Source organism: Bacillus hominis (assembly GCF_030348325.1).
GTDB classification, from domain to species: domain Bacteria; phylum Bacillota; class Bacilli; order Bacillales; family Bacillaceae_G; genus Bacillus_A; species Bacillus_A hominis.
The window spans coordinates 1-54,985 of sequence record NZ_JAUCFS010000001.1 but is presented as its reverse complement, the minus strand read 5'-3'; the positions used below and the strand labels follow the sequence as shown (position 1 = coordinate 54,985).

68 protein-coding genes and 1 pseudogene are annotated in these 54,985 nt (G+C 35.9%); 22 read left to right on the top strand and 47 right to left on the bottom strand.

Annotated features, from left to right (window positions below; translation table 11 throughout):
• From QUF93_RS00345 to QUF93_RS00285, 13 genes are all read right to left on the bottom strand, one after another.
• Positions 1–638: M23 family metallopeptidase (locus QUF93_RS00345; RefSeq protein ID WP_289375083.1), on the bottom strand; the 638-nt coding region annotated here is incomplete at its 3' end.
• 155 nt (positions 639–793) lie between these two features.
• Positions 794–1,774, bottom strand: coding sequence for a lysozyme family protein (locus tag QUF93_RS00340; RefSeq protein WP_289375082.1), 981 nt, complete (start codon positions 1,772–1,774; stop codon positions 794–796).
• A 239-nt stretch (positions 1,775–2,013) separates the two neighbouring features.
• Entirely contained in the window at positions 2,014–2,400 is a 387-nt protein-coding gene (locus QUF93_RS00335) for a DUF1492 domain-containing protein (RefSeq protein WP_289375081.1), read from the bottom strand.
• 158 nt (positions 2,401–2,558) lie between these two features.
• The gene (locus tag QUF93_RS00330) at positions 2,559–2,864 is read right to left on the bottom strand and encodes a hypothetical protein (RefSeq protein WP_289375079.1); all 306 of its coding nucleotides are present in this window, start codon (positions 2,862–2,864) and stop codon (positions 2,559–2,561) included.
• A gap of 15 nt (positions 2,865–2,879) precedes the next feature.
• A complete protein-coding gene (locus tag QUF93_RS00325) occupies positions 2,880–3,146 on the bottom strand; it encodes a hypothetical protein (RefSeq protein WP_289375078.1) in 267 nt (88 codons plus the stop codon).
• Positions 3,143–3,334: a hypothetical protein gene (locus QUF93_RS00320; RefSeq protein ID WP_139872733.1), complete on the bottom strand. Its 192-nt coding sequence runs from the start codon at positions 3,332–3,334 to the stop codon at positions 3,143–3,145. Before QUF93_RS00320 ends, QUF93_RS00325 begins: the two co-directional genes overlap by 4 nt.
• A gap of 12 nt (positions 3,335–3,346) precedes the next feature.
• Positions 3,347–4,105 (bottom strand): ATP-binding protein, encoded by a 759-nt coding sequence (locus tag QUF93_RS00315; RefSeq protein ID WP_289375084.1) that lies wholly within the window; start codon positions 4,103–4,105, stop codon positions 3,347–3,349.
• Positions 4,089–4,928, bottom strand: a complete 840-nt coding sequence (locus tag QUF93_RS00310) for a putative phage replisome organizer (RefSeq protein WP_289375077.1) — start codon at positions 4,926–4,928, stop codon at positions 4,089–4,091. The genes QUF93_RS00315 and QUF93_RS00310 overlap by 17 nt, the downstream gene beginning before the upstream one ends.
• Positions 4,915–5,553 carry a Sak single strand annealing protein gene (locus QUF93_RS00305; RefSeq protein ID WP_289375076.1) on the bottom strand — a complete coding sequence of 213 codons (639 nt, stop codon included), beginning with the start codon at positions 5,551–5,553 and terminating at the stop codon, positions 4,915–4,917. Before QUF93_RS00305 ends, QUF93_RS00310 begins: the two co-directional genes overlap by 14 nt.
• Positions 5,554–5,571: 18 nt before the next feature.
• On the bottom strand, positions 5,572–5,748 hold the full coding sequence (locus QUF93_RS00300) for a hypothetical protein (RefSeq protein WP_289375074.1): 177 nt from the start codon (positions 5,746–5,748) through the stop codon (positions 5,572–5,574).
• Position 5,749: 1 nt separating this feature from the next.
• The gene (locus QUF93_RS00295; RefSeq protein WP_000571959.1) at positions 5,750–5,950 is read right to left on the bottom strand and encodes a hypothetical protein; all 201 of its coding nucleotides are present in this window, start codon (positions 5,948–5,950) and stop codon (positions 5,750–5,752) included.
• A gap of 594 nt (positions 5,951–6,544) precedes the next feature.
• On the bottom strand, positions 6,545–7,318 hold the full coding sequence (locus tag QUF93_RS00290) for a phage antirepressor (RefSeq protein WP_289375072.1): 774 nt from the start codon (positions 7,316–7,318) through the stop codon (positions 6,545–6,547).
• 84 nt (positions 7,319–7,402) lie between these two features.
• Positions 7,403–7,597 carry a type II toxin-antitoxin system RelB family anti-toxin gene (locus tag QUF93_RS00285; RefSeq protein WP_016100193.1) on the bottom strand — a complete coding sequence of 65 codons (195 nt, stop codon included), beginning with the start codon at positions 7,595–7,597 and terminating at the stop codon, positions 7,403–7,405.
• Between the two features lie 192 nt (positions 7,598–7,789).
• On the opposite strand from QUF93_RS00285, the gene QUF93_RS00280 reads away from it, so the two are divergent.
• Entirely contained in the window at positions 7,790–8,149 is a 360-nt protein-coding gene (locus QUF93_RS00280; protein ID WP_289375071.1) for a helix-turn-helix domain-containing protein, read from the top strand.
• A gap of 10 nt (positions 8,150–8,159) precedes the next feature.
• On the opposite strand, the gene QUF93_RS00275 is transcribed toward QUF93_RS00280, so the two are convergent.
• Entirely contained in the window at positions 8,160–8,309 is a 150-nt protein-coding gene (locus QUF93_RS00275) for a hypothetical protein (RefSeq protein WP_289375069.1), read from the bottom strand.
• Positions 8,310–8,903: 594 nt separating this feature from the next.
• Between QUF93_RS00275 and QUF93_RS00270 the strand changes: the two genes are divergently transcribed.
• The 12 genes from QUF93_RS00270 (at position 8,904) to QUF93_RS00215 (ending at position 17,653) form a co-directional block, all read left to right on the top strand.
• Positions 8,904–9,251: a helix-turn-helix transcriptional regulator gene (locus tag QUF93_RS00270; protein WP_289375067.1), complete on the top strand. Its 348-nt coding sequence runs from the start codon at positions 8,904–8,906 to the stop codon at positions 9,249–9,251.
• A gap of 244 nt (positions 9,252–9,495) precedes the next feature.
• Positions 9,496–10,011, top strand: a complete 516-nt coding sequence (locus tag QUF93_RS00265; RefSeq protein WP_289375065.1) for an excalibur calcium-binding domain-containing protein — start codon at positions 9,496–9,498, stop codon at positions 10,009–10,011.
• Positions 10,012–10,067: 56 nt separating this feature from the next.
• A complete protein-coding gene (locus QUF93_RS00260; protein ID WP_289375063.1) occupies positions 10,068–10,727 on the top strand; it encodes a class D sortase, LPxTATN-specific in 660 nt (219 codons plus the stop codon).
• Positions 10,728–10,848: 121 nt separating this feature from the next.
• The gene (locus QUF93_RS00255) at positions 10,849–11,313 is read left to right on the top strand and encodes a stress protein (RefSeq protein WP_243515628.1); all 465 of its coding nucleotides are present in this window, start codon (positions 10,849–10,851) and stop codon (positions 11,311–11,313) included.
• A 184-nt stretch (positions 11,314–11,497) separates the two neighbouring features.
• Positions 11,498–12,070: a hypothetical protein gene (locus tag QUF93_RS00250; RefSeq protein WP_289375060.1), complete on the top strand. Its 573-nt coding sequence runs from the start codon at positions 11,498–11,500 to the stop codon at positions 12,068–12,070.
• Between the two features lie 141 nt (positions 12,071–12,211).
• On the top strand, positions 12,212–12,862 hold the full coding sequence (locus tag QUF93_RS00245) for a hypothetical protein (RefSeq protein ID WP_289375058.1): 651 nt from the start codon (positions 12,212–12,214) through the stop codon (positions 12,860–12,862).
• Between the two features lie 198 nt (positions 12,863–13,060).
• Entirely contained in the window at positions 13,061–13,591 is a 531-nt protein-coding gene (locus tag QUF93_RS00240; RefSeq protein WP_289375057.1) for a DUF4352 domain-containing protein, read from the top strand.
• Between the two features lie 12 nt (positions 13,592–13,603).
• A complete protein-coding gene (locus tag QUF93_RS00235; RefSeq protein ID WP_289375055.1) occupies positions 13,604–13,948 on the top strand; it encodes a DUF4064 domain-containing protein in 345 nt (114 codons plus the stop codon).
• 1,102 nt (positions 13,949–15,050) lie between these two features.
• Positions 15,051–15,605, top strand: a complete 555-nt coding sequence (locus tag QUF93_RS00230; RefSeq protein WP_289375053.1) for a GNAT family N-acetyltransferase — start codon at positions 15,051–15,053, stop codon at positions 15,603–15,605.
• Positions 15,606–16,446: 841 nt separating this feature from the next.
• On the top strand, positions 16,447–16,581 hold the full coding sequence (locus tag QUF93_RS00225; protein ID WP_255266617.1) for a hypothetical protein: 135 nt from the start codon (positions 16,447–16,449) through the stop codon (positions 16,579–16,581).
• A 317-nt stretch (positions 16,582–16,898) separates the two neighbouring features.
• Positions 16,899–17,255: a hypothetical protein gene (locus QUF93_RS00220; RefSeq protein ID WP_016100266.1), complete on the top strand. Its 357-nt coding sequence runs from the start codon at positions 16,899–16,901 to the stop codon at positions 17,253–17,255.
• A gap of 137 nt (positions 17,256–17,392) precedes the next feature.
• Entirely contained in the window at positions 17,393–17,653 is a 261-nt protein-coding gene (locus QUF93_RS00215; RefSeq protein WP_289375048.1) for a hypothetical protein, read from the top strand.
• Positions 17,654–17,764: 111 nt separating this feature from the next.
• Here QUF93_RS00215 and QUF93_RS00210 read toward each other — a convergent pair whose 3' ends face one another.
• On the bottom strand, positions 17,765–19,114 hold the full coding sequence (locus tag QUF93_RS00210; protein WP_289375047.1) for a hypothetical protein: 1,350 nt from the start codon (positions 19,112–19,114) through the stop codon (positions 17,765–17,767).
• A gap of 1,000 nt (positions 19,115–20,114) precedes the next feature.
• Here QUF93_RS00210 and QUF93_RS00205 point away from each other — a divergent pair.
• The 4 genes from QUF93_RS00205 (at position 20,115) to QUF93_RS00190 (ending at position 22,331) form a co-directional block, all read left to right on the top strand.
• Positions 20,115–20,291, top strand: a complete 177-nt coding sequence (locus QUF93_RS00205) for a hypothetical protein (RefSeq protein ID WP_289375045.1) — start codon at positions 20,115–20,117, stop codon at positions 20,289–20,291.
• Positions 20,292–20,660: 369 nt separating this feature from the next.
• A complete protein-coding gene (locus QUF93_RS00200) occupies positions 20,661–21,482 on the top strand; it encodes a ParA family protein (protein ID WP_088059830.1) in 822 nt (273 codons plus the stop codon).
• 1 nt (position 21,483) lies between these two features.
• Complete coding sequence (locus QUF93_RS00195) at positions 21,484–21,858, top strand: DUF5388 domain-containing protein (protein ID WP_289357755.1); 375 nt, start codon at positions 21,484–21,486, stop codon at positions 21,856–21,858.
• 122 nt (positions 21,859–21,980) lie between these two features.
• The gene (locus QUF93_RS00190; protein WP_289357754.1) at positions 21,981–22,331 is read left to right on the top strand and encodes a hypothetical protein; all 351 of its coding nucleotides are present in this window, start codon (positions 21,981–21,983) and stop codon (positions 22,329–22,331) included.
• Between the two features lie 120 nt (positions 22,332–22,451).
• Here the strand turns inward: QUF93_RS00190 and QUF93_RS00185 are convergent, their stop codons facing one another.
• From QUF93_RS00185 to QUF93_RS00175, 3 genes are all read right to left on the bottom strand, one after another.
• Entirely contained in the window at positions 22,452–22,763 is a 312-nt protein-coding gene (locus QUF93_RS00185) for a hypothetical protein (RefSeq protein ID WP_289375043.1), read from the bottom strand.
• 163 nt (positions 22,764–22,926) lie between these two features.
• Positions 22,927–23,223 (bottom strand): hypothetical protein, encoded by a 297-nt coding sequence (locus QUF93_RS00180; RefSeq protein WP_289375041.1) that lies wholly within the window; start codon positions 23,221–23,223, stop codon positions 22,927–22,929.
• Between the two features lie 182 nt (positions 23,224–23,405).
• The gene (locus tag QUF93_RS00175) at positions 23,406–23,996 is read right to left on the bottom strand and encodes a DUF3967 domain-containing protein (RefSeq protein ID WP_289375040.1); all 591 of its coding nucleotides are present in this window, start codon (positions 23,994–23,996) and stop codon (positions 23,406–23,408) included.
• Positions 23,997–24,180: 184 nt separating this feature from the next.
• On the opposite strand from QUF93_RS00175, the gene QUF93_RS00170 reads away from it, so the two are divergent.
• The 3 genes from QUF93_RS00170 to QUF93_RS00160 all read left to right on the top strand — a co-directional run bounded on the left by QUF93_RS00170 (position 24,181) and on the right by QUF93_RS00160 (position 26,919).
• The gene (locus QUF93_RS00170) at positions 24,181–25,047 is read left to right on the top strand and encodes a hypothetical protein (protein ID WP_289375038.1); all 867 of its coding nucleotides are present in this window, start codon (positions 24,181–24,183) and stop codon (positions 25,045–25,047) included.
• A gap of 271 nt (positions 25,048–25,318) precedes the next feature.
• On the top strand, positions 25,319–26,704 hold the full coding sequence (locus QUF93_RS00165) for an S-layer homology domain-containing protein (protein WP_289375035.1): 1,386 nt from the start codon (positions 25,319–25,321) through the stop codon (positions 26,702–26,704).
• Positions 26,705–26,706: 2 nt separating this feature from the next.
• A complete protein-coding gene (locus tag QUF93_RS00160; RefSeq protein WP_289375034.1) occupies positions 26,707–26,919 on the top strand; it encodes a DUF3006 domain-containing protein in 213 nt (70 codons plus the stop codon).
• 50 nt (positions 26,920–26,969) lie between these two features.
• Here the strand turns inward: QUF93_RS00160 and QUF93_RS00155 are convergent, their stop codons facing one another.
• The 21 genes from QUF93_RS00155 to QUF93_RS00055 all read right to left on the bottom strand — a co-directional run bounded on the left by QUF93_RS00155 (position 26,970) and on the right by QUF93_RS00055 (position 46,574).
• Positions 26,970–28,034, bottom strand: coding sequence for an N-acetylmuramoyl-L-alanine amidase (locus QUF93_RS00155; protein WP_289375032.1), 1,065 nt, complete (start codon positions 28,032–28,034; stop codon positions 26,970–26,972).
• Complete coding sequence (locus tag QUF93_RS00150; protein ID WP_289375030.1) at positions 28,031–28,270, bottom strand: holin; 240 nt, start codon at positions 28,268–28,270, stop codon at positions 28,031–28,033. Before QUF93_RS00150 ends, QUF93_RS00155 begins: the two co-directional genes overlap by 4 nt.
• Positions 28,270–28,506, bottom strand: coding sequence for a hemolysin XhlA family protein (locus QUF93_RS00145; RefSeq protein WP_243515575.1), 237 nt, complete (start codon positions 28,504–28,506; stop codon positions 28,270–28,272). The genes QUF93_RS00150 and QUF93_RS00145 overlap by 1 nt, the downstream gene beginning before the upstream one ends.
• Positions 28,507–28,544: 38 nt before the next feature.
• Positions 28,545–32,159 (bottom strand): phage tail spike protein, encoded by a 3,615-nt coding sequence (locus QUF93_RS00140; protein WP_289375027.1) that lies wholly within the window; start codon positions 32,157–32,159, stop codon positions 28,545–28,547.
• A complete protein-coding gene (locus QUF93_RS00135; protein ID WP_289375026.1) occupies positions 32,159–33,637 on the bottom strand; it encodes a distal tail protein Dit in 1,479 nt (492 codons plus the stop codon). The genes QUF93_RS00140 and QUF93_RS00135 overlap by 1 nt, the downstream gene beginning before the upstream one ends.
• A gap of 43 nt (positions 33,638–33,680) precedes the next feature.
• Positions 33,681–36,716, bottom strand: coding sequence for a phage tail protein (locus QUF93_RS00130; protein WP_289375025.1), 3,036 nt, complete (start codon positions 36,714–36,716; stop codon positions 33,681–33,683).
• Between the two features lie 4 nt (positions 36,717–36,720).
• The gene (locus QUF93_RS00125) at positions 36,721–37,368 is read right to left on the bottom strand and encodes a Gp15 family bacteriophage protein (protein WP_289357741.1); all 648 of its coding nucleotides are present in this window, start codon (positions 37,366–37,368) and stop codon (positions 36,721–36,723) included.
• A complete protein-coding gene (locus tag QUF93_RS00120; protein WP_289375023.1) occupies positions 37,368–37,772 on the bottom strand; it encodes a hypothetical protein in 405 nt (134 codons plus the stop codon). Before QUF93_RS00120 ends, QUF93_RS00125 begins: the two co-directional genes overlap by 1 nt.
• Before the next feature lie 65 nt (positions 37,773–37,837).
• Positions 37,838–38,278 (bottom strand): phage tail tube protein, encoded by a 441-nt coding sequence (locus QUF93_RS00115; protein ID WP_243515551.1) that lies wholly within the window; start codon positions 38,276–38,278, stop codon positions 37,838–37,840.
• 4 nt (positions 38,279–38,282) lie between these two features.
• Positions 38,283–38,702 carry a phage tail terminator protein gene (locus QUF93_RS00110; RefSeq protein WP_289375022.1) on the bottom strand — a complete coding sequence of 140 codons (420 nt, stop codon included), beginning with the start codon at positions 38,700–38,702 and terminating at the stop codon, positions 38,283–38,285.
• A 10-nt stretch (positions 38,703–38,712) separates the two neighbouring features.
• On the bottom strand, positions 38,713–39,063 hold the full coding sequence (locus QUF93_RS00105; protein ID WP_289357738.1) for a minor capsid protein: 351 nt from the start codon (positions 39,061–39,063) through the stop codon (positions 38,713–38,715).
• On the bottom strand, positions 39,060–39,395 hold the full coding sequence (locus QUF93_RS00100; protein ID WP_289357737.1) for a putative minor capsid protein: 336 nt from the start codon (positions 39,393–39,395) through the stop codon (positions 39,060–39,062). Before QUF93_RS00100 ends, QUF93_RS00105 begins: the two co-directional genes overlap by 4 nt.
• Positions 39,388–39,789 carry a head-tail connector protein gene (locus tag QUF93_RS00095; RefSeq protein ID WP_289357736.1) on the bottom strand — a complete coding sequence of 134 codons (402 nt, stop codon included), beginning with the start codon at positions 39,787–39,789 and terminating at the stop codon, positions 39,388–39,390. The genes QUF93_RS00100 and QUF93_RS00095 overlap by 8 nt, the downstream gene beginning before the upstream one ends.
• An 8-nt stretch (positions 39,790–39,797) precedes the next feature.
• Entirely contained in the window at positions 39,798–40,052 is a 255-nt protein-coding gene (locus QUF93_RS00090) for a hypothetical protein (RefSeq protein ID WP_289357735.1), read from the bottom strand.
• A 45-nt stretch (positions 40,053–40,097) separates the two neighbouring features.
• Complete coding sequence (locus QUF93_RS00085) at positions 40,098–40,994, bottom strand: capsid protein (protein ID WP_289357734.1); 897 nt, start codon at positions 40,992–40,994, stop codon at positions 40,098–40,100.
• Between the two features lie 28 nt (positions 40,995–41,022).
• On the bottom strand, positions 41,023–41,652 hold the full coding sequence (locus QUF93_RS00080; RefSeq protein WP_289357733.1) for a hypothetical protein: 630 nt from the start codon (positions 41,650–41,652) through the stop codon (positions 41,023–41,025).
• An 11-nt stretch (positions 41,653–41,663) separates the two neighbouring features.
• Positions 41,664–42,785 carry a phage minor capsid protein gene (locus tag QUF93_RS00075; protein WP_289375019.1) on the bottom strand — a complete coding sequence of 374 codons (1,122 nt, stop codon included), beginning with the start codon at positions 42,783–42,785 and terminating at the stop codon, positions 41,664–41,666.
• The gene (locus QUF93_RS00070; protein WP_289375018.1) at positions 42,785–44,287 is read right to left on the bottom strand and encodes a phage portal protein; all 1,503 of its coding nucleotides are present in this window, start codon (positions 44,285–44,287) and stop codon (positions 42,785–42,787) included. The genes QUF93_RS00075 and QUF93_RS00070 overlap by 1 nt, the downstream gene beginning before the upstream one ends.
• A gap of 12 nt (positions 44,288–44,299) precedes the next feature.
• Positions 44,300–45,577 (bottom strand): PBSX family phage terminase large subunit, encoded by a 1,278-nt coding sequence (locus QUF93_RS00065; RefSeq protein WP_289375017.1) that lies wholly within the window; start codon positions 45,575–45,577, stop codon positions 44,300–44,302.
• Complete coding sequence (locus QUF93_RS00060) at positions 45,558–46,292, bottom strand: terminase gpP N-terminus-related DNA-binding protein (RefSeq protein WP_289375015.1); 735 nt, start codon at positions 46,290–46,292, stop codon at positions 45,558–45,560. The genes QUF93_RS00065 and QUF93_RS00060 overlap by 20 nt, the downstream gene beginning before the upstream one ends.
• 51 nt (positions 46,293–46,343) lie before the next feature.
• Positions 46,344–46,574 (bottom strand): hypothetical protein, encoded by a 231-nt coding sequence (locus QUF93_RS00055; RefSeq protein WP_289357728.1) that lies wholly within the window; start codon positions 46,572–46,574, stop codon positions 46,344–46,346.
• Between the two features lie 97 nt (positions 46,575–46,671).
• Between QUF93_RS00055 and QUF93_RS00050 the strand changes: the two genes are divergently transcribed.
• Positions 46,672–46,878: a hypothetical protein gene (locus tag QUF93_RS00050; protein ID WP_289375014.1), complete on the top strand. Its 207-nt coding sequence runs from the start codon at positions 46,672–46,674 to the stop codon at positions 46,876–46,878.
• Positions 46,879–46,942: 64 nt separating this feature from the next.
• Here QUF93_RS00050 and QUF93_RS00045 read toward each other — a convergent pair whose 3' ends face one another.
• The 5 genes from QUF93_RS00045 to QUF93_RS00025 all read right to left on the bottom strand — a co-directional run bounded on the left by QUF93_RS00045 (position 46,943) and on the right by QUF93_RS00025 (position 50,567).
• Complete coding sequence (locus QUF93_RS00045) at positions 46,943–47,527, bottom strand: recombinase family protein (protein ID WP_025921809.1); 585 nt, start codon at positions 47,525–47,527, stop codon at positions 46,943–46,945.
• 276 nt (positions 47,528–47,803) lie between these two features.
• Complete coding sequence (locus tag QUF93_RS00040) at positions 47,804–47,995, bottom strand: hypothetical protein (RefSeq protein WP_001250602.1); 192 nt, start codon at positions 47,993–47,995, stop codon at positions 47,804–47,806.
• Positions 47,996–48,397: 402 nt separating this feature from the next.
• Positions 48,398–48,622 carry a hypothetical protein gene (locus tag QUF93_RS00035; protein ID WP_289375012.1) on the bottom strand — a complete coding sequence of 75 codons (225 nt, stop codon included), beginning with the start codon at positions 48,620–48,622 and terminating at the stop codon, positions 48,398–48,400.
• Positions 48,623–49,428: 806 nt separating this feature from the next.
• Entirely contained in the window at positions 49,429–49,800 is a 372-nt protein-coding gene (locus tag QUF93_RS00030) for an ArpU family phage packaging/lysis transcriptional regulator (RefSeq protein WP_090814516.1), read from the bottom strand.
• A gap of 137 nt (positions 49,801–49,937) precedes the next feature.
• A complete protein-coding gene (locus QUF93_RS00025; RefSeq protein WP_289375010.1) occupies positions 49,938–50,567 on the bottom strand; it encodes a Holliday junction resolvase RecU in 630 nt (209 codons plus the stop codon).
• A 2,038-nt stretch (positions 50,568–52,605) separates the two neighbouring features.
• Here QUF93_RS00025 and QUF93_RS00020 point away from each other — a divergent pair.
• On the top strand, positions 52,606–52,965 hold the full coding sequence (locus QUF93_RS00020; RefSeq protein WP_289357721.1) for an FtsB family cell division protein: 360 nt from the start codon (positions 52,606–52,608) through the stop codon (positions 52,963–52,965).
• A 223-nt stretch (positions 52,966–53,188) separates the two neighbouring features.
• Here QUF93_RS00020 and fbpA read toward each other — a convergent pair whose 3' ends face one another.
• The 3 genes and pseudogenes from fbpA to QUF93_RS00005 form a co-directional block, all read right to left on the bottom strand.
• Complete coding sequence (fbpA, locus tag QUF93_RS00015; RefSeq protein ID WP_289357720.1) at positions 53,189–53,329, bottom strand: Fur-regulated basic protein FbpA; 141 nt, start codon at positions 53,327–53,329, stop codon at positions 53,189–53,191.
• A gap of 255 nt (positions 53,330–53,584) precedes the next feature.
• Positions 53,585–54,487 carry a peptidoglycan recognition protein family protein gene (locus QUF93_RS00010; protein WP_289375009.1) on the bottom strand — a complete coding sequence of 301 codons (903 nt, stop codon included), beginning with the start codon at positions 54,485–54,487 and terminating at the stop codon, positions 53,585–53,587.
• Between the two features lie 293 nt (positions 54,488–54,780).
• Positions 54,781–54,985, bottom strand: a pseudogene (locus QUF93_RS00005) (hypothetical protein); the annotation flags it as partial.

The following is a 54,985-nucleotide window of genomic DNA, read 5'->3' as shown; positions in this document are numbered from 1 at the left end:
TTCGCCCATGCCTGCCAACCTAAGCACAGCATATTTTCATTACCACCATACCAAGCACCATCTATAATTAAATATGGAGTCTTGGTATTGATTACGTGGCCAGTGAACCAAGCATCTTTATTACCACTACTATATAAATTAATGCCCCAACCTTCTGGATACTTAGACGTAGCGATTCCAACACCTTTTGGCTGTACCGGTTTATCGGAAGGATCAGTTGTGCTACCACCGTCTCCTTTCCCCAAGTAGTCTAACGGATTAACAGCATTACTCTTACTAGCGTTCCAGCGTCCTTTATGCACTTCAAAATGTAAGTGTTGGCCTTCAGACTGCCCCGTGTTCCCCATAACTCCAATTGTTTGTCCTTGTGTAACATAATCGCCTTCTTTAACCGTCCGAGAGCCGCTACGCATATGAGCGTATACAGTCTCCCATGTAACTCCATCAATTGTATGCACAATCATAATACATTCACCATAACTTGATGAGAAATAAGAACGACTAACTTGCCCGCTAGCCGCTGCATAAATTGGATGATAACCCGACTCAGCCAAGTCTATTCCATGATGATCTGGTCTGCTACCTCTAAAACCACTTGTTACTCGCGTTGTATCTGTTGGATAAATAAATTTTGCCATATTAATCTTCCTTTCTATTTTTGCGCAATATAAAAAGGCACTTAGATGAGTACCTTAATTCATTGTTATTTCGATGTATTATAGATTTCCAATATCTAATTCTCATATCTCCAGATTACATGAGTATGATCAAAAGAATGAGAAACTCTCCGTCATTACCTTACATTAAAATGTTCTTCTTTTACCCATGTATTTTGTCCAATATCAATATAACCATCTTTTCTTGCATAAATTCCATAAGGGGCAGATCCATCCACATTACCTTTCCATTCACCATTTGGTGCCTTATATGTGTTAATACCATAACCTGCCGGATATTTTGAGTAAGCATAGAACCATTGCACATCAAAGTGTTCTTGCTTCGCCCATGCCTGCCAACCTAAGCACAGCATATTTTCATTACCACCATACCAAGCACCATCTATAATTAAATATGGAGTCTTGGTATTGATTACGTGGCCAGTGAACCAAGCATCTTTATTACCACTACTATATAAATTAATGCCCCAACCTTCTGGATACTTAGACGTAGCGATTCCAACACCTTTAGGTTGTACCGGTTTATTGCCACCAGTTCCTCCATCAAAATTCACATATTGCTTAACAATTTCAGAGTAGAAAAAATTCCCTCCATTTTTATATCGATAACCACCATTGTATGCCACTGCGATAGGCTGACTATATCGAACCATAGCACCAGTTGTATTTCCAAGAGATGGTGCAACAACCGTTTTAGAATACAAATCTGCCACTGGTAATGAATGTTGTTTATTGTTAGAAGCTAACCAGCGAAGATAAGCTCGTCCAAAATTATATGATTGAACAATGGCACTTAAATCCGTAATACCATTCTTTTTTGCATCATCAAAAGCTCCTTTTAAATGCTTTACTCCGTAATAAACTGAATCCTTAGGATTTTTAATTGTATTCATTGGCCATCCTTGTGATTCACTTGACTGCATAATATCAGGTGTTGTTTCAGAATTCCCTCCACTTTCCACCATAATAATTCCAAGCACATAAGGCACTAACTCAGATACACCTTGTGCAGCACATTCACTTTCTACCATTGTCTGCCATCGTAATACTTGTTGCGGCAGATTCTTTGTCGTAACTGAAGCAGCTAATATACTCATTACTAAACATCTCCTTATTTTCCTATTATTTTTGTCTAAAAAACTACTAAATTACTAAGTACACCCAACAACTAAATGCCCATCTTTCCATAAAATTACTTAATGACACTCACCTTCTTTCACAACAAAAAGAGCAACCATAAAAATAGTTGCCCTTTTTGTCAAAATCTTATATTACTACTATAAATCATTTTTTCAATGCTTTCTGTACACCACATGTAACCTACATAAAGGTAACATTAAAATTCATCTAGAAACTTGACAATCTTTTTTATTTCAGCATGCTTACGTCGGATATAGCCTGTACTATAATGCAAATCAAAAGCTATTTGTTCTAAAGTCATTCCGTCCACATATTTCATTTTTAGTATTCGATTTTCTAATCCGGTAAACTTACTAATCAAATACTTTAAATCGTACTTAGCATTCATTTTATGAGCTAATTCATATTCAATTGCTTCAATATGTCCTTCTACTTTCGCACCGTTCGATTCAGCAGTTAAACGAACATCCCGTAAATCACCACTAATCCAACGTTTTAATTCAGCTTTTGTTTTATCTAAATTGTAGTCCAAATAAGCAATATCCTCTTCTAATTTCTGATAATCTTTCATCCAGTCAAACAAATGATGATTCACCTACTTTCTATATAAAAAACAACAAATCTCATAAAACATGTTTATTTTTTTCGTTCTAAGACGTTTTACCATCCTCAAGACCAATGACATTCAGAAAGAAAAACAACTTCAAACTACAACTCTTCAACGAAGTTTGTGAATATTTGTTAACTCTTTCTGCTCTCGTCATAGCGATTCCCTTGCTTCCCTGGTAGCTTCGTTGCTGCTAGATGATAAGACCAACCGCACTTTAATCGACTATAAAATGTGTAACGTGATATACCGTTACGTTCCGCCATATGCATCCATTCACCATGTTTTCTATCGAAATCCATTTTCTTTTTCCCGATCCGTTGTGTTATCGCTCTTTCGATATTCCAGTCATAGCGGTATACTCTCTCCTGAAGTCTTTGTCTGCTAATACCATTCACTTTAGCTTGCTCATAATGTTCATCTAAGATAAAGAAGTTCATTGCCATGCCCCTTTCTTAATCCAATGCCATAATTTCAGCTAACGTTCTATCTGAAATGTAAGTGTTGATAATCTGAATCCGACCATATTTATCTTTAGCCATTCCTACGGCTTCGCTTTCTGATTTTGCTTCAAACCAACGAAGTTTCCATTTGTCATCTTTGTCGTAAAACTCTACTGAGTACGTTATGACGCTTGTAACACATTGCAAAAACTTATCAGACGTGCTCTTTGCTGCATACTCAAAACTTCCAACCACATCCTCAAGTGTTAATTGCTTCATGCTACTGTCTCGGCTTTCTCACGCATTTGTAATTGATGGATTGCTTTTAACCTCGTCATAACGGCATGACGTCTTCTATCCACTTCTTCAGGTGTCCGATTCCCCGCTTCGCAAATACATGGTGCGAATTGGTACATACCCATTCCCATATCATTTCTAATTACTCCAGTTCCTTCACATACACACATCTTAATTCCCCCTTAGAATGGTAATGCTTTTCTTCTATAATCCTTTGTATCTTTAAAAACAATTGCTCTAAAGTTATTGAATATACGTGATACAATCCGTTCGTCATATGCGCCCTCTAAACGCTCTCCAGTAAGGTTTGTCGTGAAGATAGTAGATTTACCTTGCCTTCCATCGAAAACATCGAATAACACTCTATTAATGAAGTTTGTAGCTTTTGTATTAGCATCTAATGCGCCTAACTCTGCCCCTAAATCATCAACTATCAATACATCTGCTCTTACTAATGTCCGAATGATTGAATCCTCAGTTAAGGAGGAATCTTTATTGAACGTACTTTTAATCTTCCTTAGCAATTCGCCAACTGTGACGAAGACAACTGATATCCCTGCTCCTGCAAGCTGATCTGCAATGGCATAAGCAAGATGTGTTTTCCCCGCTCCGCAATTACCGGCCATAATTGTATTGAACACTTTCCTATTGAGATAATCCGTTGCGATGATCTTTGCTAGTTCAAGGTTCTTCGCTCCTTCCTCGCTAGTAGGTTGGTAGTTATCAAAATTAGCTTTCTTAATATTGCTATCAGCAATCATGCTTTGTTGATGGAATAAGAATTTCTTCTCATTCGCCTTATCCGCATCGTATTTCGCTTGTTCTTGTTCCTGGAGCTTCTTACTTTCGTTTTCAAGGAAGCATCGAGGGCATACAACTTGTCCGCTGAATTTCATCTTATTCATGCCATGCGTATCACAAACATCAGAATCCATAGTCATATTCACCTTTTTGGCTATATCGGTTGGTATTGCTGCCGCCGCTCTCTGCATTGTTCTTCGCTCCTTTTTTTGGTTGTTGATTCAAGTATTCTTCAAATTTATTACCGAATAACGTTGATGGTCTTAAATACTGGTTATACTCTTCATCTGTTAACCAGTGAGAAGCCTTAATTTCTATTACTTTTTTAAAGTCATCTACATTAAAACCTTGATTGAATCTCGCCTTAATTAGATCTTTAGTTTTTTTAGTTGATGAACGATAGGAAGTGGAACATGTGTCGTTGAGATAGGTAACTATCTCGACTATATGTTTATTAATATCTTTATCTCTTTCTTCTAGTTCTAATTCTTTTTCTTCTTCTTTGTCCGTTTCATTTGCGTTACCATCTTCGTTACCTGTAACGTTACATCCGTTACCTTCGTTTAAAAGACTAAGTTTTTTTCGTTCGCGGTATGCTGCTACCCGTTTTTTTGTGTCTTCACGAATCTTATCTAATCCATTTAAACTCTGATGTTTGCCCCAATTCGAGACACTGATAAAATGATTATCATCAACCTCTATCATTCCGAACTGTTTAAACGTTTGTAGGGCAAGCCGGACAACTGCTATCGGTCTATTAAATATTGTTGCAAGCATATCTTCGGTATACGGAATGTTTTCATTTAAGAAAATGTAACCATTGGTATTTGTTTTTCCTGCTTGAGCCAGTAATTTAATCCAGATAATCAGTAATGTGTCTGCTTCCGGCATACTTTCAATCAATCGAATTTTTTCATCTTCAAACATATTAGTAGTTAACTTGATCCATTTAACATCTGCCATACTCAATCGCCTTCGCTTTCACTTCTTGTTCTCCGTTTTCAGCAGTTTCTTTTTCGGCCTGTTTAACCCATTTTGTCGATTTCTTAAGTACTTCCTCAGCTTGTTTTAATGTCAATTCGCCAACTTCCTTGATACTTAAGTGGCCTTTGATCGTATCTTCATCTACTTTTCGAAGAGCAGCTAACTTTTTAATATTTAATTTAATTGCACCGACTTGTTGAGAAGTAATCATTACCTCTTGAATCTCCGGTAAATCTTCACCTGCATAGATGTATAATCCCAAACCGTGAAGCGCAATCGCTTTTACTAAGCAGCGTTGGATACTCGTATTAATATCGAAACTGTTTGGCTCCGCAATCGGTTTATTTTGATTGTTAAGTATTGGATGAATCTGACTTAGTGGTAATCCCTGTACAGTTACCTCAACTTCTACAAAGTAACCGCAATCCGTTTTAAGGTAAGGAACGCCATCGAATCGCTTAACTTCCCATGTAGCTGCTGGATCTACTTCACGAAGCTTTTTTACCGCCCATGCCCATGATAAGTAGCTAAAGCGTCCTTTCTTTTCAACGTGTTCCGAACAATCTATTTGAGCTAATTTAGAAAAGTAATTTTCAGCTGTCATATCAATCTCCCTCTCTTTTTAAAATGGTGCTACTTCTGCTTGTTTACTAGCTTCATACACTTCCATAAGTGCCTGTAATCCGTATTCATAAGCCACAAGCATTGATGCAGCATTAGGTTCTTTACTTTGCTTATATTTTTCAACTAAACTCTTCATAATTTGAATTTCAGCTTCAATTTTATTTTGTAGGCCCATCTTATTCACCCGCTACTTTCTTTGTAGAATGAGACTCTACATATTGTTTGATGCATTCGGTTTCAGTGTGTAAGTAATCCCCATCAAAATCTAAGCAACTTTCTCCAAAATAGATTTCTCCATTACAACCGCAACAAGTTTCAATGAAGTCTCTAGCTGATGAATCATGATGATTTCCCATTAACATGCCGTTTTCAATCATTTCCACATTCCTCCTTATTTACTGTAGGAGAAAACATCTGGTATAATGTAAGTAAGTAAGTTAATAAGTGTGTTTTCTCCAAACCGTCTTAGGGGTAAGGCGGTTTTTTATTTTGTTTTAATGATTTTGAGCATCGGAATATCCAGGAACCCATTTGCTAGGTGGGGGCTATCGTTAGATCCCTGAATATTCCGACAAAAAAGAGCTTGTCTGTGTTCATAAATTTGTAACATCTATATATAAAGTTCATATAAATTACGTGTTACACTTTGTACATTCCAAAAAGTTCTTATAGAATCGACAACTCGATGATCTTAGTACTGCCCTGCATCCCCTGCAGGGCTTCCCTCATTTAGCTAGAGTTATATACTTGTATGTTTCCTCAACCTTATCTGCGCTGTCGTGTACCTCTCTAGCTCTCAAATCCTTTATGATCCACAAGATTTTCTTTCGTTCGTATTCATCTCGCTGCTGTTTATTTGTCATCTTCAAGCCATCCTGCTCTCTTTGCTGCAACATCTATTCGGTGCACTAAGTATGTCGATAAACATATAGCTATCGCGACAATTATCAAGGATAGTGAGCTTTCCATCTCTAAACCGCCTCCTGATTAAGAAACTTATTAATGAAGTAAAGCTGACCTTTCCCTGTAACTTTTGGTGTGAATGATGTTACGAATTCACCTTCGCTATTTGTTCTTACGAATTCTTGTGACTCGAATAGTCCTAAATCCATTGAATACTGAGTAGGCGTGTTGTACATGCTTCCTCTTTTCTTGCAAAGATAGCCGTTTTCTCTCAACCATTCGAAGAGTCTGTTTTGACCTATGTCTATTCCTTTTTGCTTCATTAGAATCGCTAACTGCTTTATGCTGATTAGATTCGTTGAGACTTGGATTGCTTGAGCGAATGTTACTAAAGATTGTTGCTGCAATACTTTGCGTTCAGCTTCAATGCGCTTCGCTTGTTCTTCTTTTAAGTTAGTGAGAAGGCCGATCATGAAGTCTGGATTAGTTACCGCTTGTTCTAGTACTTGATCTGTCATGTATGCACCATGTTTTCTAATAGAAGGAAGCACTTCACTGGTTACCCACCTTTTGAATGCTTTTGCTTGTGGTTTACGACTTGTCATGATTAATGAGTAAAGACCGCTTTCGTTGATGATGTTTGTTTCCTGTTGTCTTCCTAGGGAATCAGTGACCTTCATACTATGAAGCTCATCTTCATCTAATCGACTAAGTGATCTAGTTGCATTTACGATTTCTAGCACATCACACACATCTTTCGCCACAAACCAAACATCTTCACCTTGTACTACTGTCCGGACTTGTCCGAACTCTTCATTGTTGAAAACTTGTAATTGTTTCATTTCCTTTCCCCCTTTATCGTATTAGGTCAAGTTCGAACGCTTAACGTGACCTCAGGTCAAGTTTGATTCATTTAAAAAATGACCTCATCCTACTAAGTCATCCATTGTTGTTGATAAAGCATTAGCTATTTTTTTTAATGTTTCAACCTTAGTTGATTTAACACCCAATTCTACCTTAGAAACCATACTTTCACTGATTTCTGAGAGTTCAGCTAGTTGCTTTTGTGTCAGTTTTTTGTTTATCCGAAGCTCTTTTATATAACTTCCTTTTACCTTCATCGGTTTCACCTCTCGATTACATTTTCATTGTACACTCAATGTGACCTCAGGTCAAGTTTTTGTTCCTTTTTTTATTTTTAAAACCAAGAAATGGACTGTTGGTCAAGTTTTATGTAGAATATATATTATAGTCAATGTAAAATAAAAGTATTGTAAATTCACATAAAATAGTTTTTAAAGGGGATTGAGATTATGTTACCTACGCTATCCATTAGAATAAAAAAAATCAGGAAAGAGCGAAAATGGTCTCAAAAAGAATTAGGTGAAAAAGTAGATGTTAGTGAATCTTTCATTTCAAAAGTAGAATCTGGTAAGAAACAACCCTCACGGGAAGTAACAGCAAAAATTGCAGAAGTATTAAATGTAACTACAGACTACTTACTAGGAAGATCCGAAGATCCTGATCTTAATGAGCAAGAAAATAATATTGTTACTGAAGAAGGAAAGAACATAATGGCTTTAATTGAAAGTCTTCCAGAAGATGAGAGAAAGAAAGCTTGGGAACAGTTAGAGATGTATGTTACTTATATGCAAAATAAAAAGAATGGTTAATCCAAGAAGACTACTCAATGTAACAGTCTTCTTTTTTATGTATTTGGTTTTTCTTATAAGATTCGTCTAGACATATTTTTAAAATATCTTCTGCTTTAATTGGTGCCCCATGTTTCAAACCCAATTTTACCGCTTCCCTCACTAATTGCTCTTTTTTCATATCTACTTCCCCCTATATTCTCTTTAATATATGTAGACTTTCTTAAAATGAAGAGCTTTTGTCGCTTTGGATTAAAAACTCTCCATTTCCTTTAGAGCAGAAATGACACTATCGATTTGATAGTGTCAATTGGAAAGCGGTGATAGAAAAACAAACTACAGTAGCAATTGTCAAAATGGCTTTACTAAACTTACCTTTCAAATACTTCACCAACTTTTATGTATAATTTATCTATATCGTTTTAAGACTGTTTTCGGTAGAATACTGCGGAAAATTCTTGATTGTTCTCTGTATTCTCTTCCCTCTTCTTCACCTTTTGCTATCTCCATGTAGTATAGTTGAAAACTATTTAATCTACCATTTTTGAGAGATTTTAAAAATCCTTATATAACAGTTTTCCTTGAATTTCATAGAAAGAAGTATGCATTTTTACAGTCTTTCTTTTAAAACCCTCTATATGAATATTTTACCACAAAAACCGAACTTTTGTTCCTTTTATTTTTCATAAACAGAAATACGACCTAAATATAATAAAAAAAGTCAGAATAACTACCAATTATGGTATAGTAATAGAGTGATTATTATACTCAAAATATGAAAACTACAGTTGGCCAAAACATTAAAAATTTCAGAAAGTCTTTCGGTTTAACGCAAGAACAATTATCTGATAGAACAGGGTTGTCACGTGGACAAATCAAAAATTGGGAAGTAAATCGCCATGAACCTGATCTTGAAAGTTTGAAAGTACTTGCATCGTTTTTTAATACCTCCATAGACCGTCTCCTTAGCTTCGAAGACAAGAAGGAAGATGCATTACTAGAGTTACTATTCAATGATGTCCAACGGGCTTATGAGGAGCTTGATGGACGTCAGCAAGGGCGCTTTGCTAAGCAGGTATCTTTGTATGTCAAAATGTTACGCGATAACAAAGACATACTATGATTTAATTTTAGAAGAAATCATTTCCATTTGCTAGAGGAAAAATTTTACCATTCCTTCCAGTGAGAGCTTTGGCTCTCTTTTTTTATTTTCATTCGACATGATATGACAATATAATAATTAATAATTTGTTATTATCATTTGGAAATCTTACATTTAACAACAAATTATTGCTTTATTTTTAATTTTTTTTGAATGTAAAATATTTCAATGTAACTACATATCATTTGGGAAGAGGGAGAAATTCATGAAAAAACTATTAGCTTCAGCAACAGCGTTCACACTATTAACAGTTGGGTACAGTTCTGCTGCATTTGCAGAAAAAAATCCAAACGACAAGAATTGCGATCACTTTAAAAACAAACAAGAGGTTATGGAATTCTGGCACAGCAATGGCTACAGCGCAACTAACGATCCCCATGATTTAGATCGTGACAATGATGGCTTACCTTGTGAAGTGAAAAAAGGAGATTACGATCAATTTTTAGCTAGTAAACAAACTACTAAAAAAGAACCTGTAAAACAAGAGAATTCAAATCAAAACAACCAAGCAACAAACAATAAACAAGAACAAACTAAGACACAAACAACTGCAAAAGAAACAAAGAAAAATACTAATACAGTTGTGAAAAAAGAAACAAAAAAACAAGGTGAAAAATTACCTAATACAGCATCAAACGGTGTTACAATGATGTTAGCAAGCTTAGGTTTAGCATTAGCTGGATCTGTATTAATGTTCCGTCGTAAAAAGACAAACGCATAAAATAGTTCCTTAAAACGGCAGGAGAAATCCTGTCGTTTTCAAATGGAGTGATAAAAATGAATAAAAAACAATGGATAGGCTTATTTTTAATTGTTATTGGACTTACTATCTTTTCCTATTATTTTCTAGAATGGTATGGTGCTAGACAATCAGCAGAGTCGCTAACGACTAACGAAGCGAAGCACTATGAGACCTCCACACCTTCTAAAGAAAATGAAACAACAAACATCAATCAAATAGAGACAAAGACTGAGACTTCATTACAACCTGAAGAACCTGTACAAATTCCCGCTTCAAAGGTAAACCATCAATTAGGAGATAAAGTAGCATATTTAATTATCCCTAAAATACAAAAGAAATACTCTGTATATTGGGGAGCTGACGATAAAGTACTGAAAAAGGGTGTAGGTATGTTTGTTAGTGATCTAACTACTACACCATCTGGAAATGGACATACGGTACTAAGTGGACATAGAGATACCGTTTTTACCGAGCTTGGTCAACTAAAGGAAAACGACCAACTTATCGTGGAATATGAAAATAAAACATATACATATAGAATTAACAAGCATTGGATAACGGATTCAGAAGATCGAACAGTTATTGTAGACAAAAGTGAGCCAACATTAACATTAACAACTTGTTATCCTTTTGACTATATAGGAGACGCTCCAGATCGATACATAATTGAATCATCTCTACTCTCCACTCGTTGAAGATGGGAGCTTCGGCTCTCTTTTTTTATTTGCATTCGACAAAATATGACAAGACAGTTGTAACTGGATTTGTTATGATTTCTATAAATCTTACAACTTGAATGTACGGAGGAAAGAAAAAATGAAACGAAAATTACTTACAGCATTAACTTGTAGCGCATTACTTATGGGGATGGCTGCTTGTAGTTCAAATGAAAAAACTGCGACTGAATCAAAACCAAAGCAAGAAGCGAAAAAGCCTGAACCAATTACTACAACTTCACTTATTAACGAGTTTAAAAAAGCTGGATTAGAAGCTGAAAATGCTACGGATCTACCACAAAAAGAATTTGGAAACATGCGTAAAGATGGGAAACGTATCCTAGTTCCTGCACTTGGTCAGGATAACGGTGGCCGTTTATTTGAATTTAGTAAGAAAGAAGATTTAGAAAAAGCTAAGAAGTACTATGATGATTTGAGTAACTCAAATCCAATACTTTTCTCACATACATACGCTAAAGGGAATTTCCTTTTACAAATGAATGGTGATATGAAAGATGAAGAGTTTAATAAATATAAAGAGGTTATGGATAAAACTATTAAGTAGGTTAATGAATCCGCTTTCATTTTCTAAAAACTGTTATTTTATCACAGTTGGATGGGAGTCCAATACATATTATTAAAATTAATATGGTTCAAGTCGTAGTAAGGCACCTTAGGGTGTCTTTTTTTCTACCTATAACTATTTAATTATTATATAATAATAACATTATATTTCAGGAGGAACATAAATGAACAAAAAACTAATTATTGGAATTATCGCTGTAATAGTTGTTATCAGTGCTTCCGTATCTATTTTTAAGAATTCCACATCAGAAGATATGAAACCTAAGTATTCACAAAAAGATATGGATAAAGTTACTGATCAACACTTTAATGAGCAGCAAGAATTAAAAACGCAAATCAAAGAATTGAAATCTAAAGTAACTTCCTATGAAAAAGAGCAAACTAGTTCACTTCAAAAAACGACACAACCGAGTCAAGAAACACCTAAACCGCAAGAACAACCAGAACAAGAAAAGCCTAAAAGTAATCCGCCAACTACAACTGAGTATACTCTTCAACAATTAAAAGAGGCATTCCCAGTTGGCATGGAATTTAATCAATATGTAGAGAAGAAAAAAACGATGAATGTAGATCATCCTTTTAGTATTTCTCTAAAAAAGGGCAATGTTGGAAGTGTTATTCAAGCTAAAGATGGATTATTAGTAGTATGTGTTGATGGTAACAAAATATTTGACCTGAAAACATTTGGATCAACTGATGAAGTTAAAGCATATGAACAGAGTCTACGAGGAAAATAAAATGCGGTTATTAAGCCGAGGAAGGCACCTTAGGGTGTCTTTTTTTCACTTTCATTCGACATAATATGACAATATACAGATTGATAGTTTGTTATGATAGTTCAGGAAATCTTACATTTTAGACACCGGGGGATACATATTATGAACAATAAACTATTACTCGCACTCACAAGTTGCGTGTTAATTATGGGATTAGCAGCATGCTCGCCTAACGAAACGGCAAGCACTTCTAATGAACCTAAAGCTGAAGAAAAAGCCCAGAAGGCGGAAGAAAAGGCGAAGCAAGAAGAACAGCAACGTCAAGAAGCGGAAGTTCAAAAACAGGCAGAAGAGAAAGCAAAACAAGAAGCAGAAGCTCAAAGACAGGCGGAAGAGAAAGCGAAGCAAGAACAAGCAGAAAGAGAAGAACAACAACGTCAAGAGCAGGAACAAGCCCGTAAACAACAAGCAGCACAAGCGCAAAGGCAACGTGAAGTGAAGCAACAAAAGAAAGAAGAACCTGAACTTTGCGGTTCGCCAGAAGTTGGAATAACATGTAAACACGTTCAAAAAGAATGGGAAAATGAGCAAAAGATCGAAAAAGAACTCAAAGAAAAAGAAGAACGTGAGGAAAAAGAAGGTTTAGAGTATGCAAAAAGGAAAGCACAATCATTTGAGGATAAAGAACGAGAAAAGATGAGTTGTGACGACGCGAAAAATGTTCTTGAACAATTAAAAAATGCCGAACAGAATCCAGCCACAAAAGAAAGTATTGTCAAATACCAAGAAAAAGTAAATATGTGTAGCAAGTAATAAAACAACTTAACATAGTAAAATAATATTTGGATGGGAGTCCAATACATATTATTAAAATTAAGATGATTCAAGTCGCAGGAAGGCACCTTAGGGTGTCTTTTTTTATTCTATCGACAAAATACGACAAATAGTTGTAACTGTTTCTGTTATGATGGTTTCGGAAATCTTACATTTTACATAACTGGAGGAAACATAATGTATAAAAAAATGGGTACAATTGCATTAGCTGGAGCACTTGCTTTTAGTTTGGCTGCATGTGGTGAAACAGAAGTAAAGGAAGTAAGTAAAACTGACGCTCCTAAACAAGAGGAGAAAAAGGACAAAAAAGCATCTACTGAAAACAAAGTTTATAAAATCGGGGATACAGTAGAAGTTAATGGTCTACAACTAACTTTCAGTTCAGCTAAATTCGTTGAACCAAACGAATACATCAAAGCTGAGAAAGGGAAAGTTCTAGAAATTGCGTTCAATGCTAAAAACAATGGTAAGAAAGATATATATTTCGGAACTTCTGAATTAAAAATTGCCGATGCTAACGGCAACCAATTCAAAGAGTACTTCGGTGGAGGAGATTCATTCGTAAACGAAAATATTGCACCAGGTAACCAAATCACTAACAAAATGACTTTTGACGTTCCAGAAGGTGATAAATTTATTGGTACATTCAAACCAACATTTACATTTGATGAAAAATCTGTGAAATTCGAATTCGAAGTAGCTAAATAAGGAGAAATTAAAATGAAAAGAACAACTGAATTTGTATTAGGTCTTATTGGTGGTATTTTTGGTATTATTTGTGCATTTATCGCTTTAATGATCGGCGGTATGGGAGCTGCGTTTGAAGCGGAAGGTGCAGACAGCATCATCGGTTTAGGATGGGGTGCCGTTGCTTTATCAATCTTAGGAATTGTTGGCTGTGTAGTAGTTAAAAAGAATGCTAAAGTTGGCGGTATTATGATGACAATTGCTGCTATTGGTGGATTCATCTGTATCTCTCTCGTTTACTTATTACCAGGAGTATTATTATTAATTGGTGGATTAATGGGCATCTTCCGTAAAGATAAAGCGGCTGTATCTGCTTAAAATAGGCACTCGAAAGAGTGCTTTTATTTTTTTCTCAATGACCAATATTACTTAACGTGGTAAAATAATATTGGATTGGCGTCCAATATTATTAAAATTAAGATGGTTCAAGTCGGAGGAAGGCACCTTAGGGTGTCTTTTTTCGGTAATTATATTAATGTTTTCTTTGTCATTTGTAATGCATTCAAAGAGTTTATGAGAAGTTTGATGGATATCAACAAGGACTATTCGCTAAACAATTAGCTTTATACGTCAAAATGTTACGTGATATCAAAGACATACTGTGGTTTGATTTCAGCATAAAAGAAATCATTTCCATTTACTAGAGGTAAAATTTTATATGATTTTACCAAATATGACAAGAGAGCCGATTGGCTCTCTTTTTTTATTCCTCTCCCAATTTATTGACACTGGGTGTATTACCCATTTATATACGGACAATTATCCAAGCTTTCATAGAATCAATATAATAACCAAAAGATTAATTATAATAATTAAGAGGTGATATATTTTGTATCCGTATTTAAATTGGCAATATCCTTATTCATCTTTCCATCCTTATTACACCTCGTATTCCCCATATCCATACGGTAATCCTTATTATCCTTATCACAGCTGTATGGAAAAGTGTATGGCGACAACCGGTTATGGCTATAAATATTGTCATGATTTTGTGTGTTTTCCTCAATGAACAACTAAGAGGGCTTCGCTCTCTTTTTTTATTTTCATTCGACAAAATAAATGAAGGAAAAATTGTAATTATGACAAACGGACAAGTCGAGATTAAAAACATTAGCGATATACAGAAACAAAATGAAATATAAAATGAGAAACAAAAAGGGAAAGGTTTTTTCAGTTGGTTTAAAGACTAATTTACTGATTACGTGACTGAAAAGTCCCCTCAGAAAATCTGACGGGACTTTTCTAGGTTTCTAAATACATTAACTTCTGATAACGAAAATTATGTAAATACGAAACCCCTTCAGCAAATAAACTGAAGGGGTTTTTTCTAGATACATTGAATACAGATAAGTGGGATTATATTAAACTTCACATGAATAAGATATATAATATAAAAATAAGGATTAACTGAGGTGAGAGTATGGAAAATACATATGAAATCCCCAAATTAGAAACAAAGCGTCTTTTATTAAAAAAACTAGATTTTCATGATTTAGATGATTTATTTGAAGTCTATTCGGATCTTCAAACAACTACATATGTACCTCGAGAGGTACACAAAAATAAAGATGAAACTCGTATTTTTTTAGAAAATACGATTGAAACAGTTAAGAAAGGTAAGTCCTTCATATGGTCTATTATCTTTAAGGATGATCAGAAAGTTATTGGAACCTGTGGCATTTGGAAATTATCACATAATAGTGCTTCTTTAGGAGCTGTTATTAACCCACTGTATTGGGGAAAAGGAGTTATTGTCGAAGCTTTAGAAGAACTAATAAAGTTTGGCTTTCAAGAATTAGATTTAAATCGTATTGAAGGAAGATGTGATGTAAGGAATATAGCGTCTGAACGAGTTATGCAAAAGCTAAAAATGACATATGAAGGAACATTGAGACAAAGTGCAATGATCAATGGTATGTATTGCGATTCTAAGGTATATTCTCTTTTAAAACATGAATATGATAACTTTCGATAACAGAACTTATGTAACAAGCTAGCATGGATCTAGCTTTTTCTTTTTTGATTATGGATGTCCTAAACTTTTTATTTACAGTATTTCGAATGTATACTTTTGTTATGTGTTTTGAGGATATCAAGGGAATTTAGATAAAGTCAATGATTAAGGGGTAATGAATGTAAACAAATGGTTAAAAGTTTACATTCATATTTATAATAAATAAAAAGCACTTTTTAATGTTTTAAAAGTGTTTTAACTTGATGTTGATGTGACGGAACCTCAAGTATGTAGAAATTTAAAAAAGTCCCCTAATAATATAAAGGGACTTTGCTCACACAAATGATCTGCACATCAATTCATCTTTGATATACAGATCATTTGTATGATAATTTTTATAAATAATTGCTAAATAATGAACTTACATAAATGCTTTTAAAAGTTCTTGAACTAATGGAAGTGCTGCACCTACAAATTTTAAAACTGCCATTGCGATTGCCATATTATTTCCTCCTCTTTTTTTCGTATTAAGGGATGATGATTTTTATAAATAATTGCGGAATAATGAACTTACATTACTGCTTTTAAAAGCTCTCCTACTAATGGGATGATTCCACCTAAGAATGATAAAACTGCCATTGCGATTGTCATATTATTTCCTCCTCTTTTGTTGATGCTAAGATGTGATTTATCTTTATGCTTTCATTATAGTAAGCGCTTACATTTATAGCAATACATTTCTATATGCAATATTACATATTTATACGTTTAGACAAAAATTAGACCTCTATTAGTCATTCCTTAATGGTATTATAGCGAGGTGAGAGTCTTTAAAGGTTCTCCTTAATAGGAGGAAACGGATATGGAAAGAGTGCAAGCGATTATTGACAGTAATCTGAAATTCAAGAGCTGGGTTAAACAGGTACTAGCTATAGGCGGAATGTTAGGGTTCTGCTACTTGGTATTATATGTTTTATGTTTCTTATTTGCTATGTAAATACTATATAACTACACTAGTGGAGTCTTGCCTACAGAGGTAAGGCTCTTTTGTTGTATCTGAGGTGAATTTATTTTGGAGGTACTCCAAAATATTGGGTTGATGGGTATGTGGTTCTACTTCTATCACTGAAAGTAAACTAATATTCATAAGTTTACTTTCTTTATCTATTGATAATGATAGGTTATGTAAACTTCATTTTTATTTTTAAAACAAATTGGTTAATTGATTTAGATCATTTTAATAAAGTATTGAATACTATGAAACTATAATCTATAGGTTATTAATCCTTTAATTTAGTAGGAGGTGAATTTAAAATGCCTTTCTCTACTGGTCCTATTGAAAACGTAGGAAATCAACCTACTAATGCAACTAGAGCTAGGGTTAAAATTCTCAATCGTACTGCAGGTCCACTTACTGGGGTAGTTAGATCTTTTAGACTTGACGGTACAAGAACATTAATCGAACAGATAAACTTTAATGTGGTTGCTAATGCTTCTGAATTTATAAATCTAAGTTTAGTTCACTCTACTTTGGGACAAGCGCTTCAATATGAAGTTGAAATTGTTCCTAATCAAAACGGTGGTTTATACAGTGTCTACGGAATAGCACCTGGTAATGTTATTATTACTGCACAACGTGTATTGAACTCAGAATTAACGCAGATTCTTTAGTTTTAAAAGTAAAGTGGTTCAAGTCGGAGGAAGGCACCTTTGGTTGTCTTTTTTTGTATATCGTTAAATATTCTTTCTATTCTGTTTTTATGTGATTAATGGTATGTTTTGTATATAAATATTAAGGGGGGATAGAAATGCAATTACAAAACATCGATCCAGAACTGAAAAAATTTCTTTACCAACAAATTTATGTACATAAAACCGGGTCAATCGATACTCTACTTGCAGAAGGATATATGTTTGATGCACAAGAGATTCAACAAGCGCTAGATATATTTATGAGAAGTGAACTCATAATACCCACAGTATCTACAATGCAAATAGGACAGAAAAAAGTAGATTTTATGCGTAATGATGAAAAATTTAGGGTTTTAAAAGAAAATAGTCAGCTATAAAAACAATCATTAAATAAACATGGTTCAAGTCAGAGGAAGGCATCTTAGGGTGTCTTTTCTTTATGCATTAAAAAGCCTCCATACAATGCTTGGAGGCTAAGTATACATTATTTAAGCATCATTTGTTTCAGATTTATCTTTGAAAAATTCTGCTAAAATAATTTGATGCTCTGATGCTACACTTCTAAAATCGGAAATAAACTTCGGATTCTCTTCTATGTATTTTTTAATTTTTTCGAACAAGCTCCCAAATTCAAACGTCTCAAATAGTTGATTAAGCTCTTTAACAACAACATCATCTAGTGCCTCATTATCTAAATAATAGATAATCATATGTGAAGAATCATTTGCTAAATTATAGCCACCACGTTGATTCAATTTACCGCTTTCGAATAAATTCTGTTTAATAACTTTAAATAATCCGTGTTCTCTTAAAAGCTTAGTTTGTTCCTGTTCTGGAAAAGTGAATTTGTCAAAATGATAATAAACTTTATTTATAAACCGCTTAGTTTCTTTAGAAGGAACCCATCCGTTTCGCAATACAATTGAAATCAACTCCCAATAGGAATCCGAAAGATATGTTATACGTTTAAATAATAGTTCGTTCCAAAAATTTCGAATCAACTCTTGATTATCAGCAAACTCAACAATCTTATCAGGAAACATCCCTATAAATACAGAGAAAGTATTTGTATCTGTTTCAATAAATTCTAGAAAAGCATTCCTTATATTATTATTATCAGAATAAGCTATCTTACTCCAAAATGATATTTCCATTTCATCAGAAAGAATCTCATCTAAATCTACGTAATTATCATAGATTTCTTTTAACAATTCAGGTATCTCATGGATTTTTACTACCAATGGAATTTCTTTAATCAAATAACTAACATCCGCATTTGGTTGTGTAAAATTTTTATCAAAATGTTTTTTAATTTTACTTAACAATACCTCCTTTCCTCCGTTTACAACGAATTTAGCAAGATTAGACTGAAGGAACAGCCAAAATGTTTCCACGTGACTATAACCAATAATAGTCTCTTTAGCATGAGCACATTCATTTCTCTTTTTTCTCCAGTAAGGAACTTCATCTATTAAATCATTATTAATTAAATAAACTTTATTACGCGGCACTTCTTTGGAGCCTTGTTTTGACTTCGTTTTTTCTTCAATAGTTTTTATAACTGTTTCTTCCCAAACTTTATCATTTCTTAAATCGTTTATTGTTTTCTTCCATTCTTCAATATGAATTAAATCTGGCTTTTCGCTCTTAAGTAAACGATCCCTTAAAGATTTCATAAATCCTAAGTAAGACATTAGAAATGAAGCTCGATACGCACCTACTCTATAACACTTAATAGATTCATCAAACAATATTAAGGCTTCTTCTGAAATATGCTGTTCTTTAATCCAAGTTTCAAAATACAAATTCAAAATAACAACTCCTCCATAAAATTTCACATACTATATCCGATGTGTAAAACCTAATTCTGCAATAAAGCATATTCTAACTAACCATCCCCTTATCCTCTAACAAAGTAAGTAGTAATTCCATTATTTATTCCTCTATCTTAGTGAGTAGTTCCCCCAGATCTTATACAATCCTATATTTTTCATCTTTTCTTCGTAATTAAGCTTGACTAAAGGTTTTGAGGGTTTTTATCATGTGGGAACGAATATGGAATACGGCTGGAAGGCAAATTTATCCCCTACTTTGAAAGACTACAAAAAAAGTAATCAGTCAAAATAGATGGATAAGCGTCTTTGTTTTCGCCATGCGGTCACTTATAAGGTATCCGTATGTATAGACCCTGTTCACTCAGCGATTTTCACCGCATACATCCTTTTACTATGGCTTGTCCTTGTAATATCGTCCCTACACGACAAACTGAATGTACTCCCTAGCACCGTAATGCTAACGATAACCACCCGAACCTTTTAGAGAATCGTCCCTGGGCAAGTTCTCGCCCTCCCTCACCAGAAGAACAGGATTCCAGTGAGGGGTGCTGTTTTTGTAGGCGTATACTCTGTACCCCCTGCACGACCAACAGCTAGCCACGCCGTAACACGTTCCCGCTAAATGTATGGCAGCACGGAATCACGGCTTATCAGTTTTTATTTACGTGGTTTCAGGCAATTCCACGCGAACAAAAAACAAAAAGGCATCTCAAATTCCTAAATGACCTGTACATTCACAAGACTTCTAGGTTTAGAGATGCCCGTTATATATCTTTTGGACTACAAAATAATCAAAACTAGTATTTACTAGTTGATATTTATCCAAACAATAGATAAAATGGGTATATCAAAGAAGCCTCGTGAAAAGGCATAGTTGTTTAAGGATAGTGTTGGTGCACTACTTAAACGTAAACACTGTGGGTTAATACAGTTCATTTCTAGCCAAGTGGTGGTACACTAGCTAGAAGAGTCATTCCCGTTAACGGTTGGTAGCCGTTAACATATGGGAGTGGCTTTTTTATTTTCTGTTCATATTCAATTGTTTTATATTCGTTCTATCGATCTTCATTTATGTAAAGTATCAAAATCTGTTTTGTTTTGTAGAATGATGCTTGTTGTGTATTACGTTACAACAAGCCTTATCCTTTGTAAACAGCGATTTTATGCGCTTTTTGAATAATATCCCTATTTCCCTATTTCCCTATTTCCACTTATAGATATAGGGATATTTCCCTTTTTCTAAATATCCCTATTTCCCTATTTCGTTGTTTTCCTACCTCGTTTCTGTTCTACTAAATTTCCTGTATCTTTCTCAAATCTCCCTAACTTGCAAACAAACAAAACCTTTTTAAATCAACGTTTATGTTATTAATTACTAACTCTATGATTCTATTGCATAACCAAAACATCATTGTTATAATTTCTTTAAAGATATAGAAATATCCCTATTTCTATAGTTGGAAATATCCCTATTTCCCTATTTCTATTTTTCCCTATTTCTATAAAGGGATATAGGGAAATTTTAAAAAATATAACTGGAGTGTTAAAAATGGCTATTACAATTACGGTAGGTAATTACAAAGGTGGAGTCGGTAAAACCACAAATGCTGTATTGAACTCTTATGAATTTGCTAAAAAAGGCAAGCGTACATTACTTGTTGACCTTGATCCACAAAGTAATGCAACAAAATCTTTAATGTTAACAAAATCAATCCTTAATCCTGATGAGATTGTTACTGTTGAAAAAACATTAATGAAAGGAATACAAGAGGGGAATCTGGACGGCTTAGAAGTGGAAATTATGGAGAACTTACATTTACTTCCTTCTTACGTTGATTTTCAAGACTTCGCAAAATTCCTTTATAAAAATTGTTCTTCGGAAGCTGAAGAAGATCATTACTTTAAAGGTTTGCTAGAAAAGATAAAACATAAATATGACTACATATTTATCGATGTTCCTCCAATGTCACTAGAAGTTACGAAGAACGCAGTTGTAGCTTCTGATTATGTTCTCATTGCTCTACAAACACAAGAACGTTCTCTTACTGGTGCAGAGAACTACATTAATGAACTTATCAAGTTAAAGGAACTATATGATCTTGATATTGAAGTAGTTGGTGTTCTTCCTGTCCTACTAAAAAACAACGGTAAGGTTGACGAATATATCATGGAAAATGCTCGTGAAATTTTCGGGGAAGAAAACCTATTTAAAAACATCGTCCCTCAAATGGAACGTATTAAAAGATTTGATGTGAATGGTATTACTGAAAAAGATAGACATGATATGAATGTAATTGAATTATACGAAACGATTAGTGATGAATTGTTATCTCGTATTGATATGTTTGAAAAAATGAAGGTTGGTGTGTAATATGGCGAAAACTCCTGGTTTATTAGGTCGAAAGAAAAGTAACTTTGAACCTACTGAACCTTATGTACCAGAACAAGGACAAGCTACAGTTGAAACTAATGAGGTAGCAGCTATTCCTTCTCAACCTAAGACAGAAGAAAAACAAGTGAGTCGAAAAGAAAAAAGAATCGAGAAAACTGAACCGAAAAAGAAATTTAAAAATCAGCAAGGCAGTATTAAAATTTCTAATCAATCAAAAGAAGAACTTGAAGTATTAATGAAACTTACAAACACAAAATTCAATTATGAAATCATCGATTTACTTATAGATCGCTATGTAGAAAACGAGCTAACACCTGAGCAGAAAAGGAAATTCAAGCTCTTAACAGAGCTTTAAAAAATATAGAAATATCCCTATTTAGAAATAGGGATATTTCTATATTTCCACCTTACCTCTATCATAACACGCAAAATAGTTTTAACAGTTTAAGATAAAAAAACTAAATAGGAGTGGTAACTTTGGAAAGTAAAAGTAAATCTTTTGTAGTAACTGTGACACCTATTACCGAAAGTTCAGATTTAAATACTCAACTCGATCATGCTAACACGGAAAAGGAAATACAGACATCAGAGAAACCAGATCAACGTTTAGTTCCATCTAAAACAGCTAAAATTTCACCTGCTGTTTTGCTAAAGCTAAATACCCTTAAACCATTTATAAAGGAACAAGAAGGTATGGATAAAACATCAATTAATAACATCATTGACATGCTAGTTGAGCATTATGTAGATTCTCAACTAGTCAACCGACATTCTAAAGCATATAAAGACATGTATAAGCGCCTCTATGAGACGTTAGAGAATAAATAAAGAAAAAAGAAGTATCCCTGTTTTTCATTAAGGATACTTCTTTTTTATGCCCCCTCTTATTAAAATCGCCACCGCTAGCTCATTTACAAACTTATCGTTAGCGGAAGGCATTTTAAAATTCTATGTGCCGATTTTTTCTTTGCCCTTGCGGATAAACCACCACATCAAAGCTACAAGTAGTATGAGGATCGGTATTCCCTGAATAAAGAGAAATCCTCCCCAAAAATCAAGTTCAGTACTATATGGAGAGTCTGTTGCCATCACACCTATAAATAAAGCCACTGGAATTGTGCATAGATTTACCCCTAAACTGACCATTATGAATGTTAGATTTTTATCCTTAGTTTTTGGTGAATCAGAATTGAAGAATGAGAATACTGCAATGCCAATTATAAAATATAGTATTACATAAAGCTGATTAAGATATCCCATAATATTCCTCCGTTATCCTAATTGTACCATTAGCAAGGACAATTCTGTGTAAATTTGGATGTATAGGATATTCATATAAAGTTAACATAACGCAACATTATTGATAGCAAGAAAAAAGTGGATCCCTCCTCTAAAAAGGCATCCACCTATTCATTATATGCTTCTATACTTTTTTTGTTTTCTTTGCTAGTGCAAACTTCAAAAAAGCTGCAAGTAGTATGAGGAGCGGTATTCCCTGAATGAAGAGAAATCCTCCCCAAAAATCAAGTGCAGTACTATCTGGAGGGGCTGTTGCCATCCCGCCTATAAAAAAAGCCATTGGACTTGTGAGTAGATTTATCCCTAAACAGACCATTATCAACGATAGGTTTTTAGCCTTAATTTTTGGTGAACCAGACTTAAAAAATAAGAATATTGCAGTGCCGAATATAAGAAACAGTGTTACATAAAAACTTACCATAATATCCCTCCATGACTTTAATTGTACCATCAGCAAGGACAAATTTGAACAAATAGGATATTTATGTAAGTCAGATATAGTGTCTCATTATCAGTAGCAAGAAAAAGTGGATCCCTATTCTCACAAGGAATCCACTCTTTCTTTTTCTACAACTCTATTTTTATACGTCCCTCTTCTTGTCCTCACCAAAACCTCCACCACGGCTTTTTCTTCTCTTTCGCAGCAGCAACTTCATCCCGGAATTCCTGCATCAATCTCTTCGTTTCCTGCATCTCACGTAGCGTTTTCATCAGAGTCTCATCCCGCGCTTCTAATCGTTTTTCCACTCGTTCATTATGTGCTTCTACGCTTGCTTTAATTTCTTCGTTACTTTGCTTTGTCTGCTCACTTAATCGCTTTTCCATCGCTAACATACCTTGATTCATTTCTTGCGCCATAACGCTGTACTGTTGCTGTAGCTGTTCTTGAATGTGGAATGGGATTAAACTCTTATCTTCAGGTTCTTCTTTAATCAGATCTGGATTAACTTTTTCTATTTGCTGCGCAATCATCTTCGCTGCCTTCTCTAGCGTCATACCGTCATGCTTACTAAGGTCAATCAATCTCTCAATAACTATAATGTCGCCTTCTGAGTATTCCCGTCTGCCGCGCTTATCCTTCCTTACTGTAAATCCCTCCCGTTGTAACACTTCCATATACTTTCTGAGCGTACTATCGGATATTCCTAGCCTTTTGTATACTTCGCTAGCTGAATAAACAATCTCATCCGTCATAGCGTCACAACACCTCCTAGTGACAGTATTCCATGATGGTTAAAAAATTCCTGCATAGGAAAAACATTGATGGAAATTCTGGCGGATAGTCTTCAAATAATGGTTAAATTTCCTATTATGTTATAATTAAAATATAGAGAATGAACATGACTTTTTTACAAAAAAGAGATAAGGGGAGAATTTCATGGCAGTATCAGGGGAATGTGCTTTATGTAAAAAAGAGTCTGAATTAAAACTTAGTCATATTATTCCTAAGTTTGTATTTCGATCATTAAAAAGAGATTCGTTTACAGGAAGATTAAGATTAACTTCCGAACCAAACCAAGCAATACAAGATGGAGAAAAAATGCACCTTTTATGTGGAGAATGCGAGCAAATATTCAGTGACTCAGAAAGAAAATTTTCTAACGATATATATTTACCGTTTAAAAACGACGGTTTTAACAATGTATTAAAGTATGATGGGGATTGGTTATGCAGATTTATAACTTCAGTTAATTGGCGGATTCTTTATTTAGATATTAATTGGTTTGAAGAAGACTCTAATCGTATTGATGCTACAAGACTTTCTTTACTAAAGAAAACTGAAAAGATAATGCGAGATTATCTTTTAAAACAACGCATGAATATTGATTATATAGAAAATCACATATTTTTCTTTGATACAGTCGAAGAAGCAGTTGATGTTAAAACTCCTCATGCAACTATGCAGGGAAGTGTTTTTGGATATAGCGTAGGTAAAGATGATAGTTATTATGTGTATACTAATTTGGCTGGGATTTGGATTGTAACCATTATAAAAAAACATCCTAAAGAAAAATGGTACAATACATTTGTTAAAAATGAACCAGGTCGATTAAAACCGCCTCAACAAATAGAAAGCCCTCTTACTTCAGAGATTGAACATATAGAAGGACTAAGAGATAAATTTAAAGAAGATTTATCAGAGAAGCAACAGAAACAGATAGAAGATAAGATTTTAAAAGATATCGAAGGGTTTATGAAGAGTGGAAGCTATAAAAGAATTATGATGGATCGAAAACTAAAATAAACAACAGAATCATTTAAACCACTATATAACCAATTCCTGCCCTTGAAATAAGAGAAAATCAACGTTCCTAGCTACCAACCATAATTAACAGCCCACCGCATAACGCTACAACGGAGGCAATTGGATAGAATACCTAGTTTAAATTTGATGAATTAGTGAATATAAACTAAAAAAACATAAATATTACATATCCCTCTATTAAACTTTGAATTATTTGTAAGAAATGCTAAAGTTAAGTAGGTTAAAAAACATACAAAGTGAGGCGATATTCTTGAAGAAGTTAAGCTTATTACTAACAGCATTTGTAATGGTTTTATCATTGTTCATCCCTAATCTTGCAAGTGCTAAATCTTTCCCTGATGTCCAAGCCGGCCATTGGGCAATTAAAGAGATTAACTATTTAGCGGATCAAGGCATTATTAATGGTACTCCAGAGGGATATTTTAAGCCAAGTGATAATGTAACCCGTGGACAAATGGCATTAATGTTAGATTTATCGATAGTATCCCAAAAACCAGATAGCTATAATCATATTTTTTCTGATGTGCCCAAGGGCATCTATTACTATGATTCTGTACATAAGTTAGCACATTATAACATTATACAACGTGAGAAAAACTACTTCCCTGACCGCTCATTATCTCGTGCGGAAATGGCAGTAGTTCTTGTTAAAACTTTTGATTTGAAGCCTACAGGTGCGGACGTCAATTTCCCTGATGTTCCATCTACTCATTGGGGTTATGAATATATCAAAATCCTAGCTCAAAATAATATTACTGCTGGATTTCCTGATGGTACATTTGGTCCAGATGTAAAAGTAACTCGTGAGCAATTCGCTGCATTCTTGGCTCGTGTATTAGAACCAAGCTTCCGTCCGGCTCTTCCTAAGCCTAAGGGTAACTTAGAGGTTCATTATATTGATGTGGGACAAGGTGATGCTACATTTATTAAATCTCCAAGTGGAGAAACAATCCTTATTGACGCTGGTAACAATGGAAAAGGTAAAGTAGTGGCGAATTATCTAAAGGGATTAGGGTTCCAAACAATTGATTATATGATTGCTACTCATCCTGATGCTGATCATGTAGGCGGATTAGATGAGGTCCTTTATTCTATGAATGTAAAAAATGTTTACGCTCCTAAAGTAAGTCATACGACGCAAACGTTTAAGGACTTTTTAACTGCAGTAGCTAACAAAGGATTAACTATTAAAGAGGCAAAGACTGGTGTAACTTTACCAATCAATGGTTTAAACTCGCAATTCTTAGCTCCTGTTAATGAATATGGTGACAACTTAAACGAATGGAGTGCTGTGTTAAAAGTAACTCACGGCAGCAAATCATTCTTATTTACTGGCGACGCTGAAGAGAAAAGTGAAAAAGATATGGTTGCAGCGCACGGTTCAAACCTAAAATCTGATGTATTAAAACCTGGTCATCATGGAAGTAAGACTTCTTCTTCTCAACCATTTTTAGATGCAGTTAAACCAAGCATTGCTGTAATCAGTGCCGGTGCTGGTAACCGATATGGACATCCAACACAGGAGACTTTAGCTAAGTTATCTTCAATGTCCGTTAAGGTATATAGAACTGATTTAAATGGAACTGTAGTTGTTAATAGTGATGGTTCTAATATTTCTGTAAGAACGGAGAGATAATTATGAAAAGAGGTATTATTGACCGTTTTGAAGGAGAACTAGCAGTTATTGAGATTAATAACATAACAATTGATGTACCTAAATCTAAACTTCCGCCTACTGCAAAAGAAGGTGACGTTCTTATTATTGAGGATGATCAGTATACAATCGATAAGAACGAAACAGATAAAAAAAGACGCGAAGTCCAAGATTTAATGGATAAACTATTTGAATAGCAAAATTAAATATTAAAATGATAAGAGCCGCCCGACAGGACGGCTCTTCTTTATTTCACATATACATAGGCTTCATTTGCTGTTACATAGTATGTTTTGCCTTGGCTGTTGTGTACTTTATATTGTGATGAACGATTGACACTTACTTTCGCATCAATCGTAAATCCTAATCCTGCATCTACAGCTCCAGCAACATCTTTATCCTGCCAAGAAGCAGAATCATAGAAACGTAGGTTGTCCATTTTTGAAACAACACGCTTCCCAACAATAGAAGAATCCACTGTGCTTTTCTTACTAAACTTCACATAAGAAAAATCATTTTTAATCCATTGTTCCCCACCAAGGTTTAACCAACCGTCTTTTTCTCCCCACACAATATATGATTCTGGTTTGTTTAACTGACGAATTTTAGAATAGCTTGTACCTGGTCCTTTACGTAAGTTAACGTTCTTACCCTCGATATAAGCAATACCATCTGTTACAGCTGTTGGTACTTCTGCTGGTTTAGATGGTTGCTCTGGAACAGAAACTTCAACACTAGAATTATTGTATGTACGTTGCACATCAGCGCGGAATTGTGCTTCAGAAACGCCATGGCTACGTAAGTAATCAAGTGGGTCTTCGTGGTCTGTACCACCAAGATACTTCGTTACATCGTAGTGAGTCCATAATCCTTTTTCTACAGATAATCCACGTTCACGTAGGATTTTAGCTAGTAATTTTACATATTTATCATAGCTGCGTTTGAATTTATCATAATCAGCCGTTTCGCAAAGCTCTACATGCACAAAGCGTTTATTTGCACCAGGCCCGCCCCCATAAGCAATATACTTTGTATCCGCAATTTGAATTGTTTCGTTCCAATCGACTGCGTAGTGAACAAATGCAGAACGCCATGTGCGAGTCTCGTATTTTTGAATATTAATAGCTGGTGCTTCAGGAGTAGCAGTAGAATGAGCAACAACTCCTTCATATGCACCAACCCCATAACGGTATGGTTCTTGTGGTAGACCTGGAATAATTAGTGTTCTATCAGCAAAAGCACTTGTTGCAAAAGAGCCGGCAAGTACTAGAATCATAAGAAATGAGGTAACATGTTTCATTGTCTTTTTCATTTAGCATCAACATCCTTTTTTATAATTTTTGTGTGGTCAAATAATCCACTTGCTGAAAGTCCAATGATGATTCCTTGAAATACATTTGTTTTTATATCTCCGCCCAAAAATAAAACGCCTAGCGCAATGCCAAGCGTTAAATTCAATAACGGAACGTATTTTGTTTGTAGCCCAATTGTTTTTGCAATCTGTGAAAGACCAACGACAATTCCAATTATTACAGCTAAACTACCCATTACATACCACCTCCCTTCAAGAAGAAAGTAAGAGCTGCTCCAACGATTCCACCCACAATAAGCCGTAAGATCCAGGTAGTATTTGCACTAATTTTATCTAGTTGTTTGTTGATGTTATCAATATCTTTTTCATTGCCTGTAGTACGCATTTCCAAGCTTTTCATCTCAAATTTTATCTCTTTAATCTCTTGCTTGATTTCTTGAACATCGTTTCTTACTTCTTGTAATCCTTCCATTTTAATCACCCCTTTTTAGACAATAAAAAAAGACCAGCTTATGGCTGCTCTGTTTGAGTTGTGTTTTTAGTTGTTTGCGCGTCATTTAACAATTTCTGAAAGGCTTCTTCTAGTGCTGCAATTCTTTTATCTTGATCCACCTCCTTAAGTTTTTGCGCTTCAAGTTCTTTCTCTAATTTGTCTACACGAGTGTCTGTAATGCGTAAAGATTCTGTAACGCTATTTACCTTTACGTCTACTTCTTGGATAGCTTGCATTGAGATAGAAACAGAGCTGTATAAAGTGATTGCATTTTTTTCAGGAGTTGTAAATACATTATCGGTATCTTCGGCAATCATGCCATAGTTTACAGGTAAAGCATCAATCTCACCTGCATTGTATTTCTCAACATCGGAAATTAGGTTGTAACACTTAATACTTACAGAGTTCACTTTTTCAAGTGCTGAAAAAGGTAAATCCTCAATGTTTGTTTTAATCTTACGTGTAGACGTAGGCACGAACTCTAATGCATACATTCTTCCTAGTGCTGATATGTTTTCAGTAGCTCGTAGCGTTCTCAGTTTAATATCTCGGAAAGCGTCACCTGTTGCACTTTTAATCTGTAAGCCATCGCCTACATAATCAGGGTGTCTTGCAACCCTGAACATAATCTGATTAGCAAACGTAATATCTACATCACCTTGAGTATTTGGAGCTAAATCTTTAACAACCAATGCTGGGAATGACTTGTTATCACTTGTATAAAAATTAAAATAGCCACGCTTAGCAGTAAAATAGATATCCTTAGATGCACTCATAGTTATAAATCCAGTAGTACTACCTGTAGAACTAGCAGTAAGATTAACGTTACCGTTTGTGTTGGTTAAGCTCATATCCCCTACAGAGTTAATCTGCATAGCTCCATCATATCTGTAGAAATTTATATAAGATGATTTAGTTACGTCATTCCCGTTACGACCTGTAGCAATCCCGATCGAAGCGACTGAATTTGTAAATACGTTTGAATTGATGGTAGTTTGGTCAATAACTAATGATCCATTTAGCGTTCCTGTTGTTTCATAATCATTGCCGAGCACTAGAGCAGACTGGATATTCCCATCTGTACGCTCAATAAAACCTAAGTAACCCCTACTGCGTCCATAACCATATACAGTTAGATTTTGAGCATTTAAACGGATTTGGTTTGCTCCTGATCCGCTTGGAGCTGTTTGAATCGTAACCCCTTGTAAAGTCTGAGCTTTCAAGTGTTTTGCTTCTATGAAACCGTTTAAGTAAATCTTATCAGCTTGAATCAATACAGACTGAGCTGTTTGGTTAATCGTTGAAGCTACGTCTCCTGATTTAACTCGTAAACTGATTTCTTCGGCTTGTAACTTTATTTCTGACTCATGACGTTCTACTATAGCTTTACTTCCGAAACGGTTATCAGAATCAATCATATTGTACACTTCAGTTTTCTCAGCTCGTAAGGAAATAGCTTTGGTGTTCTGGTCGATGTTAGTCTCCATAGTTGTAACTTTAGAGTTAAACTCAGAATTAGCGACTTTCTTAGCGATTTCCTCAATCATTTGGTCGTAGTTTCCCATGTCTTTAGGGTTTTCCATGAACGTAGAAGGTGAAGTCCCTTGCTGTAGCATCGGTTGAGCGAACCATACATTACCATTTTTTCGTATATACATACGTACGTTAGCTACGTTAGCTGCACTTGTAGGAGCGTCTAATTGGATAGACAGTTGAGTCCATACACCTTCCTTTAAGTTAGCTTTGAGATACGTTATCTTATTAGCTACTTGAGTGCTGCCATTTCTAAATGTAAGTTCTATAGCTCCGTCTTCATCAATCTCGCTTAAACTAGGGGTGAATGCCCATACAGAGAAAATATAAGCGCCTGAATCTGCTACGATTGGTACACTCTGATTGATACTTGTAAACTTAGCGTCTGTCTGCCCTGTATTGTTAATCTGTACAGAGTTATAACCCTCGTGGTTTCTTGAGCTCGTAGCTGTAATAGTAGCTCCTATGTCTGTCCCTCTAGCGTCCCATTTAGTTAATGACGGATTACGTTGAGTAACTATCCCTGTAGCACTGTCGATAGTCCTATCCTCAAAAGCAGTATTAAATAGAGAATTCGTAGTTCCTAAGTTACCTACATAGTCCTGCATCTGTTTTTCAGAGATTTTCGACTTTACAGTCTCATTAGTAAGCTCAAGGTCTCTTTTTATTTCTTCAACGTCCGGAACGACAATATCCCATGTCGTACCGTTCCATATTTTTAAAATACCAGGATTACCATTGCTGATATCTAACCATAATGTTTTATGTGGTTTAAGTTCACCTGTTGGCGGATTAACATCTTCTATAATATCTACCATGTTTTGATCCATATAATCTTTTGTAGCATTCGCTAAATCTTTAGCAGTTTGCGATTCTTCTACTGCATCATTAGCTTTGTTAATCGCGTCATTCGCCTTTTCTTCTAAAGCTCCGAACCATTCTTTTGGAACTTTATCATTGATCATCGCAAGCATCTTTTGATATAGTCTGCGCAACGCGTCGTCCTGGTTAACGATTTCTACGAAATTACCAAACGTATACTTATTTTGACGTGGATCTTTATGTGATTCGTCTCCTGCGATAGCTCTAGCTTCCAGGTAAAGAGTTGGCGTCATACCTTCATCAATGATATGAATCGTGTCACCTTCATTTACTTGTTCATGTTCGTATTGAAACACGTGAGATATATCAACAGAGTCAACTTCATATGTGACGATGGTATCTACACGTTTTTTTAACTCTGTTTTAGCTAATGTTAATAATCGTGCAGGTGTCATATCTTCATTTTCAGATTCTGGTGTGTAGAAGCCGAATAGATGTTTTCCATTCGTATTCCAGCGCTGATATGATGCTTCGTCAACGATGTACTGTAAACCGTTGTTTACAGATTCAATTGTGATCATTTTCTCGTTACCATCGTCATCTTTACCCATGATAAACGGAACTAATGCTGTAATAACATTCTCAGAGTTTTCTATTCGTTTTACGCCTAATAGATCTTTACCGAGTGTAATTTCTTTATTCGTTTCTCGACCTCGCTTTTTAACGAGATCAATATATCTTGTTGGTGGTTTATTAGTGTTCATAACAATTCGATATTGAATCTCGATGTTATCAAATAGAGAAGCAACTTCATTAATGAATTTTAACGGGCTTGTAAATTCTGTTATTACAAAAGAACGTTTACCTACAGCTTCGATAATACCTACTTCCCACTCATTACGAGCGGTAGCGAATGACATGTATTGTTCGGCGCTCCAACTATTAATAGTTTGTGGTGATAAGTAATTGTCTTTGTCTAATGAAATCCATTCACCAGAAGCGTATATCGTTACCGTATGAGCGTCTGAATCTTTTTCTGTAGTGGTAATAACATAAGGGACAATAACGCCTGGGCGCGTCTCTTTTAACACTAAATTATGTTGTTGGATGTAATCTAGAAACGGAGAATCTTCCAATAATTTAAAGTCTAGAATATCGGCGTTATCTTTAATTTCCCAGTGTCTTAAATCTTCGAAATAATCTTCTGGTTTTAAAGAAGCAATAACACGCTTTGATTTAAAGTCTACAATGTGTAAATCTCCGCTTGTTTTTCTCATTACTTGTACCTCTCCCTATATGTTATTTGCGCAGTTCCTATATTTAAAGGGCGTACAATAATTTTGTTGTCACCTCGCTTTACCGTAGGGAATCTACTGAAAATATCTTTTAATCCTATTGCGTTTTTACCGTTAATCGTTACTAACGAACGTTCTGTATCTATACTTATTTTGTCTCCAACATCGAATATATAAGGAGTTTCATCCACGTTCAAAGTATTTATTTTCCAGATTTTAACATCTTCGATATACGCTACATCCGTAGGAGTGTTAGCTCCATACGCGATACAACCTACAGCTATTTTAGCTACAGCTCTACCTGTCATCTGGTTACCGTCTGAATCATCGCGCCACCTTCGAACAAAGCTAGCATCATCAATCTCGGTATTCTTGCGATACTTAGCAAAATAAAAACTCCATTCTTTGCCCCTGCGAGCTACTGAAACGTGTCCTCTAAAGTCATTAAATGTATCAGAGTACATTCCCATTTCGTCAGAAATCCACTTTCTGGAACCTCCTGAATCAATAATTGCCTGTGCTGTTGTCATTTCATGGCTCATATACTCGTCAGCCATTGCTAACTCAACTATTACATTGTCATTAGCATCTAAAAGCATGACAACCGTTTTCCCCATCCTATTCCAATGATCAGATTTAAAACTCATCATTATATCAGCTCTGAAATCTTGAACAACTCCGGCGTTAGATGGTAGGTCACGCTTCATAAAAGGCCCGTGCCATTCGTCAGCTGCTCCTGTTCCGTAAGATGAAGGTGTAAATGCATAAGCTCCTTGAACTTTCATAGAACCAGAGCATTTATAAATCCCTATCGTTCCAGTTGCCGCGGTCCATGTCGCTAAGTTATTCATTTCATCCCATATAAGACGTTCATCTTGCTTTACAACCTTAGTTTTTATACTTGTAGGATAACCGAGCCTGAAATAGTCATCGCCGTTCCAAACATCTAAGAAAGGGCTTTGAATGCCTGTTGTAATATCTATAATCGGCATTGATTCTACAGTTCCTTGATTAGCAATATCAGCTTGAAAATTACCATCTACGTTATTAGCAAATTGTTTCGTTTGTACTGCACCTAATTTATAAGGCATAGGGCATACGAAAGTTATCGTACCTTTTCCTCTGAAGATCAATTCTTCAATATCGGATTCACCGTTGATAACAGCCATATACGTTCTGTCAGGTTCGTCATCGAAAATTAACTCACAGGGTTGATCAGTTACGAGCCAATCCGCTAAATCTTCTTTTACTTTTTGCATAGCGCTAACGTTTGGCGATTTAATAATGACTGGAACTTCTATGGTTCTTACATCAACGTTAGTTTGCAATAAATACCCTCCTGGTTTAGAAGGTACTTTTAAAATATCTCTCCCAACAGGAGACCATGCCGGACGGCTAAATCCCATTAGAATAAAGATGTAGTCTTTACGTATTCCATTAAATGAAAAACTTCCTGACATGTATTTTCCTCCTTTCAGTGCATATAAAAACACCTCCACTCGTTTAGAATGAAGGTGTTACATTTGGTTTAAATTGTGCTAGACGTTGTTTCCGTCTATTGTTTGTAGATTCGACAGGCTCGGCCAATGCTTCGCCAACTACTTTCTTATCAAGTACGATATAAGTCGGCGCGTTTCCATTAGCTTCGCTAACATTATTGTCTTTCCATGCTGTTCCGCTAGTTTCAATAATGCTATTTTGCTGAATACTCGGTAAAATTGGTGGTAAATCTAATAAATCACTCATAAGTCCGCCAACTTGTGGGAATGCTAATTTAATACTATCTGTAATCGGTCCACCGAAGTCGAGGTGATCTAAGTCGCTTAATGGTCCTGTTTTTGCAGGAGAGAATGGTAGGAAATCACGCGCTTTTTGAGCTAAATCACTTACTGCATCAGTAACCCAACTCGCTGCACTTTTTATCCCTTTTGCCATCATTTCTATTAATCCGCGTCCTGCATTAAAAAAGGTTTGTCCTAAACCAGTGATAAACTTGACCACTTTATTTAAAGTCATTGTTACCCCTGTTACGACTCCTTCTAATTTAGAAGACACACCATTGACGATTGAACTCCAAATTTCACCAAAGAAATTCTTTATCATACCGCCCCAACTGCTTGTAAAAGCGGTTATTTTCTCTAGCTTCGAACCAAAAAACACATAAATTTCAGCTAAGGCATCATTCCATACTTTTTTAATATCTCCCCAAAATTTAACAAACGGTTTCACTATGTCTCCGGCAAATTTCCCTAACCATTTGAGGATGCGACCAGCTCCCCAAAGTTGTAACCATCCCCATAGCAATTCCAGGGCTCCGTTCCAAATTTGTTTCACAGCATCCCACATTTTTGACCAGTTTCCAGTGAATAGAGCGGAGAAAAAATTCACTATTCCCATAATGATATTTAGCGCTCCGTTTATCACATTTTTAATAGCTTCCCAGGTTCCGATTACAATTTCTTTTATAATCGGCCACATAACTTGCATTATCGACATTATAATCGGCATAACCGTCTGAATTATCGAAAGTACGAAATTCCACACATTTGACGCCGCTTGCATTATCATATCTCCGTTTTCAGTCCACCAAGATTGGATTTTCTGTAAAACTTCTTGGAAATATGAAGTCATTGCGGACCAAACCGGAATAAGTACGCTATTTAAGATGAAATTCCAAACGGTAATAGCTGTTTCTTTAATAGCTTCCCAGGCTGCAATAACGGCCGTTCGAAATCCCTCGTTTGTATTCCATAGATAAACAATTCCGGCGACTAATCCAACTATTGCAGCTGCTACAATCCATACAGTCGCGCTCATTGCCATAAATCCTGTAATTAATGGACCAATCAACATCCATATAGAACTCCATGCAGCTAACATACCGTTCCAAAGTCCGATTCCGATAGCTAAAGGAGATAAAATAAGTGTTAATGCAGGTACTAACATGATGATCGCTTGAATGATTAGTGCTAATGTAGGGTGAGCCTGGTTAAATAGCGTTACTAATTCGAAAAACTTAGTAGCGAAATTGACTAACGGTGTCATTAACAAACCAAAAGCATCAACCATAGGCTGTACAGCAGTAAGGAATGATCCTTTCATTGCTTCCCATGCTAATCCTAAAGGTGTTAACGTGTCCTGTAGTTCTTTCACTTTCTTATCAGTTTCCGCTTTTAATAATGCTAATTCATTAGTTGCTTGGCCTTTAGCTAAAGCCATTTTCTGTCTCCATAGTTCCACATACTTCTGCAGCTCTGGATCAGTCATCTGGGCTATAGCTTTTACTTCTTCAGCTGATTGCGGTCCCATCTGAGCTAAGTAATTAGAGAACTCTAATCCGGCTCGTTGCGCTATGCTAGTTAGATTGTCTTTCCATCTACCTAAGATCCCGACTTGTTCTTCTAAATTCTTAGTAAGTTGCGCGCCACTTGTTTTCTTCATCTGAACCTGTTCGAAAATATTCCAAGCGTTCATAATTTCGTTCGTTCTTTGCACGACTGCATCTTTATAAGCAGTTAACGCTTCTTCTTGCTTCTTATACACTTCAGAAGGATCTGGGCCTTTAGCGGCTTTAAATAAAGCGGAATATAAAAGCACGCTTGTAGCTGCAGCAGCCAATGCTACCATGTTGAATCGCATTAATCCCTGCGTAATCATCATTGTCATGTTCTGCAGATCTTTCATGCTTGCAGTTGGGCCTAGCATTTTCAAAGCTAATACCGATGCATTACCAGTGTTAGCTAACTTATTTAAAGAGTCTGCAGCTTTTAATCCTGCGCTATTGATCGTATACAACGGATTCGCCATTCTTGCATAGTTGTCACTAATACGAGAGGCTTGTGTTGTCATGTTCTGCATGTAGCCTATTTGCTGTAGCATCCCCATCATAGCTAGTCTATTCGCATTTATCGCATCATCAGCTGCTTTTTTCTGCGCTTTGCCTAACGCTTGGACTTCAGACATAAATTGTTTTGTTGATCCGGAATATTCTTTAGATGATTGTGCTAATTTGAAATATTCATACTGCACTTCAACCATAGCACCTTTTTGTTTCATCATCGCTTGATGCTGCTGCATATAACCTTGTTTCATTTCGTTGTACATTGCTCTTTGACTCTCCGTCATAGAGCTGTATAACGCTTGTTGTTCTCTTCTTTGATTATAATAAGAACGAGTAACCCTACCCGTTGAACTTTCTGTTATATCGGCCATATGGCGAACAGCTTCAGCTTCTGCATGTCTAGCTTGAGCAGATTGTCGAGAACTATCGACAGAACGTCTATTAGCTTCTACAGTAGCGTTTGCTGCTGCTCTAGTTGCATTTCCAGATTTAGCCGCTGACTGCGCCATATCATCGTATGCTCTCCTTACTTGGTTGCTAGTCTCTCTTAATTGGCTAGCCATTTCCCTATTAGCATCTCTTCCTGCTTGGCCCATGTTATTTCCGACTTGTTCTAGTTCTCTATTAACCTGCTGAACGTCACGACGCAAATTACTCCTGTCTAACCTGGTTTCTATCTCAACTCTTCCATCAGCCATTATTTCACCTACCTTCGATCATGGCTTTTTTCGCTTCCATTCTCTTCTGGAATTCAATGAATTCACGTTGTTCTCTGATCTCTTTTGCTTTTGGAAGCTCATACAGCTCTTTCATTTTCTTGATACGCTTTCTTTCGTCGTTATTATGTTTATCTTTTGGCGGTGTTTCACAAGTACGATAATGAAGCGCTTGTCCCATTGGAGATTTTTCTGAAAGGTTACGGAAGAGAGCCAGAAACTTGTTCCACTGCATTTTTCCCTGCTGCTTGATCAAATCAATGTTGTAGTCAAATAAAAAAGATGAAAAAATCCGTTCTGCGTCAATCGTGAAATCCACAATCGGCGGTTCCAGTAGTTTTTCATCTTCATCTTCTTTTTTATCGTTATTCATTAATGTTTTCAAATCAATATCAAGTCTTGCTTTCAAAATATCCATGAATAACATTGATCTACGCTCCATGTCTAACTGGCTAAGTACTGAATTATCAACAATTAGCATCTGTAATGCGATAGTTATTCTCGCTAATTCATCAACATCTTCGTCAGATAACAATTCGAGTAACAACATGATATTGTCAAACGACAGGTTTAGTTCTAAACGAACGCCATGCCATGTATAAAAGTCATTTTCGCGTTCTGTTAGACTGAACATTATTTCTTCACGTTACTTAAATATTTATCACGTGCATTATCAGCTTTTTTTTGCTCTTCGTTAATGTATAGTTCGTTTAGATAGTGGACAAGTGACATTAGGTTCGTTGATGATTTACCGGCTTTTTCATATAACTCTTCGAAAGATTCTTCTCCTAGGAACGTTTCAACAATCGCTTTCACGACTTCTTTTTGTTTTTGTGCTGTAGCTTCAATAACTTCATCTGTAGCAGCATCGAAATCAACGATACTATCCGTAACAACTTTGATTTCTTTATCGAATCGTTTGAATGCCTTTTGATATTTCGTTAAAGCTGCATCATCAAAATCAACGCGATATACTTTACCTGCTACATCTACTTCTTTATATGTCTTTTCGAATTCAAATTTAAATTGTTGCGTCATACTATCCCATCCTTCATTTTTATAAATTATTTTAAAGAAAGAGCCGCGTTAACAACTCTCATTGATTAAGGTGTTACTGTAGCTTTTGTGAATGTAGGCATACCGTCGAAACTGATTGTAAATTCAATTTCACCCTTTGAGTTAGCATCTCCACCAGGAGCTTTAATTTCTGATAGTGTAGCTTTACCAGACCATTTATCTCCGTTTGGCTCCGTAACTTCGAAATCAACTTTACGATCAGGGCCTACTTTATGAAGCTTGCTGAAGATAAAGTCCTGCGCAGGGTCTCCGTAGAAACGGTGCCCTTCAAATCCGTATGACATCATGAAACCAGTGATATCACGCTCAGCAGCTCCACCACCATCGTAGTAATACGTTTCTTCTGTTTCTTCGTTGTTGTCAGGATCTACAGATGTAATACCTTTTGCAATGCGTTCTAATTTTTTCGTACCTGTAGAAGCAGTATTAATCTCGAATTTGTAACCATGATTTAATAAAAATGCCATATTTTCAACCTCCCTTTTCTAATTCAACACTGAAAAGTGCCGTATATATCCACTCGTTAGCTGCTGTCTTCTCAACAAAATTAGGCTCCACATACACATTCAATCGTCTTAGTGTATAGGAGCCATCAATAGCGTAGAAAACACGCCTGTGAACGTTATTTAATTCTCGAACGATTGCTTCTATAGTGTTATTAACCTCTAATTGGTTATCACTCTTAACAAGTACTTGAAACTGCTTTTTTATAATCTCACCTTCGAAATATTGCTCACCTGGTGCAGAAGGAGTCATTCTCATCGCAATACTCTTCTTAGGTTTATTGTTTGTTCCTATGTCTAATAGATCAACTTTAATAGGAGAAAACATGATGTCTTTTGGTAGAGTAGTAGTTAAATGTTTCTTTACGGATTCTATAAGCCACTGCATGTTTGCCCTCCTATAAGTTTCGTTTAATCTCGTTCTCTACGATTCTTGCCCAATCAGTTACATTCCTTGCCTTGGCCTCTTCGAACCATAATGCTTGGCTGTTCGGATTCGGCTGTTTTGAGAAATTGAATTCTGGGTTCCAGTATAATTTCCGCGCATAAGGGGTATTCCATTCAATGTGACCTTCTCCCGGTCTACTAAATCTAATAGAGGACCTCTCTAACTCACCTGTATCTTTCGGGATATAAAAGTTACTGTCTTTGAGTACCTGCTGATCAAGTGCGAATTGCGATTTTCGAGTCGCTTCTAGCACCTTACTTTCAATTACACCTGTATCAACTCGAACGTTTACTCGAATCATACGATTAGCACCTCCACATGGTGAAGACTGCTTCTATCATAAAAGTCACTGACTTTACTAACGGTCATTTCTTTTCCGTTAAAAATAACTTTAGATTTCTCTTTAAAAGTTATTGGCGTGGAGTGTACTGCATCATGAAACAGCAGTGTTTGCATGACAGTACTGTCACCATTCCCATTCAAAACGACTGTTTTTTTAGGTTCAATACGTACCATTTCAATCGTTATAGCAGGTGCGTAGTTATCACTTCCGCCCCAGGTATCATCCTCACCTTTATACTCCAAATACTCGACTGTATGAATTAACAATGAACGTCTGATTGGTTTAGCCATGTACACACAGACCTGCGTATAGTAATCCTGTCGGTCGTAAGTAATCAACCACAGTTATCGCATAACGGTCATAATGACTAGGTGCATCTGTTGCTCCTGCACTCATTCCGTTCTCTGAATAAGAACCTACAGAAAATCCTCCGCCACCTTCACTTACAGTTGCAGAAGTCTCACCATTAATTACTAAGAATTCAACTTGTGCAGCAGTGGCTTTCTTTACCTGCTTATTAATAAAAGGCGCTAACTTATCAAAGTCAATGCCTTCCAACTTATAATTAATAATATGGTCGATTTGGTCACTAGCACGTGAAATTAACCGATCTAATAGCGATGCATCGGATGCCGGAGTGCCTTTGTATTCGTTATTGTAGTAATCAGCATCTATATATGCCATACAATCACCTACTTACCAGTAGCTTCCTTCTTCAACTTAGCAACTTCGGATTTCAGCTTTTTATTTTCATCTTTCAGCTGATCATTTTCATCTAACACTTTATTAAACTCGGCCAACGAAACATTTCGTCCACCCGTTGCACGAGTGATAATGTTACCTTCTTCATCGATTTGGTCATATCCATCTAGTAGGTAACTATCTAAGCGTCCCTCATCGATATTTAATGTTTTATTTAATCGTTTTACTTTTACAACGTTACTCATTTACATTCTCCTTTCATAAGAAAAGAGAGAACACTATGTCCTCTCTTAAGCTCCTGCAGTGATATTAAATTTAATGCCTTCTACTTTCTTTTGAATAGCGAATACATCCCAGTATTTGCGCTCGTAATAAAGGAACTTTCCACCTGTTGTTGCACTTGGCTCATCTAAGCTAACAAATTCATACTGTTGTGGCGTTATAACGGCTGCTGGATGTACTAGAATCATATTTATTTGCTTTGCAGCTGCATCTGGTACAGCTCCATTTGTAAAATTATAAGCAGTTTTCATACGAGAAGAAGGAACCGTTTTAATCGTTACATCATCCAGAGAATAGATACTGCGTTTTAAACTGCCGTTATTTGTGCCAACATCAAGACTACGTTGGATGTCTTTTGCTTGTTTTAATAATTTGTTAACCTGTGGAATTACATATAGGATACGTCCTTCTTGCGGAACTTCTGCATCATCCATTTCCATCATGAAATCATCATAAATATTTAACACATTATCAATAGTTAATGCAGTTGTATTTGCTGTTTTCCCATTCGTAGTAAACTCAGAATATAGTTTTGAAGCCATGTATTTGTCCATTTCTGGTTGCTTTTGTTCATCATTGAATACTCGCGTAATGTTAGCAATAGATAATGCCATATTCGTCTCATCAATGTCTTTTGGATCTACTAAAGTTCTAAACTCACGGTCGTGAACGATTGTTTTTGTTTCCCAATCATTATCTGCGCGTCGCGTATAGTTACCTACAACATCACGATCCACATCTGTATACCCACCAACTGTGATACGTGGAATTTGAATTGTTTTTGCATTTACCCATTTGATATTTTGGTTATTCGGTGTATTGTACAGTTCGAAGAAACTTAGTCCCTTTGAGAACTTTTGTTGTAACGCTTGTTGGTAATCCTGTGCGAAATTCGGCTTGGCCATTAATAAATCACTCCTATTTTTGTTTTAATTAATTCTTAAATGCATCTGCCCATTGCTCAGCTAATGAAGGTGTTTTCTTTTGATGTTGACCAGTTGTAAATGTTGGCTTCTGAGCTCCTTGTGGTTCTTCCACTACACTTTTAAAATGTGGAAACTCTTCAACTACCATTTCAATAGCCTTCGTAATGTCCACATCATCACTAACTTTTTGTGTAGCTAGAGTAATAACAGCATTTAAGTTCTTTTCTTCCGTAATACCTGACTTTAGTGCAGCTATTTGCGCTTGAGAATTAAAAAGAGACTCATCCTTTTCTTTAAGTTGAGTCTCTAAACTTGTTAATTTTTCGTTTGTCTTTTCTTGCTCTGTTTTCTGCGATTCCTGGTATTCCTTCCAACCATTCACCGTTTGTTTCAGTTGATCTAAGTTCTCCACGCCTAATTTCTTCAAGAACGCTGCTTCCTGCTTTTGTTTAGCTTCTTCCACCTGTTCTTGTGTGAATGTAGTTGGCTGTTGTGCAGGCGGTTCTTGATTCGGTAGTGTAGTTTCTGGTGGTGTTACACTTGGATCACCTCCTTCCGGTGGAGTTGTTGTTACAGTTCCTCCCTCTTCAGAGAAGAACTGCATTCCGTTTACTCGTAATCTAAATGGTTTTAACATCATGATTCCTCCTATACAATTTGTTCCCGGTTATATTGACGCTTACGTTTCGTTTGATTGATGAACTCTCTCATAGCAGACTGACGTTGCGAAACCTTATTCTTTGCTTCCTTCACGCCTTCTGTATCGCCTAACGCTTCCATAACCTTTACTTCCTTCTTTGCTTTCCTGATCTGCCGTTCTAAGCTTCTTTGCTGTTGGCTTTCCTTATATACTCTAGAATTCTCGTCAGCGTCATACGGTTCATAACGTTTCGTTGACTTACCTTGTATATAAGGATAGATAACGTGACGGCAATTCACGCCTAATAGCCCTGCCGCTTCACCATATGATGTACTGGAGAACGGAGGGTATCGTTTGCTTTTGCCACTTTTGGAAAAGATACGACCTTGATAAGGATTGCAGAGGGGCCTCGCACCTAAGTGGCTACTAACTTCGATTAAATCAACATCGTACTCATCCATGCGGGTCATCTGCATCTCGTTGGCCACGTTTTGACTTGTAGACCTAGTAACCATGTTTACATAAGCCTCTGTCGACCACCTTCTCCCAGCCTTATCAATCAAAGTTGGAATCCCTCGCTGCGCCCACTCAGAAACAGTCTGTCTCAATGCCTGTTGTGGCGTTATGACACCACCTAACAGTTTACCTACTGTCTTATTTAAAACATCTAGATAAACCTGTTGTGACTGTTTAAGCATGGTTGTATTTACTAGGTTAAAAGTTTCTAAGGCTTGCTGTTCATAAGCATTAAGGATGCCAATTAGTGCGGCACTTGTATGCATTGCAGGAGCAGCAGCTAAACTTCCTGATTGTACTGCCTTCTGATATAACGGTTCATGTTGCTCCACTGCTGTAAATCCAGCGCCTTCTAACATCTTCCTTATTTCCTCTGCCGTTTTACCGCTATGACGAGCGAGTGTATTCATTTGTTGCTGATTCAATTTACCAAATTTATTTAGCTGAACAACGCGCCAGTGTTGATACTCTGTGAAATCCTCGGCAGTCAGTAGCAATTCCTTGTCATACTTGAGCATTCGGGCCATGTTTAAAAGCAACTCTTCTTCGATTACATTGTAGATATCCACTACAAACATAGAAAGTTGCTGTAACTTATCCGGAGGGAGTGCCATTACCCTTCATCTCCTGAACTATTATTCTGTTGTTTATTGTTCATACCGAAGAAGTCAACGCCTTCCGGAAGCACTATTTTGTTTTCCTCTAGTATCTCTCTTAAGATTTTCTTCGCTTCTTCTTCAGAAACACCATGTATCTTCATGATGGCTAGCTTTTTAGTTGTTAAGCCATTCATAACAAGCGTTACCTGCTTATTAATCTCTGCTGTTTGGTCCTCTGCAATAGAGTCATCAAACGTAACAGTGACTTCGTATTCATCATTACTCTCGAATTCATCATATAGAGCAGCAATTTCGATAATGATATCAACTAAATCACGAATACCATCCTCAATAACTGTTTCGTGTGACTGCTTCGTCCTGAACGTCTTGGAGTTTTCACTAACAACTTCTGTTGCTGTTTTAACCCCTTGCCCATCAAAGCTAAATGTTCCAGCAGAAAGCCCAACTTGAGAGGACAGATAGTTTAATAAAGCGTTAATAGCTGCTGCATGCTCTTCTACACGTAACTCAACCGATATATCTTGTATCTGATTCGTGTTATCGCCAAATTGGAATGCTTGATATACTTCGTCGTTAGCATCGAAATAACGTAACATTGTACCTGTATTTGAATCAACGACAGTCCTTATAGCCATATCGGGAACGATAATTCTTTTCTTACCTAAAACAAACTCACGTTGGAAGCTATCAAACGCAATATCAAGTGACTTTAATGTACCTAACGCATTAGCATAGATCGATATGCCAAGCGGTGAACTCATATCTAAGTTGTTGGCTGTATTTGGTTTGAAGTACACAAACATGGATTTAGATAAGTTTTCAATACGCACTTCTTCTTCCAAATCAGGGTATAGAGTAGATAAAGTAATTTTTACACCTAAGTCTCCTTGGTTTTTACTTTCGTATAGCTCATTCTTAATTACATACTCTTTACCTTCAACCAAGTGCCACTCAAGTAATGTGTACTTCTTATCTCCCTTAGATATTTCATTAACAAATACACCTTCAGTGATATGTTTGTTATCCCATGCAATCGGTATAAAGCATTCTGCTGTGACATAAGAAAGCTTAATCCCTTCATCCCAGTAAACTTTAATAACCATTCCACCTAAAGCAAAGTTGTATTCTAGATGCCTCTGAAACTCTTTAATGAAGTTGTTATCATCAAGAACATTCTTGATATTATCTGAAAGTGTGTCATCAGAAATGTTAATTGAACACTTCTCATTGAAGATAAGAGCCGCCATCTCTTGTGATATAACCTTAGCCATATTGAGAGATGCCATAGTCCTGCTTTTCTGCCCTTCAATCGTATGATACTTAACGTTGTGCCAATCGTCATAATGCCCACTGTATAGAGCTTTCCACATATCGATATGCTTATAGGATTCTTCATTAACAGGTATGTCTTTTTTATCTGATATCTTCTTGATTCCTCTTATTAGTCCCAATTTATATAGCCACCCCCTTACTTTTGCAACGATGTTTCCAAACATGGTTTCACCGCCTTATTTTACGTATCGTTTATAGAAATAGTTGTTTGCGTATCTGCATTCATCTAACGCATGGTTATAATCATCAATCGGTTCGCCATTATCCAAACGGACATACATCCCGATTTCTTTCAAGAAATTATAGTGATCATATTCATCACACTCAACAAGTAAAAATTGTTCATTTGTAATGGAATTCTGAAGTCTTTCAATCCCAACTTCTTTCCCTTTACTTGCTCCCTTTACATCATGGGCGTTATTATCAGCTGTTCTCGTTTGAATACCAATCAAGTGTAATTCTTCTCTCAAAGACTTACATGCAGGATCCACGTATACATCTGTATACTGCATTTCAAACTTCTTAACGCACCATTCAATGAACTTCTTAATCTCTTTTGCATAAGTGGACATTGCTTTAACTTGCCCAGTGTCTTTTCCGCTATGGTAGTAGTTAGCGACACGCAGCAGTCTGAATTTATCTTCATATCGGACAACAATATTACAACTGCATGAAGTAGCATCTGATTGACCACCATCAGCAGTGAAATACATTTCATATCTTTGTCCACGTACAGCAGATATTATATTATCTTTCATACTGAACATAGAATAGATAACACCTTGTGGCATAACCCGTTTACCGAACCAATCTCGTTCCAGTAAATACGGATTCTTCGAAAGGATTTCGTATATCTCTTGCTTACGTTCTTCAGTAATGATCGGGTTATCCTGTATCGTCCAGTGAGTCCATCGTGTATTTTGTACATCGAATACTTCTGAAATAACTGGATGATGCGGTGCAGGTGGGTTTAAGTCTGCTAAATGGTATCGGTCTTGAGCAGCAAATGTACGTCTAAAGCATTCCTGAATCATACTCATGTGCAATAAGTTAATCTCACAAAATACAACACTTCCAAGCGACATACCCGTTATAGCGCCAACACTGTTGCTTTTCCCTCCGCCTTTATAATAGATTTTCTTAACTCCATTAGGCGTGTGTACTGCAAGATGCGAACCATGTTCATCATGTTTAATCTCAGCAAGATTACCGAAGATATGCTGCAATCCAGTACCATCACCATCGATAAATAAGCGATATGCTTGTTCCTGGTTATATGCCGTAATCAAATGATTCGTATCCCTAGTCCACGTCAAATAATCAGCATAGCGGAAATGCCCTGCTGTTGTCTTACCCGATCTGGGCGTCCCTTCTAGCACATCGAAGGTGTAATTGTACGGCCGATAGATAACTTCCAATTGTTTAGTGGAAAACTTAATCGCTGTTTTGCTCATATTGTTTACGCCCTTCTATTAATGCATCGAGTAATGAAGTATCTTTCTTTTGACCTTTCAGCAGTTTAATTCTTTCTTCTATAAACTCTGTTTCTGCCCTCATTTTACTTAACTGTGCTTGCAACTTTTCACGCTCTAATTTTGATTTATCGATACGAGTTTCAATTTTGGAAATCATATCAAGCGCTTTGTTAATAGCATCTGTGTAAAAATCATCCCTTAATGTATAGGAATAAGCACCGTCACCTGCTACCGCCATACCTTTTAATCTGAGTTCCTTCTGATTTTGTATTAGCTTGGCTAACTTAAAACGAGCAACCTGTAATTCTTGTTCTTGACCTTCAATATCCTGAGACAAATCAAATAGCACTCTATCTTCATCAGATAAGTGCTCATAAACGACAGTTGCATATAATCCATGCGTCATAGCGTTATGGTTCCCTTTCGGAGCGCCATGACCTGCAGCATTCTTGTTACCCCATTTAGGATTTCGATTACCAGGATTACCGACAGCATTCTTATTATTAATGGGTGCACCTGTCTTCTTTTGTGTGCGTACTTTTTCTTCTTTTGTATGCACACCTTTTCGGTCCCATTTATACCTGGTTTTCCATGACTTTACGGTGTTCACGCTGACCTCATATTTCTCAGCCAACTCCTTGTACTTCATACCTTGCATGTAATCTTCTTGAGCTAACTCGTGTTTTTGTTTCACTTCATATCACCCACCACCTTCTATATTAATAGGAAGTAATTTGTCTAACTTTTATCCCTCGGCTTTTAAAAACTCATCAATTGTTTTATCTAACACACTAATAAACGCCTCTCGCGTTTGCTTTGGCGTCATATCATCACTTATTTCATTATGCATAGCTACAGCCTTTTCTAACTTCTGAGCATCAATGTGTTGTTGTACAAGTTCTAAACCAATAACATTATTTATTAAATTGCCGATAACAACCATCTGTTCTTGTTTAGTTAGTTCAGTTAGTTTCATTTATCTAACTCCTCCTCATGGTAATTCCTTTTGTAAATCTCTTTATTTAAATGTATAATTGTGGAAAGTCCTAACAATTTGAATTGAGGTGAACATCATGAAAAGTTTTGGTATGTTAGCGTGCTCCGCTTTCTTAACAGCAATGCTGATATTGTATAATGTCCAATCCTTTTATAATAAATACACAGCAGGAAATACATATTACTGGGTAAACGGTATCCTAGCTGCTGGATTCCTTATATCCTTAATTATCAACATAAAAGATATCATTAAGAAAAACTACACAACTTCTAAATCGAATTAAGGAGCCTATTATGGTTCCTTTTTCTATGCAAAATAAAAAAGCAGCGGACTCGCTACTTTAAAATCTACATAATTCCTTTTTCTTTTGCTCTCTCATAAAGAACCGTACGGCTTACTCCAGTAACTTCACATATCTTCTTTACTGTGTATCCATTCTCTTCACGATTAGCAAGCAGCTCTAAAGCATGCTCCATTTTAGGGTTTTTATCACCATATTTTTTAGGTCTTCCCTTATATACGCCACGTTGTTTAGCAAGGTCTATCCCTTCTCTTTGGCGCATCTTAAGTAAATCCCTTTCTAACTGGTTAACACCAGCCATTACAGTGAGTAGGAAAGTACTGTATGGATTATCACTCGTTGTATCAAGCCATGTATCTTTTATTGATTTAATCGAAGCACCTTTACTCTTAATTACTTCAATTAACTCAAATAAGTCCTTTGTACTACGGCTAATACGAGTTAAATCAGTAACAACAATCGTGTCACCTTCTTTTAAATTATCGAGCATCAATTGTAGTTCTTCTCTGTTTGTTGTTGCTCCGCTTGTTTTCTCTTCATACACATGATCACATCCATAATCATTTAGCTGCTTCAATTGCCTAGCTAAATTTTGTTCTTGTGTAGAAACACGAGCATAACCAATTATCATAATATCTTCCCCTTTGTCCGTTAACGTGTTCGGAAATTAATTCTAAGTACATAATACCATTCATTTTCCGTACATGTAAACAGGACACCGAGAAGTATAGTAAATTCGTTTTCTCTTTCATGTCCGTATAGAGTAGACCTAAACAGGACATTTATTTTCGTTCGTTATGTTCGTTTGTTTTGTTATCATCCCTTAACAACAAACAAGACGCCACCCAGATCACGGCAGCGCCTACGATAATTGCTATACACTTAATCAAACTCATTTATCCTCACCTTATTTATTTCTTTGCTTCCATACCCCATTCTCTTTACGATAAGTATTCTTGCCATTCATGAAGTCAGCTGTATTGCCAGGAATGCTATATTTCTTATTCTTTTTCTTAGCCTTCTTCTTCAGCCTTTTCTCTTCTTGAACAGCTTGCAAATCCGCCTTCCACTGTTTCAACAAATCCTTTTCACGTCGCATCGAATTTGTACCCCTTGGATTAAAATGTGAACCAAATAACTAGATTCTACCAATTTATATAGATATCCTTTAATCCAAATGTCCATTTTGTTCAAAACAAAAAAAGCACCCGTTTCCGCGAGCGCCTCTTTTAAGGGATTATGAGATTCCCCATTAACGAAAGTTAATGTTACTAAAATTAATGAGGTACAAGCAGTATATGCTTGTACTTATCATAATGTGCAATAAAAAAAGCACCCTCGTTCAGGCGCCAAGAGATACATATACGTTGAGGTAACTAACACACTAGAAAAGACCCTTCCATATCATTGTATGATGATTAACTTTATACCTAGAACACTTTTTAAATACGTTTAATGTGTAATTTCTATATAACAAAGAAAAAAGCACCCGTTTTGGATGCTATTGATCATTATAGTTACGTTTCAAAATGATATTTAGTTCTTTTTCTGGTTCCTCGCTTTTGGGATGTCGATAATACTCCAATTTATACTTCTTTACATCATAATTAAAGAGACCTATTTTAATACTGTTGGTTTCTTTCAAAACAGCCATTAAACTAGCTACATCCTCATTTTTCGAATCAAGAATCAATTCTCCAGATTCACTCCTAAAAAACACTCTCATACACTCATCCCCTTTCCCACTATCTATTCGACAGAAAAGAAGAATATCCTACAAAATAAAAAGCCATCACCGAAGTGACAGCTTTCTTTCAAGGGGATGGAGAAATATTCACGAAGGGGGCGTTTCGCAATCATTTCAAGGCTGATAACTCTCAACCTTCTCCAAGCCACCGCATCATATAATTTTCTAGCTATCTTAGCTACGCGCTTTACGTTCGGTGACTGGGAGAAGACTAAGAATCTTCTCGTTTATACTCCGTAGAGTCGGCTACTTAAAGTCATTTTCGCCAATTTCGCTTACACAGCGTTTAAAGGATTAATAGCAAGACGTATATTTTTCTTCCGGCGCCTTGTTTGAACCAATACACTAGAGGGACGGAAGGGGGATGTTTCCGCTGTATTGGCTCAAACAAAGAGCGAAAGCTCTCTGCTCTCATTTTGGTCATTAATAAGAATCGTGAGTAATTACTAATGATCGAGATTACGTATACAATCCTGTACCAGAAACGCGATGTTCATTCAATCAAGAACAACCACCCCATTTCCATTTTCAAGAACCGACATAACAGAGTAATAGACTTATATTCATTATCAACCCAGAGGACGCATTCCGAGCTGAATAGTAAATATAAATAATTTTGGGAAGCTCTTATTCCCTCTAGCCTCCGCGTCACCGAGTAACGTTATTATAATGGGAACGCTATCCCCAAAACGTATTCTCTTTTCAAAGAACTGTTTATGGAAATAGCTTATAATTTTCACGTTTTTATTTAGTCCCCCAAAAAGTTCGCATTTTGTTCGCGGTTTTTAGATTATCCCTAATGCTGTAGCAATCAATTTAACGGCACTCTGCTTCTTCTCATAGAAATATGTCTTCTTGAGTAGTAGATCATGATAAACGTCTGAATCCTTTACTCTCTCGTTTGTCAGGAACTTCCGCTCAACAATCTTACGCTCATCTTCATCTAGTAAATTATTAAGCGCCTTCTCAACCTGCTGCACCTTCCATTTACTCGTATTCCTTGAATCACGTAACTCAGGAAACAAACTGATTCCTTCTTGCTCCACTTCATTACTGAATCGCATCTTGAGTGCTCTGTATTCCTTTAATACGCTTACTACTTCCTTTTGTACTTTCTTATCATCGATAGCTGGTAATAAAGTTAATTGTCTCTCCATGAAAGAATCCCCCTATTTCTGAATTTGTAATTTTAACATCACATAAGGTACGTGAAATTTTAATATCTCATTGTTGAATAAGGGAACGACGGTTAGTAAGTAGCCCCACCATCTACTCGCCATCGTTCCGCTATCCATTAAGCCTTTAATAATTTACGTTTCTTGTTGTTCATTTTCTCTTTCGCTGCTTCAATGTCATTTGCTACTCTCTTATGGTCCTGATCAAATTGAATCATGCCATCTATTACCGGTGTGAATCCTTGCTCATCAATGTATTGTAAGTAATCAACTGGCGCTCGTTCTGTCTGATTTACCAGGTACCCGTAAATATCAAAGTCTGCTCTTGGTATAGACTTCTTACCCTTCGGTTGATGAGACATCCTTACATAAAATTGAATGACTGTTAGTGGTACCAAGAAGACTGAATTATCCTTGCTGAATTCAATAAGGAAGAAACAAACCGCTCCCATCCTCTCTGCTTTTTCCAAGTAATCTAATTGGTGCTGCGCGATGTTTTTTAGATCAAATCGTGTAGGATTCTCAGTAGACTTCGCTTCAAATGCAATAGCTCGTCCTTTGTACACGCCATCATAGTCTACTTTACTTTTAGCTTCATAGAATCCATTTAATACTTGTCCACCCTTACTCTTTAACACCTTCACAGGAGTCGGACGTTTATTTATAAGCGCCACTCCCGCTCTTTGATACATTTCATTCACTAGATTGATAAGCATTTCAAATGCCATACCACGATTTCCTAGTCCCATTGTTATTCCTCACTTTCCACTTGTAATTTTCTATTTCAATTGAATATGCAATATTTCATATTTTATTATTTTAATATTTCTTTATTAAATATATTTTACTAGCTCATCATTAATATCCATTGATAAATCAACATTTGTAATTTAATTCCTTATATTAAATCCTGAAGAAATAATTTCAACAATATATTCGAATAATTATATTGGAATTTCTTGTTCTACACATCTATACTTGTTTTGTGTATTATATAGCAGAAGAGTAAGGTAAGAGTTACTCTTTGCCATTTTAGGAAAGGTTCTGTTGGAGACAACAGGACCTTTTTTCGTAAAAGGATTATTTTGTTCAGATTCTGGAAAAGTGTTAATATTATTCATAAAGGAGATCTACTGATGAAAATGATTTTTTTAGTTATTTTCATAACAATTTTCCTTTTAATAATTTTGTATTTTGTTGGTATGTCACTTTTTTGGAATCAACCCTAAATTAAAATAAAACTATTTAAAACATCCTCCGTTTAATTATCAATTATTCCGTCAATACTGTAGATAGGCTGTTAGCCAGAATTCATTTAACATAGTTTTCTCTGTATCTCCTTGCAGGGAGCAGTTAGCTTTTGCTAGCTGCTCTTATTTTCTGTAATTGGTTACATTTACCTGATGTTTTTAACGTAATATTACGTTACGATATAAAAGAATAAAATATATTTGGCTGTTATACCATTACCCTAGGAAACTAGGGTTTTTTTCTGCAAAATGAAATTTTTATAAGACAAACATACCTTATAGATATAAGACGTGCTCACTCATCAGTCCTCTTATTAAAAGAGGACTTTTTTATTAAGCTAATCACTCTAACATAATTTATGCATATACTGTTTTAATGAACGAAACTCACTGATTTTCATAAAAGAGCCTCCGACCAGTAGACGGAGCTCTTTTTACTTTTAAAGCTGACTACCGTTGCGATAGGTAAGACTTTGAAGTTATCTCCATCTTTTCCCCCGCTTAACACTGTACGTGCGACTTTCATCGCATACAGCGCCCCATCTTATTCTTCTATACTGAAGCAACTAGATTACAAACAATGTTGTACTCACCAACGTATTAATTCCCCTTTCTTACGAAAGGTCACATCATCTTACTCGATCCTGTGAGTTACATCTAATTGATTTAGTTTTCAAAGAACAAGACTAGAGACTATCCCTCCACATTCGTTACATGCTTCGTCGGTACTGTGTCCCCACCTTCACAAGAATAAAGTAATTTCGGTTCGTTAGAACCTTATATACACCTGTCTGTTAGTAGACGTTAGTGACAGTTTCTTGCTTACCACGTTCCGATTGACTTAGCTATTCATATATCCTTAGGTGCTTGCTGTAAGCCTGTTATCTTTACACCCTCATCGTTAGATGTCCCGAATTTCATACTATTTACTCTTACTTTTCGGTAGATAACGTCGTCATTAACGACATACATATTTCTAATGTATTAAACGTTTAGACCCGTACATTCGCAAGTTCGTCAGCCCGTTTGGACATTCTCACCATAGATAGTTTGTAGCACCCCGACCTATCCATTACCATATGATTTATCACTTAGGTTTTGTTCAGCCGACTTCACCTAGCTTCATACAATTTGTGACTACTATCACGCCTTGCATGTAGGAGTATTAGATAAGTAGTTTCAGCTCAACCTGACGGCTTTCATTCCTACTTTCAGTCAATCAGTTGTTGTTATCGAAATTGATAACCCTCCTATTTCGTGTCTACGCACTTATAAGGAAACGTGTCGCGCAAATAGCATTTTTGTTAAAATTTCACTTCAATATACTTCATTTATGGTATATAATGATAATTGAAAACCAAAACTTTCATTTTAGAAAAGTCCTTACGTTTATGTGAGGGCTTTTTTACAGTCAAAAAAGGATTTTATTTAAATTTTACAAAACCTATCTTTACCAAAATAGGTTCAAAATTACCCATTTAGCATATATAAAACTTTTAAACATTTTAAATTTATAATTAGTAATGGAGGCATTAAAATGGGAAGCATCCCAAAATTACCATCACAACAATCATTCCTAAAAACCCAAATTAATACTAACAATCACCAACGAACGAATAAAAAGCTAAGACGTCGTCTTTTATTAGCGCTTGCTTTTATGCTACCTATGGTTATTTCCATTCAAATTTCCATTTATAAGCAAGAACAAATGATTCAAGAAAAACAAATTACACTTAATAAAGAAAAGAAAAGATTATCTGAATTAGAAATTACAGGACGTTATTTTGAAAACGATATTAAAACTTTAACAGAGAGTGAAGAAGGTATTTTAAAGTTCGCAAGGAAATTGTATGGATTCTCCAGACCTGATGAAACTATATTTCAAATAACTGAATAAAATTACACTACATTACCCAAAAGGCGATTGAGGATAATCGCCTTTTTATATTTAATTTCTAAAGGAATCTTATTAATCTCCCCTTCTACCAAATAACGCTTTTGTTTAGTTTTCTTCCACATTAGATACTCTAGGCTCAATATGTTGTGCCTTCATCCAAACACCCCTTATTTTCGTTTTGATTCTTCCAATAACTGAGTCACTTCAAAAGTTCCATGTTCGATTAGTTGCATTGCTCTTCATCTCCTTTTAGTAATTCGAATAACTCCTGCTCACTCATTTCATAAAGCTGACGTCCTGTATCTTCTTCCTTGTAAATCCCTTTGTGTAATAAGACGTCGATGAAAATTTGCTTCCTGTCCATGTTCCCTCCTAGCTTGTCTGTTTCGCTCTTTCTCTTTGGTGACTTAAATATGCGTTTTCTAATATCTTTATAAAGAATAGCCTCAGCGTTTATGGAGTCTTTAAACAAACTAATCACTGAACCACTTCTTTCATTCTCGAATCGAGACACGAAAACAACTTAATTTGTAGGGGAAAACTGTTATTTTTCATTTCCGGTCATGCCTCGATTCCAAAATAAAGAGCCGCTCAAACGAGTGACTCTAAACCTTTATTCTTATCTAACATTAAAATGTTCTTCATTTACCCATGTATTTTGTCCAATATCAATGTAACCATCTTTTCTTGCATAAATTCCATAAGGGGCAGATCCATCTACATTACCTTTATAATTTCCATTCGGACCATCATATGTGTTAATACCATAACCTGCTGGATATTTTGAGTAAGCATAGAACCATTGCACGTCAAAGTATTCTTGTTTCGCCCATGCCTGCCAACCTAGGCACAGCATATTTTCATTACCACCATACCAAGCACCATCTATAATTAAATATGGCATTTTACTATTAATTACATTACCTGTGAACCAAGCATCTTTCCCAGGACCACTATATAAGTTAATGCCCGCTCCTTCCGGATATTTAGATGTAGCGATTCCAACACCTTTTGGCTGTACCGGTTTATTGTTATTGTTACCGTTGTTAAATGCGTTATTTACCTTCTCAATGAATTTGTCCAATCTTCCTTCGTCAAGCATGCGGTGTGGACAATGTTTTCCACTCCACGATTTATGAGTACGTACATTACTAATTGGGATGTTAAATTGTTTCATTAACTGAGCTATAACAATTGCTGCATTATCTTCTGCCTTGTAATATCTATCCCCACCGCTTAAAGAGTAGCAAATTTCAACCCCGATAGATTTACGATTACCATCTCCGTTACCATCACCAGCATGCCAAGCATTACGATTGAATGGAATACCTTGTACTGCTTCTTTATCGTCTACTGCAACATGGAACGAAACTGAATTATTATTTCCAATCATGTAAGATATTTCGTTTTCAGCTGATGCATCATTGTATGTATTATGCACTGTGATGAATTCCGGTGTCATTGCATTGGGACACTTTATACTATATTTACTTGAGTTAACTAATTTTTGTCTAATTTCCATTACTGAATATCTCCTTTTTATTCTCTTGTTTTTTCATCTAAAATTTCTACTGTGTTACTAAGTACATCTGATGGCTTAATGCATATACGCCTAGCATTTTCTATAGGTGATTCATTGTTATCACTTTCTTGCAAAAGAAAAAGAGCAACTATGTATCAGTTGCTCTTCCATTAATTTCTCTCTACGCTCCGACCACTGTTAGACAGGGATTAACCCCACCATAAAAAAGCATCATATGATGCTTCATATAATGCTTTTTGTCATCTGATTCAATATTTATGAATTTCGAGATATTACCTTACATTAAAATGTTCTTCTTTTACCCATGTGTTTTGTCCAATATCAATATAACCATCTTTTCTTGCATAAATTCCATAAGGGGCGGACCCATCCACATTACCTTTCCATTCACCATTTGGTGCCTTATATGTGTTAATACCATAACCTGCCGGATATTTTGAGTAAGCATAGAACCATTGCACATCAAAGTGTTCTTGT

Coding starts and splice junctions, on each gene's coding strand:
- QUF93_RS00300 (WP_289375074.1), bottom strand. CDS start 5,748: ATGGGCCTACAAAATAAAATTGAAGCTGAAATTCAAATTATGAAGAGT.
- QUF93_RS00185 (WP_289375043.1), bottom strand. CDS start 22,763: ATGGGATATCTTAATCAGCTTTATGTAATACTATATTTTATAATTGGC.
- QUF93_RS00030 (WP_090814516.1), bottom strand. CDS start 49,800: ATGGAGAGACAATTAACTTTATTACCAGCTATCGATGATAAGAAAGTA.
- QUF93_RS00240 (WP_289375057.1), top strand. CDS start 13,061: ATGTATAAAAAAATGGGTACAATTGCATTAGCTGGAGCACTTGCTTTT.
- QUF93_RS00220 (WP_016100266.1), top strand. CDS start 16,899: ATGCCTTTCTCTACTGGTCCTATTGAAAACGTAGGAAATCAACCTACT.
- QUF93_RS00320 (WP_139872733.1), bottom strand. CDS start 3,334: ATGTGTGTATGTGAAGGAACTGGAGTAATTAGAAATGATATGGGAATG.
- QUF93_RS00280 (WP_289375071.1), top strand. CDS start 7,790: ATGTTACCTACGCTATCCATTAGAATAAAAAAAATCAGGAAAGAGCGA.
- QUF93_RS00245 (WP_289375058.1), top strand. CDS start 12,212: ATGAACAATAAACTATTACTCGCACTCACAAGTTGCGTGTTAATTATG.
- QUF93_RS00205 (WP_289375045.1), top strand. CDS start 20,115: ATGGGAGTGGCTTTTTTATTTTCTGTTCATATTCAATTGTTTTATATT.
- QUF93_RS00055 (WP_289357728.1), bottom strand. CDS start 46,574: ATGAAACTAACTGAACTAACTAAACAAGAACAGATGGTTGTTATCGGC.
- QUF93_RS00170 (WP_289375038.1), top strand. CDS start 24,181: ATGGCAGTATCAGGGGAATGTGCTTTATGTAAAAAAGAGTCTGAATTA.
- QUF93_RS00265 (WP_289375065.1), top strand. CDS start 9,496: ATGAAAAAACTATTAGCTTCAGCAACAGCGTTCACACTATTAACAGTT.
- QUF93_RS00275 (WP_289375069.1), bottom strand. CDS start 8,309: ATGAAAAAAGAGCAATTAGTGAGGGAAGCGGTAAAATTGGGTTTGAAA.
- QUF93_RS00105 (WP_289357738.1), bottom strand. CDS start 39,063: ATGATTCGAGTAAACGTTCGAGTTGATACAGGTGTAATTGAAAGTAAG.
- QUF93_RS00050 (WP_289375014.1), top strand. CDS start 46,672: ATGAAAAGTTTTGGTATGTTAGCGTGCTCCGCTTTCTTAACAGCAATG.
- QUF93_RS00175 (WP_289375040.1), bottom strand. CDS start 23,996: ATGACGGATGAGATTGTTTATTCAGCTAGCGAAGTATACAAAAGGCTA.
- QUF93_RS00225 (WP_255266617.1), top strand. CDS start 16,447: ATGGAAAGAGTGCAAGCGATTATTGACAGTAATCTGAAATTCAAGAGC.
- QUF93_RS00260 (WP_289375063.1), top strand. CDS start 10,068: ATGAATAAAAAACAATGGATAGGCTTATTTTTAATTGTTATTGGACTT.
- QUF93_RS00270 (WP_289375067.1), top strand. CDS start 8,904: ATGAAAACTACAGTTGGCCAAAACATTAAAAATTTCAGAAAGTCTTTC.
- QUF93_RS00045 (WP_025921809.1), bottom strand. CDS start 47,527: ATGATAATTGGTTATGCTCGTGTTTCTACACAAGAACAAAATTTAGCT.
- QUF93_RS00090 (WP_289357735.1), bottom strand. CDS start 40,052: ATGAGTAACGTTGTAAAAGTAAAACGATTAAATAAAACATTAAATATC.
- QUF93_RS00140 (WP_289375027.1), bottom strand. CDS start 32,159: ATGAGAAAAACAAGCGGAGATTTACACATTGTAGACTTTAAATCAAAG.
- QUF93_RS00295 (WP_000571959.1), bottom strand. CDS start 5,950: ATGATTGAAAACGGCATGTTAATGGGAAATCATCATGATTCATCAGCT.
- QUF93_RS00095 (WP_289357736.1), bottom strand. CDS start 39,789: ATGGCATATATAGATGCTGATTACTACAATAACGAATACAAAGGCACT.
- QUF93_RS00025 (WP_289375010.1), bottom strand. CDS start 50,567: ATGGGACTAGGAAATCGTGGTATGGCATTTGAAATGCTTATCAATCTA.
- QUF93_RS00290 (WP_289375072.1), bottom strand. CDS start 7,318: ATGAAACAATTACAAGTTTTCAACAATGAAGAGTTCGGACAAGTCCGG.
- QUF93_RS00160 (WP_289375034.1), top strand. CDS start 26,707: ATGAAAAGAGGTATTATTGACCGTTTTGAAGGAGAACTAGCAGTTATT.
- QUF93_RS00330 (WP_289375079.1), bottom strand. CDS start 2,864: ATGAACTTCTTTATCTTAGATGAACATTATGAGCAAGCTAAAGTGAAT.
- QUF93_RS00150 (WP_289375030.1), bottom strand. CDS start 28,270: ATGGGTAGTTTAGCTGTAATAATTGGAATTGTCGTTGGTCTTTCACAG.
- QUF93_RS00315 (WP_289375084.1), bottom strand. CDS start 4,105: ATGACTATGGATTCTGATGTTTGTGATACGCATGGCATGAATAAGATG.
- QUF93_RS00230 (WP_289375053.1), top strand. CDS start 15,051: ATGGAAAATACATATGAAATCCCCAAATTAGAAACAAAGCGTCTTTTA.
- QUF93_RS00310 (WP_289375077.1), bottom strand. CDS start 4,928: ATGGCAGATGTTAAATGGATCAAGTTAACTACTAATATGTTTGAAGAT.
- QUF93_RS00250 (WP_289375060.1), top strand. CDS start 11,498: ATGAACAAAAAACTAATTATTGGAATTATCGCTGTAATAGTTGTTATC.
- QUF93_RS00115 (WP_243515551.1), bottom strand. CDS start 38,278: ATGGCATTTTTATTAAATCATGGTTACAAATTCGAGATTAATACTGCT.
- QUF93_RS00325 (WP_289375078.1), bottom strand. CDS start 3,146: ATGAAGCAATTAACACTTGAGGATGTGGTTGGAAGTTTTGAGTATGCA.
- QUF93_RS00085 (WP_289357734.1), bottom strand. CDS start 40,994: ATGGCCAAGCCGAATTTCGCACAGGATTACCAACAAGCGTTACAACAA.
- QUF93_RS00155 (WP_289375032.1), bottom strand. CDS start 28,034: ATGAAAAAGACAATGAAACATGTTACCTCATTTCTTATGATTCTAGTA.
- QUF93_RS00035 (WP_289375012.1), bottom strand. CDS start 48,622: ATGAGAGTGTTTTTTAGGAGTGAATCTGGAGAATTGATTCTTGATTCG.
- QUF93_RS00075 (WP_289375019.1), bottom strand. CDS start 42,785: ATGGCACTCCCTCCGGATAAGTTACAGCAACTTTCTATGTTTGTAGTG.
- QUF93_RS00200 (WP_088059830.1), top strand. CDS start 20,661: ATGGCTATTACAATTACGGTAGGTAATTACAAAGGTGGAGTCGGTAAA.
- QUF93_RS00195 (WP_289357755.1), top strand. CDS start 21,484: ATGGCGAAAACTCCTGGTTTATTAGGTCGAAAGAAAAGTAACTTTGAA.
- QUF93_RS00235 (WP_289375055.1), top strand. CDS start 13,604: ATGAAAAGAACAACTGAATTTGTATTAGGTCTTATTGGTGGTATTTTT.
- QUF93_RS00020 (WP_289357721.1), top strand. CDS start 52,606: ATGGGAAGCATCCCAAAATTACCATCACAACAATCATTCCTAAAAACC.
- QUF93_RS00040 (WP_001250602.1), bottom strand. CDS start 47,995: ATGCGACGTGAAAAGGATTTGTTGAAACAGTGGAAGGCGGATTTGCAA.
- QUF93_RS00100 (WP_289357737.1), bottom strand. CDS start 39,395: ATGGCTAAACCAATCAGACGTTCATTGTTAATTCATACAGTCGAGTAT.
- QUF93_RS00110 (WP_289375022.1), bottom strand. CDS start 38,702: ATGCAGTGGCTTATAGAATCCGTAAAGAAACATTTAACTACTACTCTA.
- QUF93_RS00340 (WP_289375082.1), bottom strand. CDS start 1,774: ATGAGTATATTAGCTGCTTCAGTTACGACAAAGAATCTGCCGCAACAA.
- QUF93_RS00065 (WP_289375017.1), bottom strand. CDS start 45,577: ATGAGCAAAACAGCGATTAAGTTTTCCACTAAACAATTGGAAGTTATC.
- QUF93_RS00080 (WP_289357733.1), bottom strand. CDS start 41,652: ATGTTAAAACCATTTAGATTACGAGTAAACGGAATGCAGTTCTTCTCT.
- fbpA (WP_289357720.1), bottom strand. CDS start 53,329: ATGGACAGGAAGCAAATTTTCATCGACGTCTTATTACACAAAGGGATT.
- QUF93_RS00135 (WP_289375026.1), bottom strand. CDS start 33,637: ATGTCAGGAAGTTTTTCATTTAATGGAATACGTAAAGACTACATCTTT.
- QUF93_RS00255 (WP_243515628.1), top strand. CDS start 10,849: ATGAAACGAAAATTACTTACAGCATTAACTTGTAGCGCATTACTTATG.
- QUF93_RS00215 (WP_289375048.1), top strand. CDS start 17,393: ATGCAATTACAAAACATCGATCCAGAACTGAAAAAATTTCTTTACCAA.
- QUF93_RS00285 (WP_016100193.1), bottom strand. CDS start 7,597: ATGAAGGTAAAAGGAAGTTATATAAAAGAGCTTCGGATAAACAAAAAA.
- QUF93_RS00120 (WP_289375023.1), bottom strand. CDS start 37,772: ATGACGCAACAATTTAAATTTGAATTCGAAAAGACATATAAAGAAGTA.
- QUF93_RS00145 (WP_243515575.1), bottom strand. CDS start 28,506: ATGGAAGGATTACAAGAAGTAAGAAACGATGTTCAAGAAATCAAGCAA.
- QUF93_RS00305 (WP_289375076.1), bottom strand. CDS start 5,553: ATGACAGCTGAAAATTACTTTTCTAAATTAGCTCAAATAGATTGTTCG.
- QUF93_RS00180 (WP_289375041.1), bottom strand. CDS start 23,223: ATGGTAAGTTTTTATGTAACACTGTTTCTTATATTCGGCACTGCAATA.
- QUF93_RS00130 (WP_289375025.1), bottom strand. CDS start 36,716: ATGGCTGATGGAAGAGTTGAGATAGAAACCAGGTTAGACAGGAGTAAT.
- QUF93_RS00070 (WP_289375018.1), bottom strand. CDS start 44,287: ATGTTTGGAAACATCGTTGCAAAAGTAAGGGGGTGGCTATATAAATTG.
- QUF93_RS00010 (WP_289375009.1), bottom strand. CDS start 54,487: ATGGAAATTAGACAAAAATTAGTTAACTCAAGTAAATATAGTATAAAG.
- QUF93_RS00125 (WP_289357741.1), bottom strand. CDS start 37,368: ATGTTCAGTCTAACAGAACGCGAAAATGACTTTTATACATGGCATGGC.